This window comes from Cupriavidus sp. HMR-1, from assembly GCF_000319775.1.
GTDB lineage: Bacteria > Pseudomonadota > Gammaproteobacteria > Burkholderiales > Burkholderiaceae > Cupriavidus > Cupriavidus metallidurans.
Window position 1 is genome coordinate 1 of the sequence record NZ_ANKP01000220.1, and the last position, 57,671, is coordinate 57,671.

General features: G+C 64.8%; 49 protein-coding genes and 1 pseudogene (1 of these 50 running past the window's edge). 16 read left to right on the forward strand and 34 right to left on the reverse strand.

Features of this window, described 5'->3' with window-relative positions; genetic code table 11:
- Nucleotides 1–300: pseudogene (locus D769_RS20585) on the reverse strand (cell division protein FtsZ); the annotation flags it as partial.
- A gap of 1 nt (nt 301) precedes the next feature.
- Nucleotides 302–3,817 (reverse strand): chromosome segregation protein SMC, encoded by a 3,516-nt coding sequence (gene smc / locus D769_RS20590; RefSeq protein ID WP_008649071.1) that lies wholly within the window; start codon nt 3,815–3,817, stop codon nt 302–304.
- Between the two features lie 455 nt (nt 3,818–4,272).
- Between smc and D769_RS20595 the strand changes: the two genes are divergently transcribed.
- The 8 genes from D769_RS20595 (at nt 4,273) to D769_RS20630 (ending at nt 11,962) form a co-directional block, all read left to right on the forward strand.
- Nucleotides 4,273–5,112 carry a hypothetical protein gene (locus D769_RS20595; RefSeq protein WP_008649073.1) on the forward strand — a complete coding sequence of 280 codons (840 nt, stop codon included), beginning with the start codon at nt 4,273–4,275 and terminating at the stop codon, nt 5,110–5,112.
- A gap of 100 nt (nt 5,113–5,212) precedes the next feature.
- The gene (gene dapC / locus D769_RS20600; RefSeq protein WP_008649079.1) at nt 5,213–6,412 is read left to right on the forward strand and encodes a succinyldiaminopimelate transaminase; all 1,200 of its coding nucleotides are present in this window, start codon (nt 5,213–5,215) and stop codon (nt 6,410–6,412) included.
- A gap of 100 nt (nt 6,413–6,512) precedes the next feature.
- A complete protein-coding gene (gene dapD / locus D769_RS20605) occupies nt 6,513–7,337 on the forward strand; it encodes a 2,3,4,5-tetrahydropyridine-2,6-dicarboxylate N-succinyltransferase (RefSeq protein WP_008649080.1) in 825 nt (274 codons plus the stop codon).
- Nucleotides 7,338–7,396: 59 nt separating this feature from the next.
- Nucleotides 7,397–7,783, forward strand: coding sequence for a hypothetical protein (locus D769_RS20610; protein WP_029308066.1), 387 nt, complete (start codon nt 7,397–7,399; stop codon nt 7,781–7,783).
- Between the two features lie 16 nt (nt 7,784–7,799).
- A complete protein-coding gene (locus tag D769_RS20615) occupies nt 7,800–8,147 on the forward strand; it encodes an arsenate reductase (RefSeq protein ID WP_008649082.1) in 348 nt (115 codons plus the stop codon).
- An 18-nt stretch (nt 8,148–8,165) separates the two neighbouring features.
- On the forward strand, nt 8,166–9,317 hold the full coding sequence (gene dapE, locus D769_RS20620; protein ID WP_008649083.1) for a succinyl-diaminopimelate desuccinylase: 1,152 nt from the start codon (nt 8,166–8,168) through the stop codon (nt 9,315–9,317).
- Between the two features lie 5 nt (nt 9,318–9,322).
- The gene (gene prmB / locus D769_RS20625) at nt 9,323–10,216 is read left to right on the forward strand and encodes a 50S ribosomal protein L3 N(5)-glutamine methyltransferase (protein ID WP_008649084.1); all 894 of its coding nucleotides are present in this window, start codon (nt 9,323–9,325) and stop codon (nt 10,214–10,216) included.
- A 249-nt stretch (nt 10,217–10,465) separates the two neighbouring features.
- Complete coding sequence (locus D769_RS20630; RefSeq protein ID WP_008649085.1) at nt 10,466–11,962, forward strand: Fic family protein; 1,497 nt, start codon at nt 10,466–10,468, stop codon at nt 11,960–11,962.
- A 115-nt stretch (nt 11,963–12,077) separates the two neighbouring features.
- Here D769_RS20630 and D769_RS20635 read toward each other — a convergent pair whose 3' ends face one another.
- The 14 genes from D769_RS20635 to D769_RS20700 all read right to left on the reverse strand — a co-directional run bounded on the left by D769_RS20635 (nt 12,078) and on the right by D769_RS20700 (nt 28,930).
- Entirely contained in the window at nt 12,078–12,428 is a 351-nt protein-coding gene (locus D769_RS20635; protein ID WP_008649086.1) for an RcnB family protein, read from the reverse strand.
- 227 nt (nt 12,429–12,655) lie between these two features.
- Nucleotides 12,656–13,921 (reverse strand): cytochrome c, encoded by a 1,266-nt coding sequence (locus D769_RS20640; protein ID WP_008649087.1) that lies wholly within the window; start codon nt 13,919–13,921, stop codon nt 12,656–12,658.
- Entirely contained in the window at nt 13,918–14,472 is a 555-nt protein-coding gene (locus tag D769_RS20645) for a 2Fe-2S iron-sulfur cluster-binding protein (RefSeq protein ID WP_008649088.1), read from the reverse strand. The genes D769_RS20640 and D769_RS20645 overlap by 4 nt, the downstream gene beginning before the upstream one ends.
- Nucleotides 14,469–17,294 carry a molybdopterin cofactor-binding domain-containing protein gene (locus tag D769_RS20650; RefSeq protein WP_008649089.1) on the reverse strand — a complete coding sequence of 942 codons (2,826 nt, stop codon included), beginning with the start codon at nt 17,292–17,294 and terminating at the stop codon, nt 14,469–14,471. The genes D769_RS20645 and D769_RS20650 overlap by 4 nt, the downstream gene beginning before the upstream one ends.
- A 332-nt stretch (nt 17,295–17,626) precedes the next feature.
- The gene (locus tag D769_RS20655; RefSeq protein WP_008649090.1) at nt 17,627–18,712 is read right to left on the reverse strand and encodes a M14 family metallopeptidase; all 1,086 of its coding nucleotides are present in this window, start codon (nt 18,710–18,712) and stop codon (nt 17,627–17,629) included.
- Between the two features lie 72 nt (nt 18,713–18,784).
- The gene (locus D769_RS20660; protein ID WP_008649091.1) at nt 18,785–19,522 is read right to left on the reverse strand and encodes a hypothetical protein; all 738 of its coding nucleotides are present in this window, start codon (nt 19,520–19,522) and stop codon (nt 18,785–18,787) included.
- Between the two features lie 87 nt (nt 19,523–19,609).
- Nucleotides 19,610–20,437: a M55 family metallopeptidase gene (locus tag D769_RS20665; RefSeq protein ID WP_008649092.1), complete on the reverse strand. Its 828-nt coding sequence runs from the start codon at nt 20,435–20,437 to the stop codon at nt 19,610–19,612.
- Nucleotides 20,434–21,492 (reverse strand): P1 family peptidase, encoded by a 1,059-nt coding sequence (locus D769_RS20670; protein WP_008649093.1) that lies wholly within the window; start codon nt 21,490–21,492, stop codon nt 20,434–20,436. Before D769_RS20670 ends, D769_RS20665 begins: the two co-directional genes overlap by 4 nt.
- Nucleotides 21,492–22,394: a glutathione ABC transporter permease GsiD gene (gene gsiD / locus D769_RS20675; RefSeq protein ID WP_008649094.1), complete on the reverse strand. Its 903-nt coding sequence runs from the start codon at nt 22,392–22,394 to the stop codon at nt 21,492–21,494. The genes D769_RS20670 and gsiD overlap by 1 nt, the downstream gene beginning before the upstream one ends.
- Before the next feature lie 10 nt (nt 22,395–22,404).
- Nucleotides 22,405–23,325, reverse strand: coding sequence for a glutathione ABC transporter permease GsiC (gene gsiC / locus D769_RS20680; RefSeq protein WP_008649095.1), 921 nt, complete (start codon nt 23,323–23,325; stop codon nt 22,405–22,407).
- A gap of 229 nt (nt 23,326–23,554) precedes the next feature.
- Complete coding sequence (gene gsiB / locus D769_RS20685) at nt 23,555–25,111, reverse strand: glutathione ABC transporter substrate-binding protein GsiB (protein WP_008649096.1); 1,557 nt, start codon at nt 25,109–25,111, stop codon at nt 23,555–23,557.
- Between the two features lie 28 nt (nt 25,112–25,139).
- Nucleotides 25,140–27,032 carry a dipeptide ABC transporter ATP-binding protein gene (locus D769_RS20690; protein WP_008649097.1) on the reverse strand — a complete coding sequence of 631 codons (1,893 nt, stop codon included), beginning with the start codon at nt 27,030–27,032 and terminating at the stop codon, nt 25,140–25,142.
- A gap of 1 nt (nt 27,033) precedes the next feature.
- On the reverse strand, nt 27,034–28,002 hold the full coding sequence (locus D769_RS20695) for an isoaspartyl peptidase/L-asparaginase (protein WP_008649098.1): 969 nt from the start codon (nt 28,000–28,002) through the stop codon (nt 27,034–27,036).
- 25 nt (nt 28,003–28,027) lie between these two features.
- Nucleotides 28,028–28,930 (reverse strand): MurR/RpiR family transcriptional regulator, encoded by a 903-nt coding sequence (locus tag D769_RS20700; RefSeq protein WP_008649099.1) that lies wholly within the window; start codon nt 28,928–28,930, stop codon nt 28,028–28,030.
- A gap of 289 nt (nt 28,931–29,219) precedes the next feature.
- Between D769_RS20700 and D769_RS20705 the strand changes: the two genes are divergently transcribed.
- A complete protein-coding gene (locus D769_RS20705; RefSeq protein WP_008649100.1) occupies nt 29,220–31,142 on the forward strand; it encodes an ATP-binding cassette domain-containing protein in 1,923 nt (640 codons plus the stop codon).
- A 97-nt stretch (nt 31,143–31,239) separates the two neighbouring features.
- On the opposite strand, the gene D769_RS20710 is transcribed toward D769_RS20705, so the two are convergent.
- The gene (locus D769_RS20710; protein ID WP_008649101.1) at nt 31,240–31,725 is read right to left on the reverse strand and encodes a disulfide bond formation protein B; all 486 of its coding nucleotides are present in this window, start codon (nt 31,723–31,725) and stop codon (nt 31,240–31,242) included.
- A gap of 306 nt (nt 31,726–32,031) precedes the next feature.
- Here D769_RS20710 and D769_RS20715 point away from each other — a divergent pair, with 306 nt between their 5' ends.
- A complete protein-coding gene (locus D769_RS20715) occupies nt 32,032–34,128 on the forward strand; it encodes a hypothetical protein (RefSeq protein WP_008649102.1) in 2,097 nt (698 codons plus the stop codon).
- Nucleotides 34,129–34,201: 73 nt separating this feature from the next.
- On the opposite strand, the gene radA is transcribed toward D769_RS20715, so the two are convergent.
- Together radA and alr are read right to left on the reverse strand one after the other, a co-directional pair.
- Nucleotides 34,202–35,569, reverse strand: coding sequence for a DNA repair protein RadA (gene radA / locus D769_RS20720; RefSeq protein WP_008649103.1), 1,368 nt, complete (start codon nt 35,567–35,569; stop codon nt 34,202–34,204).
- A complete protein-coding gene (gene alr, locus D769_RS20725) occupies nt 35,570–36,676 on the reverse strand; it encodes an alanine racemase (RefSeq protein WP_008649104.1) in 1,107 nt (368 codons plus the stop codon). It abuts the gene before it with no gap.
- A 459-nt stretch (nt 36,677–37,135) separates the two neighbouring features.
- Between alr and lplT the strand changes: the two genes are divergently transcribed.
- On the forward strand, nt 37,136–38,455 hold the full coding sequence (gene lplT / locus D769_RS20730; RefSeq protein WP_008649105.1) for a lysophospholipid transporter LplT: 1,320 nt from the start codon (nt 37,136–37,138) through the stop codon (nt 38,453–38,455).
- A 50-nt stretch (nt 38,456–38,505) separates the two neighbouring features.
- On the opposite strand, the gene D769_RS20735 is transcribed toward lplT, so the two are convergent.
- Genes D769_RS20735 through tsaB form a run of 4 tightly spaced genes read right to left on the reverse strand, consistent with a single transcriptional unit; the run spans nt 38,506 to nt 41,879 of the window.
- The gene (locus tag D769_RS20735) at nt 38,506–39,615 is read right to left on the reverse strand and encodes a DUF1853 family protein (RefSeq protein ID WP_040011175.1); all 1,110 of its coding nucleotides are present in this window, start codon (nt 39,613–39,615) and stop codon (nt 38,506–38,508) included.
- Nucleotides 39,596–40,558 carry a uracil-DNA glycosylase gene (locus D769_RS20740; protein WP_008649107.1) on the reverse strand — a complete coding sequence of 321 codons (963 nt, stop codon included), beginning with the start codon at nt 40,556–40,558 and terminating at the stop codon, nt 39,596–39,598. Before D769_RS20740 ends, D769_RS20735 begins: the two co-directional genes overlap by 20 nt.
- On the reverse strand, nt 40,555–41,121 hold the full coding sequence (gene rimI / locus D769_RS20745; RefSeq protein WP_008649108.1) for a ribosomal protein S18-alanine N-acetyltransferase: 567 nt from the start codon (nt 41,119–41,121) through the stop codon (nt 40,555–40,557). The genes D769_RS20740 and rimI overlap by 4 nt, the downstream gene beginning before the upstream one ends.
- The gene (gene tsaB, locus D769_RS20750) at nt 41,118–41,879 is read right to left on the reverse strand and encodes a tRNA (adenosine(37)-N6)-threonylcarbamoyltransferase complex dimerization subunit type 1 TsaB (RefSeq protein WP_040011177.1); all 762 of its coding nucleotides are present in this window, start codon (nt 41,877–41,879) and stop codon (nt 41,118–41,120) included. The genes rimI and tsaB overlap by 4 nt, the downstream gene beginning before the upstream one ends.
- Nucleotides 41,880–42,073: 194 nt before the next feature.
- Here tsaB and D769_RS20755 point away from each other — a divergent pair, with 194 nt between their 5' ends.
- Complete coding sequence (locus D769_RS20755) at nt 42,074–42,343, forward strand: acyl-CoA-binding protein (protein WP_008649110.1); 270 nt, start codon at nt 42,074–42,076, stop codon at nt 42,341–42,343.
- Here the strand turns inward: D769_RS20755 and D769_RS20760 are convergent, their stop codons facing one another.
- Both D769_RS20760 and D769_RS20765 read right to left on the reverse strand, forming a co-directional pair.
- Entirely contained in the window at nt 42,344–43,759 is a 1,416-nt protein-coding gene (locus tag D769_RS20760) for a DHA2 family efflux MFS transporter permease subunit (protein ID WP_234706966.1), read from the reverse strand. It lies immediately after the preceding gene.
- 107 nt (nt 43,760–43,866) lie between these two features.
- Nucleotides 43,867–44,337 (reverse strand): SRPBCC family protein, encoded by a 471-nt coding sequence (locus D769_RS20765; RefSeq protein ID WP_008649112.1) that lies wholly within the window; start codon nt 44,335–44,337, stop codon nt 43,867–43,869.
- Between the two features lie 244 nt (nt 44,338–44,581).
- On the opposite strand from D769_RS20765, the gene D769_RS20770 reads away from it, so the two are divergent.
- Entirely contained in the window at nt 44,582–44,992 is a 411-nt protein-coding gene (locus tag D769_RS20770; protein ID WP_008649113.1) for a VOC family protein, read from the forward strand.
- Between the two features lie 113 nt (nt 44,993–45,105).
- On the opposite strand, the gene aceB is transcribed toward D769_RS20770, so the two are convergent.
- Both aceB and D769_RS20780 read right to left on the reverse strand, forming a co-directional pair.
- The gene (gene aceB, locus D769_RS20775; protein WP_008649114.1) at nt 45,106–46,689 is read right to left on the reverse strand and encodes a malate synthase A; all 1,584 of its coding nucleotides are present in this window, start codon (nt 46,687–46,689) and stop codon (nt 45,106–45,108) included.
- Nucleotides 46,690–46,738: 49 nt separating this feature from the next.
- Nucleotides 46,739–47,452, reverse strand: coding sequence for a haloacid dehalogenase type II (locus D769_RS20780; RefSeq protein ID WP_008649115.1), 714 nt, complete (start codon nt 47,450–47,452; stop codon nt 46,739–46,741).
- Nucleotides 47,453–47,617: 165 nt separating this feature from the next.
- Between D769_RS20780 and D769_RS20785 the strand changes: the two genes are divergently transcribed.
- The 3 genes from D769_RS20785 to D769_RS20795 all read left to right on the forward strand — a co-directional run bounded on the left by D769_RS20785 (nt 47,618) and on the right by D769_RS20795 (nt 50,956).
- Nucleotides 47,618–48,577 (forward strand): substrate binding domain-containing protein, encoded by a 960-nt coding sequence (locus tag D769_RS20785; RefSeq protein WP_008649116.1) that lies wholly within the window; start codon nt 47,618–47,620, stop codon nt 48,575–48,577.
- 165 nt (nt 48,578–48,742) lie between these two features.
- Entirely contained in the window at nt 48,743–49,177 is a 435-nt protein-coding gene (locus D769_RS20790; RefSeq protein WP_008649117.1) for a universal stress protein, read from the forward strand.
- A gap of 117 nt (nt 49,178–49,294) precedes the next feature.
- The gene (locus tag D769_RS20795; RefSeq protein WP_040011176.1) at nt 49,295–50,956 is read left to right on the forward strand and encodes a DUF3131 domain-containing protein; all 1,662 of its coding nucleotides are present in this window, start codon (nt 49,295–49,297) and stop codon (nt 50,954–50,956) included.
- Nucleotides 50,957–51,055: 99 nt separating this feature from the next.
- On the opposite strand, the gene aceA is transcribed toward D769_RS20795, so the two are convergent.
- The 7 genes from aceA to D769_RS20830 form a co-directional block, all read right to left on the reverse strand.
- Entirely contained in the window at nt 51,056–52,351 is a 1,296-nt protein-coding gene (gene aceA, locus D769_RS20800; RefSeq protein ID WP_008649123.1) for an isocitrate lyase, read from the reverse strand.
- Nucleotides 52,352–52,654: 303 nt separating this feature from the next.
- Nucleotides 52,655–53,617 carry an alpha/beta fold hydrolase gene (locus D769_RS20805; RefSeq protein ID WP_052018136.1) on the reverse strand — a complete coding sequence of 321 codons (963 nt, stop codon included), beginning with the start codon at nt 53,615–53,617 and terminating at the stop codon, nt 52,655–52,657.
- Between the two features lie 91 nt (nt 53,618–53,708).
- Entirely contained in the window at nt 53,709–54,125 is a 417-nt protein-coding gene (locus D769_RS20810) for a gamma-glutamylcyclotransferase family protein (RefSeq protein ID WP_008649127.1), read from the reverse strand.
- Nucleotides 54,126–54,128: 3 nt separating this feature from the next.
- On the reverse strand, nt 54,129–54,629 hold the full coding sequence (gene rraA / locus D769_RS20815; RefSeq protein WP_008649129.1) for a ribonuclease E activity regulator RraA: 501 nt from the start codon (nt 54,627–54,629) through the stop codon (nt 54,129–54,131).
- A gap of 80 nt (nt 54,630–54,709) precedes the next feature.
- Entirely contained in the window at nt 54,710–55,531 is an 822-nt protein-coding gene (locus D769_RS20820; RefSeq protein WP_008649141.1) for a LytTR family DNA-binding domain-containing protein, read from the reverse strand.
- Nucleotides 55,532–55,556: 25 nt separating this feature from the next.
- The gene (locus tag D769_RS20825; protein ID WP_008649150.1) at nt 55,557–56,729 is read right to left on the reverse strand and encodes a sensor histidine kinase; all 1,173 of its coding nucleotides are present in this window, start codon (nt 56,727–56,729) and stop codon (nt 55,557–55,559) included.
- A 242-nt stretch (nt 56,730–56,971) separates the two neighbouring features.
- On the reverse strand, nt 56,972–57,671 hold the 3' portion of the coding sequence (locus tag D769_RS20830) for a CysB family HTH-type transcriptional regulator (protein WP_008649152.1). The gene runs 251 nt beyond the window's last position; only the last 700 of its 951 coding nucleotides appear in the window; the start codon falls outside the window, past its right edge — the gene reads right to left on this strand; the stop codon is at nt 56,972–56,974.

Sequence of the window (57,671 nt, forward strand, 5' to 3'; positions counted from 1 at the left end):
GGCTGCCGCCGCCACCGTCGCCACGTCCTCGTCCTCGTCGTGTTCGGCGGGACGCTGCCCGCCCCCACCAAGCGTCGGCTCACGGCGCGAGACTTGCTCCGGCGGCGTGGCCTCCTTGAGCTTGGCCGCCGTCTCGGGATGGGTGGTCTTGCCCACCACCGGCTCCCGCATCGGCTGAACGTCGTCCTCGGGCATCAGCGGCCGCACGCGGCGCGCCTTGTAGATCTGCCAGCGGTTATAGGCCACCAGCAGCAGGAGCAATACGACACCAGCGATGATCAATGCGTTCTGCAGTTCCATCTTAAGCGACCTCCGCCATCGATACGGCTGCATCCATGTCCACCGCCACGATCCGCGATACACCCTGCTCCTGCATTGTCACGCCGATCAACTGGTGGGCCATCTCCATCGCAATCTTGTTGTGGGAAATAAATACGAACTGGGTCTTGTCGGACATCCGCGCAACCATGTTGGCATAGCGCTCGGTGTTGGCATCGTCCAACGGCGCATCCACCTCATCGAGCAAGCAGAACGGAGCGGGGTTGAGCTGGAACATTGCGAACACCAGCGCAATCGCGGTCAGCGCCTTCTCGCCGCCGGACAGCAGGTGAATCGTCGAGTTCTTCTTGCCCGGCGGTTGGGCCATCACCTGCACGCCGGCGTCGAGGATCTCCTCTCCGGTCATGATCAGACGTGCCTGGCCGCCACCGAACAGCGAGGGGAACAGTTCGCCGAAGTGGTGATTGACCTGGTCGAAAGTGCCTTGCAGCAGTGCCCGCGTTTCCTGGTCGATCTTGGCGATCGCGTCCTCCAGGGTGTTGATAGCGTCGGTCAGGTCGGCGGTCTGCGCATCGAGGAAGGTCTTTCGCTCGCGTGCCGCGGTCAGTTCATCAAGCGCGGCCATGTTGACCGGGCCCAGCGCGTTGATGGCGTTGTTCAGGCGCGTGACCTCGCCCTGCAGGTAGGACGGCTTCAGGTCGCCAGTCAGCTTCTCGGCCAGCGCGGCTTCATCGACTTCCGCCGTGGCCAGTTGCTCCGTGAACTGATCCTGGTTCAGGCGCGCGGCCTGCTCCTTGAGCTGGCATTCGGTGATGCGGTCGCGCAGCGGCTGCAGGCTGCGTTCGGCGGCCAGGCGCTGTTCATCGAACTGGCGAAGCTGGGCCGAGAGCGCGTCGAGTTCAATACGCGCGGCGGACAGCTTCTGCTCCTTCTCGGCGCGCACTTCCAGCGCTTCCTGCAGGCCGGTGTTGGCGGTCTGCTCGTTGATCGTTTCGAGTTCGGCGCGCGCATTTTCAAGCGACTCGGCGATGCGCTCGCTCTGATCGCCTGCCATCTGGATATTGCGGCGCAGTTCGTCGATGCGGCCGGCGAGATTGCGCTCGGCGAACAGCGCTTCCTGCGCGGCGCGTTCGAGATCGCGCAACTGCTGGCGTGCCCCGCTCAGCTTCGCGTCCATGCTCTCGAAGGCCATCTGCTGGTCTTCGTGCGAGGCCTGCATATCAGCCAGTTGAGCGTCGTGCTGCTCGAAGCTGGCTTCCGATTCGGCGCGAATCGCGCGTTGCTCGTCGATCTGCGCGTCGATCTCGGCCAGTTCCTCGCGAATCTGATTGCTACGCGCCGAGAACCGCTCCATCGCCTGCGAGAGCTTGAGCACGTCCATCTGCAGCGTGTGCACCCGGCGCGTGGCCTGCTCGGCACGAGACCGCGTGTCGATCAGCACCGCGCTGGCGTGCGTATACGCCGACTCGGCACGCACCGACTGCGTCCTGGCTTCGTCCGACAACAGCATCTGGGCACGGGCCTGCTTCTGCAGATTCTCGATCTCCTGCTCGCGAGCCAGCATCCCGGCCTGTTCCGAGTCGGCAGCATAGATCTGAATCGCATTGCGGCCGACCAGATGGCCTTCGGCCACCACGAACTGCGCGCCCTCGGGCAGCGTCCCGCGCGCGGCCAGCGCCTGCGTCATGTCGGTCGCGGTATAGATATCGGCCAGCCAGTCCTGCATCACGGCACGAATGCCGGGCTCGGTGATCTGCAGCAGCGACATCAGCGGACGCAGCCCGGCCGGGGCCTCTACGGGACGCGCGGCAGGCGGCGGCGAGTAGAACGCCAGCTTGGCGGGCGGCGCGTCCGAGAGGAATGCCTTGACCCAGTCGAGGTTCGACACTTCCAGCGCGGCCAGCTTCTCGCGCAACACCGATTCGAGCGCGTTTTCCCAGCCCGGCTCGATATGCACCTTCTTCCAGAGACGCGGAAGCTCGGCTAGCCCATGACGCTCCAGCCACGGCTGAACCTTGCCGTCGGTCTGCACGTTCTCCTGCAACTGTCGCAGCGCGGACAGACGGGCTTCCAGCGAAGCGATCGCCGCAGCCTCGCTCTGCACGCGCTCCTGCGCCGCACGGCGTTCGCCGTCCAGGCGGGGAACCGCCTCCTCGCTGTCCATCAGCACGGCCTGCGCTTCCTCGAGCAGCGCTTCCTGCTCGGTCAGATCCATGCGCAGTTCTTCCAGACGGACTTCGTCCGGACGATCCAGGCCCTTTTCCTCGCCCTGCAGTCGCTCCTTGCGCTGCTCGAGTTGCTGGAGCATCTGGTTGGCGTTGCGCTGATGCGCGGCTTCGAGCTTCAGTGCCTGCTCGGCCTGCATGATGCCGGCGCGCTGCTCGTTGAGCATCTGCTGGGCATCGCGCCATTGGCCTTCCAGCGTCGGCAGTTCGTCGCTCTTCTGCGCGACGGTTTCCTGCGACTCGATCGTGCGTGCCTCGGCCAGCGCCAGGTTTTCCTCGGCCTGCGCCAGTTCGTCATTCGCCTGATCGGACTTGCCCTGCCATTGCTCGCGTTGAGTGGTCAGCGCGGCGATCTGAGCCTGCAAACGGTTGCGCGATTCAACGACGTAGCGGATCTCGGCCTCGAGCTTGCTGACCTCGGTGTTGGCTTCATACAGCGAGCCCTGGGCCGCGTGCATGCCGTCCGAGGCCGCATAGTGCGCCGCGCGCATCGTTTCCAGTTCGGCCTCGACATGGCGCAATTGCGCGGTCTGGGCTTCCAGGTCGATCTGTGCCTGGTCGATCGCGCGTGCGTGGCGCTCCTGTTCTGCCTGGGCCTCGCGCTTGCGCAAGAGCCACAACAGATGCTGCTTCTCTTCGCCTTCCGCCTGCAGTTGGCGGAAACGCTGCGCCACTTCGGCCTGGCCCTCGAGCTTATCGAGGTTATTGCCGAGTTCGCGCAGGATGTCTTCCACGCGGGTCAGGTTTTCGCGCGTGTCGCCCAGCCGGTTCTCGGTCTCGCGGCGGCGCTCCTTGTACTTGGAAACACCGGCGGCTTCTTCGAGGAAGATCCGCATGTCATCGGGCTTGGCCTCGATGATCCGCGAGATCATGCCCTGCCCGATGATGGCGTAGGCGCGCGGACCCAGGCCGGTACCCAGGAAGATGTCCTGAATGTCCTTGCGGCGCACCGGCTGGTTGTTGATGTAATAGGAGGACGTGCCGTCACGCGTCAGCACGCGCTTGACCGCGACTTCGGCGTACTGGCTCCACTGTCCGGCCGCGCGGCCTTCGGCGTTGTCGAACACCAGCTCGACACTGGCTCGACCGGCCGGCTTGCGCGCCGTGGAACCGTTGAAAATCACGTCCTGCATCGACTCGCCACGCAGCTCCGAGGCGCGTGATTCGCCGAGCACCCAGCGTACCGCGTCGATGATGTTGGATTTGCCGCAGCCGTTGGGACCTACGATGCCGACCAGCTGGCCGGGCACTTGAAAATTGGTGGGATCGACGAAGGACTTGAAGCCCGCCAGCTTGATCGAGGACAGTCGCACGGTTGTCGTGTGGTTTGGGCGATACGCAATTGGATAAGCCGGGCCATACCGGAGCCCGCCGCCCAGACGTGACGCCTGCGCCGCATCCTGCCCCCGGTGCCCGATAGATTGGCGCTAATCATACCATCGCCATTCTCTCGGCCGGCCGCTTTATCTACCGTTGCGCGGGTCGTAACACCACTATCGCCCGGCGCCGAAAACCTATAGATATCCGTCAGTTGCCGGCGTTGCTGCAAGGATTTTCTAGGCACACGCCGTTGTTTGGCAAATACGCGCCGCAGTCAAAGTCTGGCCGCTCCGCCAGGAAACTTCTTAGGGTTAGTGCTAGTCTCTCACTATGCCGGCGTGATCCCGGAGTCCCCTCCGGCCTCATCGCCCTCCGGGCCGCTCTCCGCACTCGGTGCGACCGCGGCCAGCCTGAAGCGCCAAGCAGCAGTCTGGATGGAGGATTGAGCATGACCGCAACGCACCCGGCCACGGCGCCGGGGGACCTGCCCTGGTCCATATCGGAGATCGACTATTCGTCGATCGATGTCGCCAAGGTACGCAACAACCGCACGCTGTTCTATCTGCTCGCCGCCGCCTCGTTCATCGAAAGCGGATCCGACACCTACGCGGGCAACCTCGTCAAGTACTACGCCGACGTACCCGAAGCCGCCCGGTGGCTCGCCGAACACTGGGAGTGCGAGGAACTCCAGCATGGGCAGGCGCTGCGCCGCTACGTGGAGCATGTCTGGCCCGAATTCGACTGGGAACGCGGATACCGGCGCTTTTTCGATGAATACAGCGTGACCTGCTCGATCGACAATTTCGAGCCTTCGCTGACCCTGGAAATGGCCGCCCGCTGCGTGGTGGAAACCGGCACCGCCACCTACTACCGCGCACTGGAACAGGCCAGCGACGAACCGGTGCTGCGCGATCTGACCCGCCGCATCGCCAATGACGAAGTGCGCCACTACAAGCACTTCTATCGCTACTTCAACGCGCTGCACGAGCACGAGCGGCTCGGCCGCACCAAGGTACTTGGCGCGCTGGCCCGGCGGCTGCTGGAAATCAAGAACGAGGACGCCGAGATCGCGCTGCGCAACGTCCTGCGGATCGAACATGAACGCGAAGACGTGCCCGAGGGCGATGTCAGGGCGCTGAATTCCCGCTGCAGCGCCGTTATCCGGCGTCATCTGCCGCTGGAAATGACGGTCAGGATGCTGTTGCGCCCACTGCACCTCAACGCCCGGGTGGAGCGGTTTCTGCGCCGGCCGATCGTGGCTGTGGTGTCGCGGGTGATGCTGTACTGATCTCCGGCGCCAGCCGGGGCGGATTTGCCGGATTCACGCGCGCGGCGATGGGCGGCATTCCTTTATAATGCTGCGTTTCAACCGCCCCGCCGCTGCCACCGTGAATCCGCGCCTCGACCTGCTCCAAACCTATCCTTTCGAGAAACTGCGCGCGCTGGTGGCCGATGTGAAACCGGCCGCCGTCCCGGCAATCAGTTTCGGCATCGGCGAACCCAAGCACCCCACCCCGGCCTTCATCAAGGAAGCGATGACCGCGTCGCTCGGCGGCCTGGCCAACTACCCGAGCACCGCCGGCAGCGACGCGCTGCGCGCGTGCATCGCGGGCTGGCTCGAACGCCGCTACAACCTGCCGAAGGTCGATGCCGCCACCGAGGTATTGCCCGTCACCGGTTCGCGCGAGGCACTGTTCGCGTTCGCCCAGACCGTGATCGACAGCAGCAAGCCCAACCCGCTGGTGCTGTGCCCGAACCCGTTCTACCAGATCTATGAAGGCGCGGCCCTGCTGGCCGGCGCCCGTCCGGTGTTCGCCAACAGCGATCCGGCGCGCAACTTCGCGCCGGCGTTCGACCAGATCGGCGCCGATGTCTGGCCGCACGTGCAACTGCTGTACGTCTGCTCGCCGGGCAACCCGACCGGCGCCGTGCTGTCGCTCGAAGACTGGAAGCAGCTTTTCGACTTGTCCGACCGCTATGGCTTCGTGATTGCCTCCGACGAGTGCTACTCGGAGATCTACTTCGACGAAGCAAAGCCGCCGCTTGGCGCGCTCGAAGCGGCCCACAAGCTTGGCCGTGGCCTGGAACGGCTGGTGATGTTCTCAAGCCTATCGAAGCGTTCGAACGTGCCGGGCCTGCGCTCGGGCTTCGTCGCCGGCGATCCTGAGATCCTGAAGAAATTCCTGCTCTATCGCACCTACCACGGCGCCGCGATGAACCCGGCCGTGCAGGCCGCCAGCGCCGCGGCGTGGGGCGACGAGGCGCACGTGCGCGAGAACCGCGCGGCCTATGTGCGCAAGTTCGCCGAGGTCACGCCGATGCTGGCAGGGGTGCTCGACGTGGCGCTGCCCGATGCGGCGTTCTACCTGTGGGCCGATGTCTCGCGCACTGGCCTGTCGGACACCGAGTTCGCCGTGCGGCTGCTGGCCGAACAGAACCTGACGGTACTGCCCGGCAGCTATCTGGCTCGCGACGCCCACGGCATGAATCCCGGCGCGAACCGGGTCCGCATGGCGCTGGTGGCCACCCCGGACGAATGCCTCGAAGGCGCGCGCCGGATTGTCGAATTCTGCAAGTCGCTGGGCTGACCGGCGCGAACGCTTCACCCTGAATCACCGAATGTCCTGAAGCCGGAACGAGGATTTCCGGCATCACTCCCGATACATATTCACCACTGAGAACACAACCATGACGCAAGCACTGCAAGCCCTGATCGACCAGGCCTGGGAAGACCGCACCAGCCTGTCGCCGAAGTCCGCGCCGAACGACATCCGCGAAGCGGTGGCCAACGTGATCTCGCAACTCGATTCGGGCGCACTGCGCGTGGCCGAGAAGCAAGGCAAGGACTGGGTCGTCAACCAGTGGATCAAGAAGGCTGTGCTGCTGTCGTTCCGTCTGGAAGACAACGCGCCGATGAGCGCTGGCGGCTTTGCCCAGTTCTACGACAAGGTGCCGACCAAGTTCGCCAACTGGACTGGCGACGACTTCGCGAAGGCCGGCTTCCGCGTGGTGCCGCCCGCCGTGGCCCGCCGCGGTTCGTACATCGCCAGGAACGCCGTGCTGATGCCGTCGTACGTCAACATTGGCGCCTACGTGGATGAAGGCACCATGGTCGACACGTGGGCCACCGTCGGCTCGTGCGCGCAGATCGGCAAGAACGTGCACCTGTCGGGCGGCGTCGGCATCGGCGGCGTGCTCGAGCCGCTGCAGGCCAACCCGGTCATCATCGAGGACAACTGCTTCATCGGCGCCCGTTCGGAAGTCGTGGAAGGCGTGATCATCGAGGAAAACTCGGTGATCTCGATGGGCGTGTACCTGGGCCAGTCGACCAAGATCTACGACCGTGAAACGGGCGAAATCCACTACGGTCGCGTGCCTGCCGGTTCGGTCGTCGTGGCCGGCAACCTGCCGTCGAAGGATGGCAAGTACAGCCTGTACTGCGCCGTGATCGTCAAGAAGGTGGACGCGCAAACCCGCGCCAAGACCAGCCTGAACGACCTGCTGCGCGACTGAATCGCGCCTTGACAGCAATGCCGCCGCCGGGCACGCCCCGGCGGCGCGAAGCCCAGCCGATGCCATCCCTCCGCAAGCGACTCATGGCCCTCGACCCCGCCACCGTCAGTACCGTCCTATCTCTCCTGCCGACCATCCTCGAACAGGCCAACAAGACCATCGAGAAGCTCAAGAAAGGCAAGAAGAAGGACGAGGAAGGCGCGCAACCCGGCGCGGCCGACACACGCGACCCGGCCGCTCGCATCGCGGAGCTGGAAACCACCGCCATGCAGCAGGCCGAGGCCGTCAAGCTGCTGGCCGAGCAGCACGCCATCACGATCGAGGCATTGCGCCGCGAAGCCGCGCGCCTTGACCGGCGCCTGCGCCTGATGACCGCCGTGGCCATGGCCGGCGTGGCACTTGGCCTGGGTGGACTGGTCATCGCGCTCAACCTGCTGTTCCGCTGAACCCGAACCTGACACCATGACTACCCTGCTCTACGGCATTCCCAACTGCGACACCGTCAAGCGTGCCCGTACCTGGCTGGAGTCGAACGGCGTCGACTACACGTTCCACGATTTCAAGAAGCAAGGCGTCGACGAGAAGATGTTGCGCGCCTGGCTCAAGCACGTGCCCCTGACCACGTTGCTGAACAAGAAGGGCACCACGTACCGCGCGCTGTCCGATGCGGACAAGACGCGCGCCGAGTCCGAAGCCGGCGCCATCGCACTGATGCAGACCAGCCCGTCGCTGATCAAGCGTCCCGTGCTGGACCGCGACGGCAAGGTCAGCGTCGGTTTTTCCGCTGACGGCTACGCCGCCCTGTTTTAACGATTCATCCCCCGCCCCATGAACCCGACCCTTGCCCTGACCGAAGACCTGATCCGCCGCCGCTCGGTCACCCCCGCCGACGAAGGTTGCCAGGCCGTGCTCGAGACCCGACTCAAGGCCCTTGGCTTTACCTGCGAGAACATCGTCAGCGGCCCTGACGATTTCCGCGTCACCAACCTGTGGGCGGTCAAGCGCGGCACCCAGGGCACCGCAGGCAAGCTGCTGGCCTTTGCCGGCCATACCGACGTAGTGCCGACCGGCCCGCTCGACCAATGGTCTTCGGACCCGTTCGAGCCCTCCCATCGCGATGGCAAGCTCTACGGCCGGGGCGCGGCCGACATGAAGACGTCGATTGCCGGCTTCGTGGTGGCAGTAGAAGAATTCGTGGCGAAACACCCCGAGCACAAGGGATCGATCGCCTTCCTGATCACAAGCGACGAGGAAGGCCCGGCGCATGACGGCACCGTGAAGGTGGTGGAAGCGCTGAAGGCGCGCGGCGAACGTCTCGACTATTGCGTGGTAGGCGAACCGACCTCGGTCGACACGCTCGGCGACATGGTCAAGAACGGCCGTCGTGGCTCGCTGTCCGGCAAGCTCACGGTCAAGGGTGTGCAGGGCCACATCGCCTACCCGCACCTGGCGCGCAACCCGATCCACCTTGCGGCGCCGGCAATGACCGCGCTGGTGAACGAGGTATGGGACGCGGGCAACGAGTATTTCCCGCCCACCACGTGGCAGATGTCGAATATCCACGGTGGCACCGGCGCGACCAACGTGATCCCGGGCCACGTGACGATCGATTTCAACTTCCGCTTCTCGACGGCCAGCACGCCCGAGGGCCTGAAGTCGCGCGTGCACGTGATCCTCGACCAGCACGGGCTCGACTACACGCTCGACTGGACGCTGGGCGGCGAGCCGTTCCTGACGCCGCGCGGCGACCTGTCCGAAGCACTGGGCGCGGCCATCGCGGCCGAGACCGGCGTGAAGACGGAACTCTCGACCACCGGCGGCACCTCCGACGGCCGTTTCATCGCGAAAATCTGCCCGCAGGTCATCGAATTCGGCCCGCCGAACGCCAGCATCCACAAGATCGACGAACACGTGGAAGTCCGCTTCGTCGAACCGCTCAAGAACGTTTACCGTGGCGTGCTGGAACGCCTGATTGCCTGATCCCCATGGCCACCACCTCTTCCCTGAAAACCGTCCGCGACATGCTGCGCCTGGCGGTTTCGCGCTTTACCGCCGCGAAGCTCTCGTTCGGCCATGGCAGCGCCAACGCCTATGACGAAGCCGCCTACCTGGTGCTGCATACGCTGAACCTGCCGCTGGACACCCTCGACCCGTTCCTCGACGCCCGGCTGCTGCCAGAGGAGATCGACGCCGTGCACAAGGTGATCGATCGCCGCGTAAACGAACGTGTTCCGGCCGCCTACATCACGCACGAAGCGTTCATGCACGGGCTGCGTTTCTACGTGGATTCCCGCGTGATCGTGCCGCGCAGCTTCATCGGCGAGCTGCTGCAGGATGGGCTGGAACCGTGGGTCGGTGATACCGGGCAGATTGGCCCGGTACTGGAACTGTGCACCGGTTCCGGCTGCCTGCCGATCATCGCCGCGCACGTCTGGCCGCACGCGCGAATCGACGCGGTGGACATTTCGTCCGACGCCCTGGCCGTGGCCCGCCGCAATGTGGCGGACTACAAGATGGAAGACCGCATCACGCTCTACGAAGGCGACCTCTACGCGCCGTTGCCGTCGACCGCAACGTACGACGTGATCCTGACCAACCCGCCGTACGTCAACGAGCAGTCGATGCGCGACCTGCCGCCCGAATACATGGCGGAGCCGCGCATTGCGCTGGCCGGCGGCGACGACGGCATGGACGTTGTGCGCCGGATCATCGCCGGCGCGAAGAAACGCCTGAATCCGGGCGGTGCGCTGGTGGTGGAAATCGGCAACGAGCGCGAGAACGTCGAAGCGGCCTTCCCCGATCTCGACATCGTCTGGCTTTCGGTCAGCGCCGGCGACGACCAGGTGTTCCTTGTCACTTATGAGGCACTGCCGGGTTAAGTAGAAAGGGGGATTTCGTCACACACGCCTAAAATTTGGTGTGGTGCTTCAAGGCGAAATATAAAAAAGGTTCGTATTGCGCGAATTTGGTGTGCAAGGTGGCAGCTAGGCCGGGGTCTGGTCTCGCCCCCATTTTGCGCACTTCCTAATAAAAAGTAGACGAAAGTAGCGAGAAATATAAAAATTCATCGCTCACCTAAAAAAAGGTTGCGCCCCTAACATCACTTTGATGGATCGACGGTGCAGAACATGCGTCTGGTTGGATATGCCTGGTTGCGCGAACGGCTGGATCTTCCCGTCGTCCCTGTCACTCGTGAAGCACGTGCGGGGGCAACGACGCGCATTCTTGAGACTGCCGATGCCGTGCTGTTTCCACGCAAAGTCGCACCGGCAGAGGGCGCCTCTGATCTGACCCATCTGCTGTTCGCGCTCAAGCACGAAGGCATCAACCTGGCCATCCTGGCCGGGGCGCTCCCTCCGATCGGCGCAGCCGAACTCCAGCTCGAACTCGACCGCCACCCCACCAGCCGATACATCCGTGTGGCTGCGCTTCTCTGGGAGCATTTCACGGGCGCCACATTGGCACCACGGCACTCGGACAAAGTGCCGTACGTCAGCGTGTTCGACCCCGAACGGTATTACACGGCGGAGCCTGGCCAACTATATCCACGCTGGCGCGTGCGCTTCAACGGGCTGGGTTCACTTGATCAGTGCGTGGCCGTGCGCCGTACCGAATCGATCCAGTCGATTCTGGACATGGACGTGTTCGCGCGAATGGACGCCTTTATTGCCAACGTCGGCAAAGACATCCTGGACCGAGCGCTCAACTGGGCGTATCTCAGCGAAACGGAAAGCTCATTCGAGATCGAGCGCGAACACCCCACTCAGGACAAAACCGAGCGATTTGTCCAGTTGCTGCGTCACGCGCACGAACGCCGGCCGCTGGATGAACGCTACCTGGTGGAGCTGCAGAACGACATCATTACCAACCCGTTCGATCAGGCCATGCAATACCGGACCGAGCAGAACTGGCTGCGCCGGGGCGGCCACGGCGCGGCTTCGGTCACCTACGTTCCGCCCAACCCCGACGACGTACCAGCGCTGATGCAGGGACTGGAAACCTTCGCCAACAATCCTCCCCGCAATCTCGATCCGCTGATTGTGGCGAGCATCGTCTCGTTCTGGTTCGTCTTCATCCATCCGTTCATGGATGGCAACGGCCGCTTGTCCCGTTTCCTGATCCACCACGCGCTGTGCCGGTCCGGCAAAATGGCGCATGGTTTCCTGCTGCCAGTCTCGGTGGCCATCAAGCGTCACGAATCGGACTACCTGGCGGCGCTGGAGAGCTTCTCGAAGCCGGTTCGCGCGCTTTGGCGCGTATGGGCGCTGGGGGAGCATGAATTCGATTGCCAGACCGATGCCGGCTCGATGCCCTATCGATATTGGGATGCCACGCCCTGCGTGGAATTCGGCGCGCGCATGGTCAAGGAAGCCCTCGAACACGATCTCCAGGCCGAAACACAATTCCTGCAAGGCTACGACGAAGTGGTCAGGCGCGTCGAGGCAGAGTTCGACATTCGCAACCACGACCTCGCCACACTCATATCGAGTTGCTTCCGGGAGAAGGGGCGCGTGTCCAATCGCTGGAAAAAACAGCTCGGCATCCGCGTGCAACCCGAAGCCTTCGACGCGATCGAGGCAGCGGTGCAGGACGTGTTCTTCCCAGGCACGGCGTCCGAGGCTTGAGCCCATCCCCGGCAGTCATCCCCAAACGCAAGATTCCAGGCGAAAAAAAGCGCCGTGATCACTCACGGCGCGTTTCACATCTCAAGCTCGGATAAGCAGCGGCCGCAACGGCCAATCAGCCTCCGGGCCCAACCGAGTACACCGTCCCATTGGACGACACCTGGTAATAGTCAGCACCGATACCCACCCAGTGGTAGCCCTTCTTCGGCGCTGGGAGGTTGTATTCCTTGTACTTGTCGATGACGTACTGCCGGTCACGGAACTCGGCTGGCAACTTGTCACCCTTGCTCCACTTCTGAGGCGTATACGGCGATGCCGCACCCATCGGCATCGTGCCCGATGACGATGGCGATGACGACATCGAGCCAGAAGACTTCATGGAACCAGAGTGCTGAGCAAGAGCAAAAGGCGCCGCCAGCATACCGGCGGCTGCCACGGCGATGGGTATTAACATCCTCGTTTTCATCGTGATCTCCACAGATGGAACACAAGAACTGCTCCAGAGTCGGGCAATCCTCTTGAAGCTTAGTAACAACTGTGGGGAAAACGGTAGTTCTGCCGTACTTTAGGTGCCGCAAATACCACTTTACGGTCATGAAATACGCGAATTCTCCCCGCTCTCCCACATGGTGAAAGAGCGGGCGATCCGCCAACCTCGATGATGCGCGGCGACAGTTCAGATGCCGTGCGACATCAGTGACTCGGCGTCTCGCGCAGCGCCTTGACCGAGTCAGCCGTCACATCGGCCGGCTGGCCGCCGTAGCTGGCCCGCAGGTAGTTGGCGAGCGCCGCCAGCTCGGCATCGTTCATGCGCGTGGCGAATCCCGGCATATCCTGCATGCTCTCCAGCCCCGGGAAGTCCTGCCGCTCGATGCCGTCGAGCATCGACACGATCAGGTTGCGCGGGTCCGCATTACGCACCGTCGAATTGCCAAGCATCGCCACCGCGACGTGAGGCTTGCCTTCGCCTTCGCGTCCGTGGCACCCCGCGCAGACCGCCAGATAGTGCTGGCGGCCCGTGGCCATGGCACCCGCGTCGGCATTGGCCGGCTTCAGCGCTTGCGGTGCCGGCGGCTTGTCGCCGAGCAGGTACGTGGCCATCGCGCCGACATCAGCGGCATTCAGGTAACGGCTGCTCAGATGCACCACGGGGAACATCTCGCCGTAGGCTGAACCTTGGGGCGCGATGCCGGTGGAGAAGAACGTCTGCAGGTCCGCCGCAGTCCATCCGCGCGCCGCCAGCCCGGCCGGCGAGATATCGGGAGCCCCCACCCGCGCCAACGCCGAACCCGTCAGCGGACGACCACCATCCATCTGTCCGAACTTGCCGCGTGGCGTGTGGCACTCTGCGCAGTGACCGAGCGCGTTGGTCAGGTAGCGGCCGCGTATCCACGCCGGCGACTCGCCCTTCGATGCATCGGGCAACGCATCCTTGCGGAACAGCAGGTTCCAGCCTGCCATGGCGAAACGCTGGTTGTACGGGAAGCCCAGTTCTGGCTCGCGATTCTGCACCGCTATCGGCTTGAGCTGCATCAGGTAGGCGTACATCGCATCGGTATCGGTACGCGACAGACCCCGGTACGAGGTGTACGGCATCGCCGGATACAGATGCTTGTCGGGCGCCACGCCATCATGAAGCGCCTTGTAGAAATCGTCGGCGCTCCATTTGCCGATGCCATGGTCCTTGTCCGGCGTGATATTGGTGCCGTAGAACTTGCCGAACGGCGAAGCCAGTTCCACGCCGCCCGCGAATGGCGCCCCGTTCGGCGCGGTGTGGCAGGCCGCGCAATCGGCCGCGCGCACGAGGTAGCGGCCACGCTCGATCTGCTGGGCCGGGGTCAGCTTCGTGGCCGGCGCCAGGTCGGCAGCCTGCGGCACATCGGAACTGCCCGACCCGCATCCGGCAAGCAGTAGCGCCGTGCCTGCGGCCAGCGCGGAAATCCATCGGATTGTCGTCATTGCGCGCCCTTCCCCTTCACCAGCCCCGGCGTGCTGGTGACCACGTCCTTGATGGCCTCGTAGTACCGCACATAGCCCGTGCAGCGGCAGATGTGCTCGTCCATGGACGACATGATGGTCTGCTCGACCTTGTCCGCCGCTACCGGCTCACGCTTGAGTTTCTCCACCAGCACGGTCGCGCCATTGACGAACCCGGGCGTGCAGTAGCCGCACTGGAAGCTGAAGTGCTTGAGGAAAGCCTGCTGCACTGGCGTCATCTCGACAACTTCGCCCTTGTCATTGCGCTTGCCATGGCCTTCCACGGTGCGGACGCGCTTGCCCTGGAAGAAATGCGCGCCCGTGATGCAGGTGCGAATGGTTTCGCTCGTGCCGTCCGGGTGGTCGAGAATCGCCACGCAGGCGTGGCAGACGCCTTGTCCGCACCCCAGCCGCGAGCCGGTCAGGTTCACGTACTCGTGCAGGAAATCGATCATCATCAGGCCGACCGGCACCTCGAGCGGGCCGACGTCCTTGCCGTTGATGTTCATGGACAATGCTTGCGTGGCGATCATGCCAGTACCTCCTGAATCTTTTCGGCCGTGACCGGCAAATCGGTGAAGCGGTGCCCAATGGCGTGGGCGATACCGTTGACGATGGCACCCACCACCGGAATCATCACCACCTCGGCAATACCCTTGGGCGGGTCGGTGTCGGAAATGGGCGGCAGCACGGTTCCGGTCTGCGTCCATACGGCCACATCGCTGGCACGCGGCAGGTGATAGCGGTTGAAATTCCACGTGCCGTTGCCGGGGCCATCCTCGTAGAGCGGCAGGAACTCGTGCAGCGCGTGGCCGATGCCCATCGCGATGCCGCCCTGCAACTGACCCGACACCAATTCGGGCGACAGTTGCGAGCCGCACTCCATGATCGAATGGTGCGTCAGCAGGCTGACCTTGCCGCTGGCCTCGTGCACCGACAGCTCGACCAGCGTGCCAACCGCGCTGTAGTACGTCACGGACGCATTGTTGCGCTGGACCGGCGCGATATAGACCTTGCGTCGATCGAGCACGTCATAGCCATTGGTCGTGCGCTTGGCGTTGGCTTCGCCCGCACCCATGCGTACCGACAAACCATCCACCGGAATCCGCACGGCCTGGCCGTTGACGACGAAATCGGCTTCGGTCCACTGCCAGCGATTGAACACGTGCACCGTGGCGCCGGTGACCAGCCCCAGTTCGTGCGCCTTCTTGACGAGCTGTTCGTATGGCAGCGCCTGCAGACCGCCGGCGCTGAGTTTGCCATCGACCCAGCGGGCATCCTCCACACGCACCACCAGCGATGCCGCCTGGCCGCCGCCGATGCCCTGGCTCCAGATCGCCATCGCCGCCGGCCACAGTCCATGCATGAAGACCACGCGGGCCGCTTCGCGCGTGCTGTGCGTGAAGTAGTAGGCCGAGTTCGTCGCGCTGGATGGCGACGCGTAACCCGGGGACCAGCGCGGATTCTGCGAGAGCTTGTCCTGATCCGCCTGGCTCATCAGGTAGGGATCGCCACTGGTCATGACGGGCAGGTCCGGCCACTCGGTAATCGACGTCCGCACGTCCGTGGCCGCGCGGCTCAGCCAGCGCGACACCGCGGAGGCCTGCGACGTCGACATGCCGGTGCCGATTTCCGCGCCTGAGTGATACAGCGCGATACGGCCTTCGGCATCGATCTCGACGCGCGCGAACGATGTCTCCGCGCCCGTGCCGAAGTCCTTCTGCACACAGGCAAAGCCCACGCCATAGCGATGGCCCGGATGCGCGGCCTCGTACTCGGCCTTCTTCTTCGCGCGATTGGTCCACAGCGGATGCTTGCGCGAGGCTTCCAGCACTTCATCCACGCGAATAGCCCCGGCGGGAATCGCGCCCTGCGTGTTCTTCATGCCGGAGCGCAGCGCGTTCTTCAGCCGGAACTCGATCGGGTCGAGCTTCAGCTGCTCGGCGAACTCGTCAATCATCATCTCGGTCGCTGCCATGCTTTGCAGCGTGCCGTATCCGCGCGCGGAACCGGCGTCGATCGCACGGGAGGCGATGGCCACCGTGGCGAGATCGTTCTTCGGGAAGTAATAGATCGACTGCGCCGCCGTCGCGCCGACCATGGCCACGGACGGCGAGAAGTTCATACGGCCACCACCGTTGGCCTCGAAGTCGCCCTGGAACGACTGGAGCAGTCCGGTTTCCTTGTCCACCGCGATGCGGTAGTGCATCTTGAACGCGTGGCGCTTGAGCGCGGTCTGGAACTGCTCGTAGCGGTCGTTGGCCAGCCGCACGGGCTTGCTGCCGGCATAGAGCGCCGTTACCAGACCGTAGAACGGGAAGTTGTAGTGATCCTTCGAGCCGTAGCCCACCGTGTAGGTCGGATGCAGGATCACCTGCTTCACCGGAAACGCGGACTTGCAGCGCGCCAGCATTTCCGCGGTCGATTCGCCCACCTCCGACGGCGCCTGCGTTGGCACCACCATGTGCAGCGTCTGGTTGTCGCGGTCGTACCAGCAGTTGGCGTTATCGGCCTCGAGCGCTGCGGTATCGATCGACTGCGTGTTGTACTCGCGATCCAGCACGAGCCAGTTGGCCGGTGGACTTGCCAGTTCGTCGCGGATCGACTTCGCATGGGCCATGCCCTGCTCGCCCACCTGCCCGTGGTCCTTGCCGTCCGGCCAAACGGGCTGGTGCTTGCGCATCGCGCTAGGGAACACCGGCGCGAACTTCAGGCTCGAGAACACATCGTCGTCGAACGGCGTGGCGCCGCCCACGCGCACGAAACGGAACGTGCCCCAGGGATCGCGCTCAAGCGCGCCAGTCTGCGCGCCATAACGCACGACCTCATCGCGATACTTGAGCTTGTCCTTGGCAAAGCGGAAGCGCGCGAAGTCGTGATAGATCAGGATGGCCACCGCGTGGCCGAGATACGCCGGGGTCTTGCCCACCGGCAGCAGCATGTCGTCACCGTAGAACTTCGGGAACGTCACACCGTCGCGCTCCAGGTCGGCGGCCGTCACCACAACGTCGGGCTTCAGCTCATCGCCGAGCAGACTCAGGTCGATGCCGTCGAAGGTACGGTCCGCACGGGTCGTGCGCACGATGAAGGCATGCGATTGCTGCGCGGGCCAGTGTGGCATATCGCGTGCGCGGATATCGCGTGCGAAGACTTTTTCGCCGTTGACCTTGGCGATGCCATCCACACGGAAGCGTGGCGCGCCGGTGGCGGGATCGGTTTGCACCGGCGTCAGGTGCTTCTCTTCGAACAACGCGGCCAGGGCCGCCTTGTCCGCGAGGGGCACGATGCAAACCGATACCCCGGCCACGACGCTCGTCTTCAGGAACGTGCGGCGCGATGGATTGAAACTGGGCATGGAGATTCTCTCGAGGAGTGCGACGGGCGAACGCTGCCAGCCGGTCCATTCGACCGGCGCGGATCATGAACCACGCGGGAGATGCCGACGCGCTCTCGCTTGCGTCCGGCTGAGGATGTGGGGCTGGGCAACGACGCCTGTTCTTCTTACTGTGCTGTCATGGCGCACGGCATCGACCAAGCGATGCCGGCACGCCCGGGCGATTGTCTCGCCATCCCTCCCCGCGTCTCAACCGGGCACGGTCAATAACGACTATCAGCGCTTCCGTATGGTCGTTGAAAGGTAGTCGAAAGATGAGTCGATTACGAACCGCCGCATCTCGGCATAAGCCGCTACACGCCGATTCCCTTGCGCACCGCGTCGGTCACCTGGGCCACCACGCCATCGCGCCATTCGTCCGAATCGCCATAGAAGGCACGCCACACAGCCTGCTTGATCAGTGCGCGCTGATTCTCGTCCGCTTCAGGATGCACATGCAGCCAATGGTCGCCACGCAACGCATCGAGCACATCAGGCAGCGGCAGCGTGCCGAACTCCAGGGCGATGCCCGCGTAGTCGATCGTCGGCAGCGTCTGCGGCACAGCCGCCCACGCAAGCCCGGTCAGGTTGGCCGATGTCGACGAGCCGTCATAGATCGACGTCACGCTGCCGCCCCAGATGGCCCGCGTCTTGTTCAACTGGCGCGCCTCGTCGGGCCCCATGTAGATCGGTTCGCCATAGCCCCACGGTCCCAGCCCCGTGTGCACATCGACCCATCGCAAAGTGGTCCGCCCGGCGCCAAAGCGGGCCAGGATGCGCCGTAACGTGTAGTTGCTCCACGTTGCCTGCTGACCGCCGAAGAACATGCCATCCGGGTCCTGATACTGTCCGGCGCTGATCGCCGCCTGGAACCAACCCATGCCCCGCTCCGTCACCCGCTTCATCAGCGCGGTGTGTTCGTCGCACGACGGCGGCCACTGGGTCGGCAGCAGCATCCGGGCGATCTCGGCATAGGCCGGATTAGCCGGCAGTGGCCGTTCGAAGTCCGCGAAATTGCGGTTCAGGTCGACGTTGTCCTCGTTGACGCGGCGCAGGTGGGAAAAGCCGTAGGGATTGACCGCGTGGATGAACATCAGCGCACAGCCGGCGCGGTGGCAGTCAGAATGCAGCCCCGTGTCGGCAAGCATCGCCACCTGTGTGCCTGATCCGCAGAAGCCTTCGGCGCCGTGGGTGCCGGACGTCACCAGCAGCACGCGCGACGCATCGGCAGCCCCCACCCAGGCGACGTCCATCGCCAGGGCCTCGCCCTGGTTGCCTGTTTCGGTGGGATGGGGGAACTCGGTCAGCGTCGCACCACATGCGCGGGCGGCCGCCAGGAATTTCTGGCGGGCTTCGGCATAGCTGCGTGCGAAGTAGCGCGCAGTCTGACTGGCAGGCATGGCGGGAATGGCCTGGGCCGAGTGGGGATGCCCTCAATGTAACGCCAATCCGGCGTTTTTATCCAGCGGACGTCAGAACAGCTCCGTCGGACCGCCCTCGGACGGCCAGGCGCTGCGGAATGCGTGCGGGTGCATCACGATGCCGGCGGCGGCAATCTGCGCGGCAGACAGCACCAGATGTCTGGCCAGCCAGTCATGCAGGCTGCGCAGGAAACGTATCTGATCCACGCGGTTTGCCCCTGCGATCAGCCACTCTAGCTTGACGTGCGCTGTATAGACATCGAGCAGGTTCGTGCTTTTGAGCTTGGGCGGCGTGGCCTGGCTGCGTTCGATCGCCAGCACGCGTTGCACCTGCGCGTTCGTGAGCGTGCCGCCAGTGGCGATCCGCTGATAAAGCTCATCGAGCGCGGGAAACAGGACTGTCGGCTGCACGCGCGGCACGGCAGCCACTTTCTCCATGCGCAGCACCACATAGCGCGTGGCCGCATTGCGGCGCGCCAGCTCCAGTTCGGTCGCCGAGGGCTTGCGCCTCACCGGCGCGGGCAGATCGGCGTCGATCCGCTTCACCGCATCGCGCTCGGTATAGTCCGGGATCTGATCCAGCGCCTCGGGCACCGCCAGCACCTCGCGCGCGCATTCCGGGCCAAATGGGTACTCGTGGCCATCCGGCCCGCGCAGGATATAGGCGTGACCTTCGGGAAAACCGTGGTGGCGGCCGCCTTTCGCGTTGCGCGCATGGCATCGCGTGCTGGCCGGATCGACGAAGTCCTTGCGAACGGGCGTCCAGCTCCCGTGCGTCGGATGGGTCATTGGAAGTCAGGCGAAATCGGGAACGGGCGCTATTGTCCCACTGTTTTCGCTCCGTTCTCCCGCGTTGCGGGAAAAGGGGGAAAACAACTACTTCAGCATGAACGACATCGCCGAGCAGCAGTTCAGCATTCGCACCGCAGCCTGCACGGTCGGCGCCGTGAATGTCAGCGTGACACCTTCCACCCGTTCGAACTCGGGCCATTGGCAGAACAGGTCGGCGTGGGCGGTGGTCGTCGTCTGCAGGCGGCAACTCACCGGCCCGGGCAGTTCGAAGCAACGTGCCTCGGCGTGGACGATCGCATCGAGCGTCACGGACTCGGCGGCCACTGCGATCGCTTCACGAGCGGCAGCGGGCGACAACGAGGTGCCGCTGCCCTGCCCGCCCGCGGCCTTGGTCTGCACGTAGCGCACCCATGGCATCAGCGGCTGCGTTTCCGCGATGAAGACGTCATCGCCGCTGGCAAGCATCACCGGCACGCCGAACTCGCCGGCCAATGCGGCGTAGATGCCCGCCTCGCCCAGTTCCAGCCCGTTGAGCCAGACGCGCGCGAATGCGCCGCTGTTGATCGTATGGGCCAGCACGCCACGGCTCTGCGCCCGGCCGTGATAGCCGATCATGAACACGCCGTCGCAATCCTGCTCGACGCCAGCCATCATGCTCAGATAGCGCGGCTTGCCCAGCACCAGTTGCGCGCGCGGGTCGATCTGATCCGGCAGCAGGTTGCGGAAGCCCCCGTGCGAATCGTTGACCAACACCTCGGTAGCTCCACCCGCGAATGCGCCCTGTACGGCGGCGTTGGCTTCGGCCGTCATCCAGGCACGCGCGCGTTCGTACTCTCCATTCCCCGCGCGTGTCTGCTCGGCGTGGAATACGCCGGCCACGCCTTCGATGTCGGTGGAAACCAGAATCTTCATGCCATCAGTTCCTGCAACAGGTCTCGTAGTGCCCGACGGGTGTGCCCATCGCGGCCATGAACGGTTTCGCCATGCCAGAGCGCATTGACGATGGCCTGCTCCACGCTGTCAGCCGCGGCGCGGAACAGCGGGTCGAGCCGTGTTTCATGCACCATCTGCACGGCCGGCATCGGCACGTCGGCCAGATGCGGCACGGTGTACGCCGTCGAGAACGCCAGCGCGATGTCGCCAGAGCCATGGCCGAATACGGAACCGGTTCGCGCCAGCCCCGCGCCGGCACGCAACGAAAGCCGGCCCAGCTGCCGCGCATCGAGCGGTGCGTCGGTGGCCACGATCATGATGATCGATCCCTTCTCCGGGACGATCTCCTGCCTCAGTTGGGCGGCCAGCGCCGCGCCCAGCGGCCTCCCACCATAAATCAGGGAATCCGGCGTGCCGAAGTTCGACAACACCAGCGCGCCAACCGTGTAGCCGCCCGCAACGCGCGATGCAGTGCCGATACCACCCTTGACGCCGAACGACGACATGCCCCGCCCCGCGCCCACCGCGCCTTGTGCGACATCCACGCTCGCGGCCGCCAGGGCGCTGTCGTAGTGGATCCCCTGGACCGCCATCGCCTGGATATCGTTCAGGTAGCCATCATTGCACTCGAACACGAGCGGATTGACGGTGGGCCAGGCGCGGCCGATCTCGGGGTTCTCGGTAATGGCCGCGCGGATCTGCGCCTGTGCCAGTGCGCCGACCGAGAAGGTGTTGGTCAGCGCAATCGGCGTTTCCAGCACGCCGAGTTCGTCGATCTGCACCAGGCCGATGCTCTTGCCGAATCCGTTCAGCACGGCGGCGGCGGCAGGCACCTTCTCGCGGTAGACATTGCCCGCATGCGGGCGAATCACCGTCACCCCGGTCTGGCAGGCCCCGTCGGCCAGCGTGCAGTGGCCGACGGTCACGCCAGCCACGTCGGTGATCGCATTGCGAGGGCCCGGCGGCAACGTGCCAATCACGGGGAGATCCATCATCGTGCTCGACTTGTGTTCAATGCGTGCTGAAGGTGCCATCAGCGCCGGTCGATCTTCGGATCGAGCGCATCGCGCAGGCCATCGCCCAGCAGGTTGAACGCCAGCACGGTCAGGAAGATCGCCAGGCTCGGGAAAATCGCCACATGGGGCGCGGTCACCATGTCAGCGCGCGCCTCGTTCAGCATCGCGCCCCACTCGGGCGTGGGCGGTTGCGCGCCAAGGCCCAGGAATGACAGGCCAGCCGCCGTGATAATCGACGTGCCGATCCGCATCGAGAAGTACACCACGATCGACGACACGGTACCGGGCAGGATATGCCGCATCAGGATCGTCCAGTCGGATGCGCCAATACTACGTGCCGCTTCCACGTACGTGAGCCGCTTGAGCATCAGCGTGTTGCCCCGCACAAGGCGCGCGAAGGCTGGAATGCTGAACACCGCCACTGCGAAGATCACATTGACCATGCCATTGCCCAGGATCGCGACGATGGCGATCGCAAGCAGGATGCCCGGGAACGCGAACAGCACATCGCAGATGCGCGTGACGATACGGTCCCACCAGCCCTCGTAGTAACCGGCCAGCAGGCCCAGCACCGTGCCGATGACCGCGCCGATGATCACCGAGAAGAAGCCGGCCGCCAGCGAAATGCGCGTGCCGGCCAGGATGCGGCTGAAGATGTCGCGCCCGAGCGAGTCAACGCCCATCCAGTGCGCGGCCGACGGGCCTGCGTTGAGCGCGTCGTAGTCGAAGAAGTTCTCGGGATCGTACGGGACGATGTGCGGCGCCAGAATCGCGACCACCACCAGCAGCAGCACGAACGCGCCGGCGGCCAGTGCCAGATGCTGCTTGCAGAACTTGCGCCAGAACTCGGTCCAGGGCGTGCGGACGGCCTCCGGGACGTTGGCGGCCTCGGGAGCGGCGGGCGTGGAAATATCGGACATGCCAGCCTCCTTATTTGTAGCGGATGGTGGGGTTGATCACGGTGTACAGGACGTCCACCACCAGGTTGATCAGGATGAATTCGAGCGAGAACAAGAGCACCTCGGCCTGGATCACCGGGTAGTCGCGCATCTCCACGGCATCCACCAGCAGGCGGCCGAGGCCGGGCCAGTTGAACACCTTCTCGACAAGGATCGAGCCACCCAGCAGAAAGCCGAACTGCAGGCCCATCATCGTCACGACGGGAATCATTGCGTTGCGCAGCGTATGCTTGATCACGACCACGGTCTCGCGCACGCCCTTGGCGCGCGCGGTACGGACGAAGTCCTCCTGCAGTACCTCGATGAACGATGCGCGCGTGAATCGCGCCATCACGGCGGCTACGGCTGCGCCGAGCGTCAGCGACGGCAGGATGTAGTGCTTCCAGCTATCGGCGCCGATCGACGGCAGCCAGCCGAGCTGCACCGAGAACACTTCCATCAGCAGCATCCCCAGCGCGAAGGCCGGGAACGAGATACCCGACACCGCCAGCGTCATGCCCAGGCGGTCCGGCCACTGATTCCGCCACACGGCCGAGCAGATGCCGATGGTCATGCCGAAGATAACGGCCCACACCATCGACGCGATCGTCAGGTACAACGTGGGCAGGAAGCGGTCGCCGATTTCTTCCGAAACGGGCCGCTTGGTGCGCAGCGAGGTACCGAAGTCCCCCCGCAGAGCGTTCGAGAAGTAACGCACGAACTGCTCCGGCATCGGGCGATCGAGCCCGAGGTCCTTACGCACGAGTTCCACGGTGTCCGCGTCGGCCTCCGGGCCCGCGGCCAGCCGCGCCGGATCGCCGGGCAGCAGATGGACGAACAGGAATACCAGCACCGCCACGATCAGCATGGTGGGTATCACGCCCAGAAGTCGTTTGAGGAAGTAATTCAGCATCTCGCAACGGAAAATTGAGGACCGCCGGCCGCCCGCCCTCAACCCCGCGTATCCGGGCAGGCAGCCACACGGCTTACTGCATACAGCTTGTGCTTGTTTTTGGTACTGCGGCACTGCGATACCACGACTTGCAACCACTCTTACTGCGTTACTGCGTTACTGCGTTACTGCGGCACTCCCCCTCCCCCATGAATGGGAGAGGGGAAAACACCGAAGACATACCAACCGCTTACTGCTTGATATCGATCTCGTCGAAATTGAACGAGCCGTCGGGCATCACGTACGCGCCGGTCAGGCGCTTCGAACGCGCGTACAGCACCTTCTCGGTCACCAGGAAGGCCCACGGCGCGTCCTTCCAGATGCGTTCCTGAGCATCCTTGTAGAGCTTGGCCTTCTCGGCGCGATCGGTCGTGCGCAGCGCGTTGGCGATATCGGCATCGACCTGGTCGTTCTTGTAGTAGGCCGTGTTCAGCAGCTTCGGCGGCATCGCTTCCGAAGCCAGCAGCGGACGCAGCGCCCAGTCCGATTCACCGGTCGACGACGACCAGCCCACGTAGTACATCCGCACGCCGGCGTCCTCGGGCTTGGCCACGGACTCCACGCGTTCCACGCGCTGGCCAGCTTCCAGTGCCAGCACCTGCGCCTTGATGCCCACCTGTTGCAGCTGCTGCTGCACGAACTGGATCACCTTCTGCGCGGTGGTGTGGTTATAGGCCGACCACAGCGTCGTTTCGAAGCCGTTCGGGTAGCCGGCTTCCTTGAGCAGTTCGCGCGCCTTGGCCGGGTTGTACGGCCATGGGCCCAGCTTCTCGGCGTAGTCCACGCCCGGAGGCACCACGCCGGCCGACGGTACGGCGTAGCCGGCGAACGCCACCTTGGCCAGCGCCTCCTTGTTGATCGCGTAGTTGATCGCCTGACGCACCTTGGGGTCGTTGAACGGCTTGACCATCGTGTTCAGCGACAGGTAGCGCTGGATGATCGACGGCCCGTCGATCAGGTCCACCTTCGGGCTGGCCTTGAGCACCGCGGCCTGCTCGAACGGAATGCTGAACGCGAAGTCGGCCTCGCCGGTCTGCATCACGGCCGAGCGCGTGTTGTTGTCGACCACGGGCTTCCAGGTGATCGTGTCGATCTTCGGATAGCCGGTCTTCCAGTAGCCCGCGAACTTCTTGCCCTTCAGGTAATCGGTCTGCTTCCATTCCACGAACTCGAACGGACCGGTGCCCACGGGGTGGAAGGCAATCTCCTTGCCGTACTTCTTCAGCGCGGTCGGGCTGATCATCACCGCCGACGGGTGGGCCAGCACGTTGATGAACGGCGAGAACGGTTCCTTGAGCGTGATTCGCACCGTGTTCGGGTCCACCACGTCGGTCTTGGCCACACGGTTGAACAGCGTGTAGCGCTTGAGCTTGTTGGCCGGATCGGTCACGCGGTCCAGATTGGCCTTGACGGCGGTCGCGTCGAACGTGGTGCCGTCGTGGAACTTCACGCCCTTCTTGAGCTTGATCGTGTAGACCAGGCCATCCTTGCTGACGTCGTAGCTCTCGGCCAGCACGTTGACCAGCTTCATGTCCTTGTCGAAGCCGAACAGGCCCTGGTAGAACGACTTCACCGCCGCCTGCGACAGCGTGTCGTTCGCGTCGTACGGGTCCAGCGTGGTGAAGGTGGAGTACACGGCCATCACCGCGTCCTTGGCGGCAAATGCCGGCGCGGCGGCCATCATGCCCATGGCGCCCACTGCGGTGGCGCCGGCCATCAGGCGGAACGAAACCTTGCGGTCAGACATCTTCACTTCTCCTTGAGGAAAACGAACTTCAGTAGGCGCCGCCGACGGCGTGCCGGGCTACGTAATGTCCGTGCGCGCCACTGCCGGCCACGGCAACCAGCGGCTGGACCACTGGCTCGTCACCGACCGCGCGGATCGGGCTGGGGATCTCGTCGGAAAGCGGCTCGCGCTTCATGTGGCGCCGGGCCGGATCGGCGATTGGCACCGCCGACATCAGCTTCTTCGTATACGGGTGCTGCGGGTTCTCGAAGATGGCGCGACGCGGGCCGATCTCGACGATCTGGCCCAGATACATCACGGCCACGCGGTGGCTTACGCGCTCCACCACGGCCATATCGTGCGAGATGAACAGGAAGGCCACGCCCAGCTCGCGCTGAAGGCCGAGCATCAGGTTGACGATCTGCGCCTGGATCGACACGTCGAGCGCCGACACCGACTCGTCGGCCACGACCACCTTCGGGTTCAGCGCCAGGGCGCGCGCGATGCAGATCCGCTGGCGCTGGCCACCCGAGAACTCGTGCGGATAGCGCGATGCGTGCGCGGCGGTCAGGCCCACCTTTTCGAGCAGCCAGGCAACTCGCGCCTCGGCTTCCTTGCCGCTGGCCACCTTGTGCACCAGCAGCGGCTCCATGATCGAGTAGCCGACCGGCACACGCGGGTCCAGCGACGCAAACGGGTCCTGGAAGATGAACTGGATATTGCGGCGCAGCGCCTGAAGCGCCGGCCCCTGCATCTGACTGATGTTCTGGCCTGCGAACTCGATCGTGCCGCTCTGCGAATCGACCAGCCGCAACAGCGAACGTCCCGTGGTCGACTTGCCGCAGCCCGATTCGCCAACCAGCGCCAGCGTCTCGCCCGGGTAGAGATCGAAGCTGACTTGCTCCACCGCGTGAACGCGGCGCGTGACCTTGCCGAACAGGCCGCCTGGCACATCGAAGCGCGTCACCAGGTCGCGTACGCGCAGGATCGGCTTGGCGCCTGCCGGGATGGTGTCCTGCGGCGCTTCCTCGACCACCTTGTCGGTATCGCTCATCTGCACCAGCGGGAAACGGGCCGGCAGATCGGTGCCCGCCATCGCGCCGAGCTTCGGCACGGCAGACAGCAGCGCGCGCGTGTACGGATGGGCGGGCGCATGGAACACCTGATCTGACGTGCCCTCCTCCACCTTTTCACCGCGATACATCACCAGCACGCGATCGGCCACCTCGGCCACCACGCCCATGTCGTGCGTGATGAAGACCACGCCCATGTTCATTTCCGCCTGGAGATTGCGGATGAGTTGCAGGATCTCAGCCTGGATCGTCACGTCGAGCGCGGTAGTCGGCTCGTCCGCAATCAGCAACCCCGGCTTGCAGGACAGCGCCATCGCGATCATCACGCGCTGCCGCATGCCGCCCGAGAGCTGATGCGGGAAGCGGTCGAGCACGCGCCGCGCCTCCGGAATGCGCACCAGTTCCAGCATACGCAGCGCCTCGGCACGGGCTGCGGCCTTGTTCTTGCCCTGATGCAGGCGAATCGACTCCGCGATCTGCTCGCCGACCGGAAACACTGGGTTCAGCGAGGTCATCGGCTCCTGGAAGATCATCGCCACGTCCGCGCCGCGCACCTTGCGCAACGTCGATTCGCCGGCATTGACCAGATCGAGCACCTCGCCATTGCGCCGGCGCAGCGCCATGGCGCCATTGGCGATCTTGCCGCCGCCGTGCTCCACGAGGCGCATCAGCGCCAGCGACGTCACCGACTTGCCCGAGCCCGACTCGCCAACCACGGCCAGCGTTTCGCCACGGTCGACATGGAACGACAGGTTGCGCACAGCCTCGACGGTACGCTCCGACGTGGCGAAGCGCACGGTGAGGTTGTCGACGGCCACCACGCGTTCGGGCGGCAGCACGATGCCTTGTTTCGAAACGGTCTTCGCCATATCAGCCGTAGATCCAGACAGTGGCCGGCTCGCCAACGCGCGCCACGCCTCGGTACATGCCTTCCGTGTTGAACGGCAGCGTGACGTTGCCCGCACGGTCCACCGCGATCAGGCCACCACGGCCGCCAATCGCAGGAAGCTTTTCCATCACCACGCGGCGCGCCGATTCCTCGAGCGACAACCCCGCGTAGCGCATCTGCGCCGAGACGTCGAACGCGGCCACGGTGCGGATGAACATCTCGCCCGTGCCCGTGGCCGAGACTGCCGCGACGTCGTCCGCGTAGCAGCCGGCCCCAACGATCGGGGTATCGCCCACGCGGCCCACCTGCTTGTTGGTGACGCCGCCGGTCGACGTGGCCGCGGCGAGGTTGCCGGCGGCATCGCAGGCCACCGCGCCAACCGTGCCGAACTTGTTGTCGGGATCGATCGGATCGGCAGCCCCCGCCCGGGCGGCCAGTGCAGCCGCGTCGTGGTCGAGCAGCGCCATGCCTGTGCTGGCCTGCGCACGCACCCATTGATCGTGGCGGGCCTGCGTGAAGTAGTACTCGGGCCCGACCAGTTCCAGCCCCTGCGCTTCGGCGAACGCCTCGGCGCCTTCGGCAGCGAACAGCACGTGCTCGCTGCGTTCCAGCACGGCGCGCGCGGCCAGCACCGGGTTGCGCAGGCGCTTGACGCAGGCCACGGCGCCGGCGCCCAGCGTCTGGCCATCCATGATTGCCGCGTCGAGTTCGAACGTGCCGGCATGGGTCAGCACGGCACCCCGGCCGGCGTTGAACAGCGGACAGTCTTCGAGCAGGCGCGCCGCTTCGGTGACCGCGTCGAGCGCGGTGCCGCCGTCGGCCAGCACGCGCTGGCCAGCGAGCAGTACCTGCTCGAGCGCGGCGGTGTACTCGCGTTCGCGCTCGGCATTCATCGCGGCACGGGTGATCGTGCCCGCGCCACCGTGGATGGCGATAACAGCTTGAGACATGGGGTCCTTCTACTTCGGTCGGGGATCAGTCGGAAGATTTCGCGGCAATCCGGCCACCACGCGCGTCGGGCGCGCCGTGTAGCCAGGGCAGCAGGAATTCGGTCATTTCGGCAGCCGCTTTGACCGACCGCGCGGACCGGTGCGCCACGGCGCCGCACAGCGCCTCGATCAGCGCCAGAACCGTCGCATCGGAATTGGCGGAGAACCGGTATCCAGTATTGGCGTAGAGCGTGTAGTCAGCCAGCGGTGCCAGCGGTGATGCCGGGCCATCGGTCAGCGCCATCAATCGGCCGCCGTGCTCCTTGACGCGCTGGGCCAGCATGACCGTGTCAGTCACGTAGCGCGGAAACGCGATGGCGATGACCAGATCCTGCGGTTGCAGCTTGAACAGTTGCCGTCCCGCATGGGATGCGCCACCGGCGTTGGACACCGACGTGACCATGCGGCAATGCATCTCCAGACCGTGCTGCAGCAGCCCGGCCAGGAATCCGCTGGCGCCAAAGCCCATCACGTAGACACGCTCCGCCTCCAGGATCGCCGACACCGCACGCTCGCAGGCTTCGGGGTCCAGCGCGCGGCGCGTGGCTTCCAGATTACGGATACCCTCCTCGAGCGAAGCCGCGAACACCTCCGCCGCCGTGGTGGGGCGCGCCAGTTCGTCGCGCAATCGCTCCACCGGTGCCAGCGTGGCCTCGAAGCCGCGTACGAGTTCGGTGCGGAACTGCGGATAGCCTTCGAATCCCAGCGCGCGCGCAAAACGGTTGGCCGTAGCCACCGATACGTCCACAGCCGTGGCGAACTCGTCGATCCGCATCGTGGCGGCGCGGAACGGGTTTTCCAGGACGTACTGCGCCATGCGCTGGTGCGCGGGCGTCAACGTTGGCAAGGCGCGTGCAATACGCTCGGAAATTAGCTGGCCGTCTGGCATCTCGGGACTACAGGATCCATTCAAAACCGCGCGAATCAGCGCGAAACAATGATTGGCGCACCAGGACCGGCATCGCGCTTTGATGAAAAAGCACTTTCCCGGTGCAGCCGTCTATGTAAATAAATTTACACGCAATTGCTGTACCAGGAGAGTGAAAAGTGGCCGATTAGGGGTAATCCCTCAGAACAAGCGGCCGAACATAGCCAGCGGCGACAGTCTTTAGATGCCGGCGCGATACAATGCCGGCCTGCCGAAAAACCGTTTCCAGCTTTAGCCTCCCGTCTCCTCCGTGATCCGAATCGACCAGCTTGTCCTCCAGCGCGGCACCAAAGTGCTGTTCGACCACACCAGCGTGACGCTCAATCCGGGCGAGCGCGTCGGCCTTGTCGGCGCCAACGGCAGTGGCAAGTCCACGCTGTTCTCCATGCTGCGCGGCGAGTTGCACGCCGACGGCGGCGACGTCTTCCTGCCCGCCCAGTGGCGCATTGCCCATGTGGCGCAGGAGACGCCCGCGGTAGCCCGCTCCGCCGTGGACTATGTGGTCGATGGCGATGCCCGCCTGCGCGAGATCGAGGCTCGGATCGCCGCCGCCCAAGCCAGCGGCGATGGCTCAGCCGAAGGCGAAGCCCATGCAGCCTATGCCGACGCCGACGGCTACACCGCCGCCGCGCGCGCGGAGGCGCTGTTGCTGGGCTTGGGCTTCACGCTGCCGCAGGTGTCGCAGCCCGTGGCATCGTTCTCGGGCGGCTGGCGGATGCGCCTGAACCTGGCGCAGGCGCTGATGTGTCCGTCGGACCTGCTGCTGCTTGACGAACCGACCAACCACCTGGACCTCGACGCCATCGTCTGGCTCGAAGACTGGCTTGCGCGCTACCCCGGCACGCTGGTGATGATCTCGCACGATCGCGAATTCCTCGACGCGATCTGCAACGTCACGGTGCATATCGAGAACCAGCAACTGAAGCGTTACGGCGGCAACTACACGCAGTTCGAAACGATGCGGCTGCAGCAGATGGCGCAGCAGCAGTCAGCCTACGCGCGCCAGCAGAAGGAAATCGCGCACCTGGAGTCGTTCATCAACCGCTTCAAGGCCAAGGCCACCAAGGCTCGCCAGGCGCAAAGCCGGGTGAAGGCACTGGAGAAGATGGAGCGGCTGGCGCCGGTGCACGTGGCAGCGGGCTTCGCTTTCGAATTCCGCGAGCCCGATTCAGCGCCGAACCCGATGATGGTGCTGGAAGGTGTCGACTGCGGCTATGCCGAGGCCGACCCGCCCGTCACGATCCTGCACAACCTTGCACTGTCGATCCAGAACGGTCAGCGCATCGGCCTGCTGGGCGCGAACGGCCAGGGCAAGTCGACGCTGGTGAAGACGCTGGCCGGCACGCAGGCGCCGCTGAACGGCACCGTCCGGCTGGGCAAGGGACTCGTGATCGGCTACTTCGCCCAGCACCAGCTGGAAACGCTGCGCGACCACGATTCGCCGCTCCAGCATCTGGCGCGGCTGGCGCCGGACGTGCGCGAGCAGGAACTGCGCGACTTCCTGGGCAGCTTCAATTTCCGCGGTGACATGGCGACGTCCCCGATCGAACCGTTCTCGGGTGGCGAGAAGGCCCGGCTGGCGCTGTCGCTGATCGTCTGGCAAAAGCCGAATCTGCTGCTGCTGGACGAACCGACCAACCACCTGGACCTCGACACCCGCGAAGCGCTGACGATGGCGCTGGCCCAGTTCGAAGGCACGCTGATCCTGGTCTCGCACGACCGACATCTGCTGCGCGCCACCTCGGACCAGTTCATGCTCGTGGCCGAGGGCACGATCCGCCCGTTCGATGGCGATCTGGACGACTACCGCGACTGGCTGCTGCAACAGGCGGCCGCCAAGCGCAACGCGGCCACGGCCGCGCACGCCGCCGAAGCCGCGCCCGTGGTCAACCGGAAGGACCAGCGCCGCGCAGAAGCCGACGAGCGCCAGCGCCTGTCGGTACTGCGCAAGCCACTGACGAAGGAACTGGAAAAAGTAGAAAAGCGGATGTCGGTGCTACAGGCCGACAAGACCACGATCGACGCGTTCATGTCTGACGCGTCGAGCTACGACGACGCCAACAGGACGAAGCTGAAGGACATGCTCAAGCGCCAGGGCGAAGTCACCGGCGAACTCGAGCAACTGGAGGAACGCTGGCTCGAACTGCAGGAGCAGATCGAGCAGATCGCCTGAGGCAACTCAATCGACCTGAAGCTTGCGCCCCTCTCACGCACGCGGGAAAGGGGCTCAAGAAGGACAAGAAGGCCAAGAGAGCCAAGAATCACGCCGCTCAGCGGAAATGCTTCTCGCGACGAATCAGCCCGACGGCAAGCGTCAGCGTCAGAATCAGCAGCCAGATCAGCGACCAGGCCGGAATTGAAAGGCCCAGGATGGGCGGCGTGGGTGCCGTGCACAGGCCATCCGAATAGAACACCTGCGGCAGCAGCTTGGCCGTGGGCAGCGAGTTAACCCAGTTCTCCAGCGGGTCGATGCCGCAGGACGCTTTCGGGTTCATCAGCAACGCCACCTGGTAGCCCGCCACGGCAATGCCGCCCACGCCAGAAAGCATCCCCAGGCCCTGCCAGAGCGTGCGCGTGTTCTGCGCGATGACCGCCAGCAACGAAAAGATACCGATACCAATGAACGCGAAGCGCTGCATGATGCAGAGCGGGCACGGTTGCAGGTTCTCCGCGTACTGCATATACAGCGCGGCACCGACCATCGCGAAAGAGACGATGGCGATCAGCAGGAAATAGGTTCGGGAATTGGCTTGCATGGGCATTGGGTGCGAAATTTCTTCGACGCGATTATTACCCATTTTCATCGATATCTTCATTGCGCCCCGGCAACCGGCCTCGCCGGCAGCTGTGGCGGATTGCCGCATCGACCCGATTCGGCATTGACCAAGTGCCCGCGCATGGTCCTCCGTCAAGCGTGGCCGGCCTTTGTGTCGCACTCGCCACACCCCACCAAAGTGGGGAACAGCATCATCGCCACGTGAATATCCTCTCGGATCGGCGAACGCAAGAAATCCAATAAGACAGCCGGACTCGCCATCCGGCACTCAGGGAAATCAAATCAAATGGGGATTCAAGAGACGTTGCGCGGGCGTGGCTCGCGCATCTGGACACCCGTGCTCGGCATCATGACGGTTGCGGTGATAGCGGCATGTGGTGGTGGCGGCGATAGCGGCAGCACTGGTGGCAACAATGGCGGCGGCAGCCAGCCCGCGGCAACGGTGCAAGGTACTGCGGCATCCGGTGCGTTCATGGGTGGCGCGCAGGTCACCATGTTCGATGCCGATGGCAAGACCGTCGGCACCCGCGTCGCCGACGCAAACGGACGGTACAGCTTCGACGTATCCGGCTTCCGCGCGCCGTTTGCCCTGTTGGCAACCGGCACGGCCGGTGGCGAGACCGTGACCTATGTGTCCGTGCTGCCGACCAAACCCGCGAGCGGCTCCACGGTCACGGCCAACGTGACGCCGCTGACTACCGCGCTTGCGGCATTGCTGGCTGGCGGCAATCCGTCCGACCTGACCAGCGCCAGCGCGCTCAACAGCAAGGTCAGCAGCGCCGGCGTGCAGCAAGCCACGGCCGCCCTGCGTGCCGTGCTGGCCAATGTCGCAACCAGCGCCGGGCTGAACGCCAGCAGCTTCGACCCGATTTCCACCCCGCTCACCACCGAGGGCCAGGGCGCCGACGCGGTCATCGACCTCATCCACGTGACCCTGACCACCAACGGCGTCAAGCTGGCATCCCGGGGGGCACAACTTACGGGCGGTTCCATTCCGGAAGCCGTGCTCGACGCCGGCGCATTGACCAACCCGCCCGCCGCACTGCCTACGCCGACAGCCTCCACCAATGCCCGTACGTTCGAAGCAATCCGCGCGAACCTGCAAGCCTGCTTCGCCGCGGCGCCGGCCGCTCGTGCCAGCGCCACCGCGCTGCTCACGGCGTGCGCGCCGGCATTCGCCAGCGACTATCTCAACAACAGCTATTCGGCAGCCGTCGATTTCTCCGCCCTGTTCTCGTCGACTGACATGAATGGCGCCGTCTTCCAGGCTCCGATCGTGTTGTTCAACGGCAAGGCCGATAGCGGCGAGGCCACGGCATTCGTGCGTTTCCCGTTCGTGCGTGCCGACGGCAGTACGTCGCAGTTCACCCGCCGCGTGACCAACCGCGCCGGCACGTGGACGATGACCGGCAACCAGCGCCAGTACGAAGCTGCCGTCACGCGCCGCATCAGCAAGGTGATCGAGCGCAATCCGGCTGCGGGCATCGCTTCGCGCTATGAAACCAGTCTGCGCGTATTGCTGAATCCGCAGACCGGCCTCGGATACAAGGCGCAGCTCGTGCGCGTCACGGGCCCCGGCCTGCCCAGCGCGGGTGTCGTACTGGCCCGTTCGCGCGTATGCGGCTCAAGCGCCAACCTCGTGATCCAGAACCTGAACGGCTCGCTGAGGTACGCCGCCGACGACCCCACGGCGGCCAACGAGGTCATCAACAGTTCAGGGCAGTCCAGCAGTACCGTGGTACTGGCCGCGACGCCGCTGAAAGCTGGGGATGCGCTGACCTGGTCGTCGCTGAGTTCGGGCGCCAACACCTATGCGTCGGCGCCGCTGTCCGACAGCGACATCGCCGCGATCCCGACCTTCGCCAGCTACACGTTCGACGTCTGGTATCTGAACAACGATCTGTCCTACAAGACCACACTGCCGGCCTCGCCGGACGATTCGTTCACCGTGACGTCGTCGGGTGGCGTGCTGATGCCGTCTGTCATCGCGCGCCAGACCTGGAACGAGATCGCGGAAGGCAGTCTCGATTTCGTGACGACGTCCGGCGGCAAGACCGGCGTCCAGACCACGGTCGATGTGAACTGGACACAGAACGCCGAGCCCGTGGACCGCGCCCTCGCCTTCGGCCGCCAGTTCGCCGCCGCGGTTGCGCCCGCGCCCGCAGCGGGCGATCGCACGTTCATCCAGACCAACGTGCCGTCGTACCTGCAGCGCTCCGTCACGGTCAGCACCGCCAAGCAGGGCTCCAGCGCGTTCGGTAGCTGCAACGGCGCCACGTTCCCGGCCTTCGCTTTGGCCGGAGACCAGCGCACCATCGAGATCCGCTCGACCACGGGTGACGATACCCAGAAGTTCGTGCGGGTGGTGGGCACCTACCGCTGATCCGGCAGCTCGGGCGCCAGAGACGGCGCCCATGAAAAAGCCCCGCTTCGGCGGGGCTTTTTTTCCTTCCACGTCAGTCCAGATGCCTGACCCGGTCGATGGCCTGTTCCAGCCGGTCCACCGCGATGACCTCCAGTCCGTCGATCCGCTGCTTCGGCGCGTTGGCCTTCGGAATCACCGCCATCGTGAAGCCAAGCTTGGCGGCTTCCTTGAGCCGCTCCTGTCCGCGCGGGCTCGGGCGGATTTCTCCCGCCAGGCCCACCTCGCCGAACACCACCAGGCCGCGAGGCAGCGGCTTATTGCGCATCGACGAATGAATCGACAGCAGCACGGCCAGGTCGGCGGCCGGCTCGGTGATCTTGACCCCACCCACCGCGTTCAGGAAGACGTCCTGGTCGAAACACGCGATACCCGCGTGACGATGCAGCACGGCCAGCAACATCGCCAGCCGGTTCTGTTCCAGGCCCACGGCCAGCCGGCGCGGATTCGGCACGTTGGCGGTGTCGACCAGCGCCTGCACTTCGACCAGCAATGGCCGCGTGCCCTCCTGGGTCACCAGCACGCAGGAACCGGCCACCTGCTCCTCATGCTGGGAGAGGAACAGCGCCGACGGATTGCTGATGCCGCGCAGGCCGCGCTCGGTCATCGCGAATACACCGAGTTCGTTGACCGCGCCGAAGCGGTTCTTGAACGCCCGGATCAAGCGGTGCGAGGAATGGGTGTCCCCCTCGAAGTACAGCACCGTGTCCACGATGTGTTCGAGCACACGCGGGCCAGCCAGGCTGCCTTCCTTGGTCACGTGGCCAACCAGGATGATCGTGATGCCGGTACTCTTGGCGATCCGCGTCAGTTGCGCCGCGCATTCGCGTACCTGAGCCACGGAGCCCGGCGCGGACGTCAGCGCCTCCGAGTAAACCGTCTGGATCGAGTCGATCACGGCCACCTCGGGCTTGTCGGCCTCGAGCGTGGCCTGGATCTTCTCCAACTGAATCTCGGGCAGCAGGCCGAGCGTGGCCGCCTCCACACCCAGGCGATGGGCGCGCAGCGCGATCTGGGCGGCGGATTCCTCGCCGCTCACATAGAGCACGCGCCGGCTGGCCGACAGGTTGGCCAGCGTCTGCAGCAGCAGGGTCGATTTACCGATGCCAGGGTCCCCGCCGATCAGCACCACCCCACCCGCCACCAGGCCGCCGCCAAGCACGCGGTCGAACTCGTCGATACCGGTCGAGAAGCGTGGCACATCGGCCGCCTCGATCTCCGACAGCTTGCGCACCACGGCGGACGTCGCCAGCGGCTGGAAACGGCGTGCCGCGGACGAACCCGAATCCGCCACCGTTTCCACCAGCGTGTTCCAGGCGTTGCACTGTGGGCACTGGCCCGCCCAGCGCGGCGTGGTGCCGCCGCACTCGGTGCATGTGTATACCGTCTTGGTTTTGGCCATTTATACGGCGTCGGCGGTAGTCAACGTGGCAACGGAAGTCGGCACGCGCGGCGCCAGCGCGCACATCAGTTCATAGCCAACCGTGCCGCTGGCGGCGGCCACGTCGTCGATCGGCAGACCATGGCCCCAGAGCGTGACCGGCGTGCCTACCTTTGCCTTCGGGCAGGGGGTCAGGTCGACGCAGATCATGTCCATGGACACCCGCCCCACCAATTGCGTGCGCACGCCGTCGACCAGCACCGGCGCGCGGCGCTCGCCCCAGCCCATCGCATGGCGCGGGTAGCCGTCGGCGTAGCCGCACGCCACCACCCCGACCCGCATCGCGCGGTCCGCAGTAAACATGGAGCCATAGCCGACCGTATCGCCTGGTTGCAGATCCTGTATGCCGATCAGCTCGCTATGGAGAGACATCGCCGGTTGCAGGCCGGTCTCGGCGATATCGGACGACACCCCGGTGGGCGATCCGCCGTAGAGGATGACGCCGGGGCGCACCCAGTTGCGATGCGCCTGCGGATGCCAGAGCACGGCGGCCGAGTTGGCCATGCTGACCTCCCCCGGCAGGTTGGCCGTGGCGGCTTCGAAGGCTTCCACCTGATGCGCAATGCCGCGCTTGCTGTCGGCATCGGAAAAGTGCGTCATGTGGACAATGCTGCCGATGCAGGACATGGTCCGGGCCCGTTCCCAGGCGGCGCGGTACTGCGCCGGACGGAAGCCGAGGCGGTTCATGCCGGTATTCAGCTTGAGCTGGATCGCCAGCGGCCCCTTGGGGCGGGCCAGCTCAAGCATCCGCAACTGCTCCTCGCAGTGCACGGCGGTGGTCAGGCGGTATTGCTCGAGCAGCGGCACATCCTGCGCCTGGAAGATACCTTCGAGCAGCAGGATCGGGCCCTGCCACCCAAGGTCGCGCAACAGCACGGCTTCCGAGAGATCGAGCAGGCCAAACCCGTCGGCGGCCTTGAGACCGGCAAAGACTCGGCGGATGCCGTGGCCGTAGGCGTTGGCCTTGACGACAGCCCAGATGCGGGATGCCGGCGCTTGGCGACGCACCACCTCAAGATTGTTGGCCAGCGCGGGCTGGTGGATGACGGCTTGAATGGGTCTTGGCATGGAATAGACAACTTGGGCCGGCTGCCGGATGGGTCTTGCACCAATTCAGGGAAGACCCGGTCAGCAACCTGCGGGATTCGTGCGTTGATGGGGACACCGGACGGTGGTGGATGGTCGGCAGAAACGCCGGCCTGCGGCTCTCGCATCGCGCAGTCGATATTTGAACACAACCGGACGAAAATTCCGGGAATCCAAGCGGCGACATGCTGTCCAATGCGCGTTTCCCTGTGTGCTGAAATGTCGCGGTTTCGTGATATAAAGCCGGACGCTCCGGCAATGTTTTAAAAGAGAAGCAATATGTCAATGACGGTCAGGCAGGCGGCAAAGCACGCGAATGTTGCGCAACCGCCCCACTTTGACAAAGCTGGAGCGACAGGTTCCCTGCAAGCCGCGGCGCTGCCGGCTGGCGGGCATTTGTCCGCCCAGGCGGGCTTCCGCGATGGAGACAAAGTCGAAGGTATGAAGAAGGGTTTCTACACGATCATGGCCGCGCAGTTTTTTTCGTCGCTGGCCGACAATGCGCTGCTCATTGCTGCCATTGCCCTTCTCACCGAATTGCATTCCCCGCAGTGGATGACCCCGCTGCTCAAGCTGTTCTTCGTGCTGTCCTATGTGGTGCTGGCTGCCTTTGTGGGCGCCTTCGCGGACTCGATGCCCAAGGGCAAGGTCATGGCGATCACCAACACGATCAAGATAGTCGGCTGCGCCATCATGATGTTCGGGCTGCACCCGCTGCTGGCCTACGGGATCGTCGGGTTCGGGGCTGCGGCCTATTCGCCGGCCAAGTACGGCATCCTGACCGAGCTGCTGCCCCCCGAGAAACTGGTCATGGCGAACGGGTGGATCGAAGGCCTCACCGTGGGCTCGATCATCCTGGGCACCGTAGTGGGCGGCGCGCTGATCTCGGTTCACGTCTCCACCATCCTGCTGCACTTCGACATGCCGTACGTCGACACCGGCATCAATACGCCGGCCGAAGCGGCGATGGTGGTGATCATGTTCTTCTACGTGATCGCGTCGATCTTCAACCTGTTCATTCCGGACACCGGTGCCCGCTATCCCCAGCAGGAAAAGAACCCGGTCAAGCTGATCGCGGAGTTCGGCGACTGCTTTATCGCGCTCTGGCGCGACAAGCTCGGCCAGATCTCGCTGGCGGTCACCACCCTGTTCTGGGGCGTGGGCGCCACGCTGCAGTTCATCGTGCTCAAGTGGGCGGAAAAGTCACTCGGCCTGAACCTGTCGCAGGGCGCGCTGCTGCAAGCCGTAGTGGCCGTGGGCGTGGCCGTGGGAGCCATCATGGCTGCGGCAAGGATTCCGCTGCGCAAGTCGCTGTCCGTGCTGCCGTTCGGCGTGGCCATGGGCGTGACGGTGATGATCATGGCGTTCTACACCAAGGACACCATTCCGGAGGTGACGCTGGACCTGTTCGGCCTGCACATGCCGCTGTACATGGCCATCGCCTACGTCTTCCTGATGATCGTCGGCGCGATGTCCGGCTATTTCGTGGTGCCGATGAACGCACTGCTCCAGCACCGCGGCCACGTGCTGCTTTCGGCGGGTCACTCGATCGCGGTGCAGAACTTCAATGAGAATGTGTCGGTGCTGCTGATGCTGTGCCTGTACGCGCTGCTGATCAAATTGAATGTACCGATCGGGTTCGTGATCGTGGCGCTGGGCCTGTTCATCTGCGCGACCATGCTGCTGGTCATGCGCCTGCACAAGCACAATGTGAAGATCTACAACTCGCTGGCGATGATCGGCGAGGACAAGCACCACTGACCCAGGCGGGGCCCGCAGCCCTGCTGGCGGGGACCACCGCCCCGCCCCGGTCAATCCCTGCGCGCCCGTTCGATGGCGCGCGCTTCCCAGCCGCGCGGCACGACGAAGCCGCGCGAACGCTCCACCCAGATGCCGGGCTGATCGGTCCCGGCGGGCTCCATTTCACAAACCATGACAGGCGCATCGCGCCGCCAGCCGTGGTCCGGATGCGCGTCGCCAAATCGTTCCGCCAGCACCGCATGAAGCACTTCCGCTGATTCGGTTTCAGCCTCCGGCACACGCGCGCCAGACAACCAGTCGGCACGCTGCAGCCGGCACCAGCGCGCCGCGCCACTCCCCTGACCTGCCCGCACCGACGCACGGTCCATCCAGACATCCAGCGTGGACCACCAGCCACGCTGGTGGTCGGGGGCGATACCCAGCACATCCAGCCCCGGCGGCGTCACCCCGTCCCGATAGAATAGCCAGCCCAGCAGGTAGACCTCACTCCGGTCGATCGCATGGCCGAGCGCGGCCTTCGCCTCTGCGGTGCGGCCCAGCGGCAATTGCCGGCGCACGATATGGTCAAGCTTGTCGCCCAGCCGATCCACGAGATTCGGGCCGACAAATGCACGAAGGTCGAGCCGTCGGTCCTCGATGCCATCGACCATCAAATAGAACTTGGCCGCCATTTCCCAATGCACGGTTTCCATGACGACGGGATCGCGCCAGACGACATCGAGTTCGCCGAGCGTCTGCACGCCATGCCCATTGGCACGGCGGATGGGCACGTTGGCGGCCAGCAGTTCGATGCCCGGCGCATGGTCCAAGGCGAAGTGCAGCAACCGCTCGGCATGGCGGCCCAGCCGGAGGCTGCGGCCGTCGTTGGCATCGGCGTGGTGACTCAGTTCTGTGATGGTCTCGGGGAGCGTGGACGGATCGGCCTGGGCCAGCCAATCCTGCCATGCGGCGCGCACATCGGCTGGCCATTGCGCTACGCGCACAACATCGGCCCCATCTGGCAACCGGGAAAGCAGCGGCGGCGACAAGGAACTCCACGCCAGGTCGCGGGTACGTTGCGAGGGCGCGCGCCGCCAGAGCGGCGTCTGCCCGTCGGCGCCGGTCATTGCCGGCCCGCCCGGGGGGATGCCCTGCGCCAGATCAGGCTTGAGCTCCCGCACGATCGTGTACCTCGCGGGCCAGGCAAAGATCTTCCCAGGCGCGTGCCTTGTCGGTCAGCGTGCGCAGCAGATAGGCCGGGTGATAAGTCACCACCACCGGGATGCCTTCGTAGCTATGCACCGCGCCGCGCAGCTTGCCGATCGGCGTGGTGGAGCGCAGCAGCGACTGCGCCGCGAAGCGGCCCAGAACCACGATCACCTTCGGCTTGATCAGCGCGATCTGGCGCTTCAGATACGGTTCGCATTGCGCCACTTCGCCCGGCTCGGGATTGCGGTTGCCGGGCGGACGGCATTTGAGCACGTTGGCGATATAAACGTTGCGGCCACGCGCCAAACCGAGGGCCCCCAGCATGTTGTCGAGCAGCTTGCCAGCCTGGCCGACGAACGGCTCGCCTTGCAGGTCCTCGTTCTCGCCAGGCGCCTCGCCGACGAGCATCCATTCGGCCTGCTGATCACCGACACCAAACACGGTGTTCGTGCGCGTCGAGCACAAGCCACAGGCCGTGCATCCGGCCACGCTGTCGGCCAGCACCGGCCAGTCCATCGCGGCGATCGACGCTTCCCGCCCATCCTGCGCCGGCGCCAGTGCGATCGGCACCGGCACTTCCACGACATGGGCTGGGCCAGGGGTATCGAAGGCTTCGATCGTTTCCGCGACCTCCGCCTCGTTGACCGCGTGCGCGATATCCGGTGCCGCGGAAGTTTCGCCCATGTCAGCGACTTCAGCGACTGCGGCAACGTCGACGACGTCCGCCAGCCCCGGCGCAACGTCCGAAGGCACCGCAACCTGCGCGGGCTTCGCCGACGGGCGCTCGGCAACGGCGACCGTTTCAGCTATTTCGGCGACTTCGGCCTGGGCAAGTTCAGCGGCTTCGGGCGCCCTGCGGGGCACCCATTCGGCCGGAATGCCAAGCACCTCGAGGAACATGGTCCGACGGTTCATACCGTACCCTCCTCGGTCGACAAAACCGCCGGCGGGTCCGCCGACCAGTCGCGACGCAGTACCAGCGCGTCCTCGCGCCCGAGCGCCGTGGCCGGGTAATAGCCCTTGCGGCGGCCGATTTCCACGAACCCGGCCTCCATGTACAGCGCCAGCGCGCCGGTATTCGACGGGCGAACCTCTAGCAGCATGGTATGAAGCTGGTGAGCGTGCGTGGTAGCCAGCGCGATGCCCAGCAGCAACCGGCCATAGCCATGCCGCTGGAACACCGGATCGATGGTGATGTTGAGCAGGTGCATCTCGTCGACCACCGGCATCAGCATGACGTAGCCAATCAGCGCCGTCGACGGATCGCGCAAGGTCAGCCCGAGATGACCGGCCTTGAGCGAATTCTCAAAGTTACCGCGTGTCCAGGGATGGCTAAAGGCCCGTTGTTCGATTTCAGCCACCGCCTCCACGTCCAGCGCGCTCATCCGATCCAGCGCCCAGCCCGCGGGCAGCGCCGGCATGGTCGGGGTCTCCGGCCAGATGGGCTGATCGGGAATCGGCGCGATGGCGACGCTCACGCTGCATCTCCAACTTTTGCCGCGGCGGCCTTGGCGGCGGCAACCGCCTCGCGCTCGGCGATGGTCTGGGCGACCTTGTCGCGTATGTAGAACGGCATGGCATCCGCGGCGTCGATGGTCTCGCCGCGCGCCAGCGCGCGCAGGCCGATCGTTACCATGGCGCGTGCGTCAGGCATGGCCTCCGGCACCACGCGCCCTGCCTGGGCCGCGACGGCCAGCCGCTCGCCGAACACCTGCGCCGCGTTGCCCGCGATCCAGAAATCGCCGTCGGGCCGCGCCACGGCCTCTGGCGCGACAACCTGCATGTCGCCGTCCATGCGCCATTCGTTGGCAGCATCTTCCCAGCGGAACGCGGCGGCATAGGCTTCGTCCATGCGCGCATCCAGCGCGACCAGCACCGCCGTGCCGGCGGGCAACAACGGGGTGCCCGCACGCGCACTTTCCGCGCAGGCCATCAGCACATTGACCGGAATGACCGGCAGCCCGGCGCCAAACGCCAGGCCTTGCGCGACACCGCAGGCCGTGCGCAGGCCCGTGAACGAACCGGGGCCGGCGCCAAAGGCGATGGCAGCGCAATCGGCCAGGCGGATACCGGCCTCGGCCAGCACTTCGCCTACGGCCGGCAGCACGCGCGACGACGATCGCGCGCCGGTATGCTCATGACGGGAGAAACACTCGATGGCGCCGTCTGCTCCGGCGCGTCCGAGTGCGACGGAACACCACTCAGTGGAGGTTTCGACAGCAAGAATCCAGGACATGGCGCGATTGTATCCGTTGCCGGGCCAAAGCTGTAAGGCGCCGACGCACGGCGGCGGCCTTGCGAACAGCATCGCTTCGGCCATGCGCCAACCGGCGCAACCGAGCGGTTCCTCGGTTTTTTTGCGCTGAAACAGCCGACGTCGCCGCTTATCATCGCAGACTGTACTGATCCACCGCCTTACCGGAGATATTCATGAGCGACCTGCAGACCCGTTTCGACCAGGCCCAGATCGACGTCAAGACGCTGAGCGAGCGTCCCAACAACATGACGCTGCTGCGTCTGTACGCGTTGTACAAGCAAGGCGCCGAAGGCGACGCCCACGGCGACAAGCCAGGCATGACCGACTTCGTGGGCCGCTACAAGTTCGAGGCCTGGGAAGCCCTCAAGGGCACCGGCCGCGAGGAAGCGATGCAGAAGTACATCGAACTCGTGACTGACCTGCTCGAAGGCAAGGCCAGCTGATCAATCAGCCGGCACTGGCCGCGGGCGGATGCGCCAGGCGGCCAGGATCGCTGTGGCAATCACCACGCCCACGGCCAGGAAAGTCTCGTCGAAAGCCTGGATGCGCGCGGCTTGCGCCGCCACGTCACCGCCCTTGCCGAGCACGGCGCCGTGTTCGGCAAGGCGCCATTGCAGCCCCACACCAGCCAGACTCACACCGATCGCCCCGCCCAGTTGCCGCACGAAATTGATGCAGCTCGAGCCCTGCGCAATCATCGAGAAATCCACCCCGCGCATCGAGCCCATCGTCAGCGAGGGCAGGACGCAGCCCAGTCCGATCCGGCCGATCACTGCATATAACACCAGCAGCAGGTATGGCGTAGCCGTCGACCCGGTGGCCATGAGCAGAAACGACCCCGCCAGCAACGCCAGCCCGAACGACACCTGCCGGTGCGGCGGGACCCGGCTGGTCAGGCGCCCGGCCACGGCAATCGTCACCGCCAGCGCAACGCCAGCTGGCATCAGCACGATGCCCGCGGCCGACGGCGTATAGGACAGCGCCATCTGCATGTAGACCGGCAGCAGGTACGTGGAGCCGAACAGCCCCGCCCCGTAAATGAACGCCACGATGGCGCCGGCCGAGAACTGCCGGTAGCTGTATAGCCGCATGTTCATCAGCGGATACGGCGCGCGCAGTTGCCAGAACACGAATCCGGCAAGCATCACCACGCCCAGGGCGACCAGTCCAATCCCCGAATGCACGTCGCCGCGCATCTCCACCAGCCCGTTGAGCAGGCTGACAGTGGCCACGCCGACCAGCATCAGGCCGCGCCAGTCCAGCGGCTTGCGCTCACCCATCATCGCGGAGTCCACCGCCATGAAGCGACGCGCCATCGCCAGGGCGATCAGCGTCAGCGGCACCACCACGAAGAAAATCGAGCGCCAGCCGAATGTCTCGACGAGAAAGCCGCCCACGCTGGGCCCGACGGCTGGCGCCAGCACCACACCGAAGCCGAACAGCGACAGGGCCTTGCCCTGCTCGCGTTCGTCGAACACGCGCAGGATGAAGATATTGGGCAGCGGCTGCATGATGCCCGCCGCGACGCCTTCGGCCACACGCATCGCAAGCATCACACCGAAGGTTGGCGCGACGCCACCTATCAGGCCACCCACACCAAGCAGCGCGAGCGCGCCGATGAAGGTCCTGCGCAGGCCATATCGGTTCAGCAGCCAAGGCGTGAGCAGCATCGACAGCGTCATGGCGATCATGAAGCTGGCCGCCACCCATTGGGCGCGCTCCTGGCCGAGCAGAAAATGCCGGCTCAGGTCCGGAATGGCGACGTTGACGATGGTCGACGACACGATGGAGGACACCGTGCCAAGCATCAGCGTCAACAGGATCAGCCAGCGCAGGCGATCGCCATAGCGCGCCCGCAACTGCGCGCGCGTGGGCCCACCGCGGCGCGACCCTCCGCCACCACCGCCGTGGTTGCCGCCTCCGGATTCCCCGCTGCCAGTACCTGCCGGCGCGGTGGATTCGCGCTTCACCCGAGCTGCCCCGTGGCGGCAATCTCGCGGATCTTGCGCACGGTGTCGAGGTCGGCCTCGTGGTAGGCGGATTTGACAATCTCGGCGTAGCGGTCATCGCCGCTTGCGTCGACGCTCGGCATCGTGGTCTCGTAAATGAAACGTGCCAGCAACGCGCCCGGCCCCGGGGTCTCGATGATCATGGTCAGCGTGCCGCCCGCATGCTCGGCTGTGGCTGCCGATTCGTACCGCACGGCGCGGCGCGGCTCGAATACGACCCGGTCGCGTATGTTGGCCTGACCGAAATGCAGCACGCGCTCGATCCAGCCATCCCCCCGTTCCACGACCTCGGCCCGGTCCAGCCCGAGCACGAACAACTCTGGCGACTCCGCGCGCAACACCAGTCCCTGCCAGAGTTGGTCCGCGGTCAGCGGCTCCAGCGTGGGGTTGGCCGGGTCATTGATCTCCACCAGGTGCTCGAAACGCAACTTGACTCTCCTAATCGTGAATGTCCGTATTATGAGGCCTCTCGCGTGCCAACGTCGGTGGCTTTTGACCCGGATCGGGTCGATCGCGGGTGGGCATTCGCGCATCACTCCTGACAGCTTTTGTCAGGAGCCTGGGCGCACAATGCTCGCCCGGTACCGGCATGGAGTCAGGAGCCGTCAGGAGCGGCAGCCGACATGACCCCGGCACCGGAAACATCGCCCAGAAGGCGCTCAGGAGGCAGGCATGGAGTTGTTGATCAACATCGACGTCGATGACCTCGAACGCGGCATCGGCTTCTATGAGACAGGACTGGGGATGCGGCTTGCCCGCACCCTCTTCGACGGCACGGTGGCGGAAATGCACGGCGCCTGCGCGCCGGTCTTTCTGCTGGCAAAACCGCCCGGCACATTCGCCACCACGCGGAGCGACAGCCGGCGCGACTACGCCCGCCACTGGACGCCGGTGCATCTGGATTTCGTGGTCGAATCGCTGGAACCGGCGATCGAGCGCGCGCTCGGCGCGGGAGCGGAACTGGAAGACTGGCCGCGCGATTTCGACTGGGGCCGGCAGGCCATGCTGTCCGACCCATTCGGACACGGACTCTGCTTCATCGAGTGGAAAGGCGATGGCTATGGCGCCAACGCGGAGCGCTGAGCGGGCGCTGGCCATGGCCACGCCCCCACCGCGACGCTCTTATCCAGTCACGGCGGGAAAAAAAAATCCCACGGCTCATCACCGTGGGATTTTTTTCAGGCTGGCGCCCGGACTCAGACTTCTTCGTACAGCGGCAGCGTCAGGAATTCGGCAAAGTCTTCCGAAGTCGACATCTGCTCGAAGATCTGCGCGGCACGGTCGTACGTGGCGCCTGCGCCCACCACTTCGCGGACCTTGGCCAGCTCTTCCGGAATCAGCGCGCGCACCATCTCGGCGGTCACCTTGCGGCCGTCTTCCAGCTTGCCCTTCGGCGAGCGGATCCACTGCCACACCTGCGAACGCGAGATCTCGGCGGTGGCGGCGTCTTCCATCAGGTTGTGGATCGGCACGCAGCCATTGCCAGCCAGCCAGGCGCCCAGGTAGTGGATGCCGACGTTGATGTTCATGCGCAGGCCGGCTTCGGTGATCGGCGCTTCCGGCTGGAAGTTCAGCAGGTCAGCACCCTTCACGTCGACGTCCGGACGTTGCTTGTCGAACTGGTTCGGGCGGTCGCCCAGCACGTCCACGAATTCCTTCATTGCCGGCTCGACCAGACCCGGGTGGGCCACCCAGCCGCCGTCGTAGCCATCGGTGGCGTCACGGCGCTTGTCGCCGATGATGCCCTGCATGGCGATGGCGTTCTTCTCCGGATCGTTCTTGATCGGGATCAGCGCGCTCATACCGCCGATCGCAGGCGCGCCGCGCTTGTGGCAGGTCTTCAGCAGCAGCAGCGCGTAGGCGCGCATGAACGGCGAGGTCATCGTCACCTTGGCGCGGTCGGCCAGGCAGAAGTTCTTGTCGACCTTGAACTTCTTGATGCACGAGAAGATGTAGTCCCAACGGCCAGCGTTCAGGCCGGCGCTGTGCTCGCGCAGTTCGTACAGGATTTCTTCCATCTCGAACGCGGCCAGGATCGTCTCGATCAGCACCGTGGCCTTGACCGTGCCTTGCGGCAGACCGATTTCGTTCTGCGCCATCACGAAGATGTCGTTCCACAGACGCGCTTCCAGATGGCTTTCCATCTTCGGCAGATAGAAGAACGGGCCGGCGCCGCGGGCAATCTGCTCCTTGGCGTTGTGGAACAGGAACAGCGCGAAGTCGAAGATGCCGCCCGAGACGCGCTTGCCGTCGATCGTGACGTGCTTCTCGTCCAGGTGCCAGCCGCGCGGACGCACCTGCAGCGTGGCGATCTTGTCGTTGAGCTTGTAGTGCTTGCCGTTGCTGTCCAGCGTCAGCGTGCGGCGCACGGCGGCCTTCAGGTTCACCTGACCCTGCATCTGGTTGTGCCAGTTCGGGGTGTTGGAGTCCTCGAAGTCAGTCATGTAGCTGTCAGCGCCCGAATTGAAGGCGTTGATCACCATCTTGGCTTCGACCGGGCCGGTGATTTCCACGCGGCGGCATTCCAGCGCCTTCGGCACCGGCGCAACCTTCCAGTCACCTTCGCGGATGCTCTTGGTTTCCGGCAGGAAGTCGGGCAGTTCGCCGGCGTCGAGGCGCTTGGTGCGCGCCACGCGGGCGGCCAGCAGTTCCTGACGGCGCGCCTCGAAGGCGCGGTGCAGCTTGTCGACCAGGGCCAGGGCTTCCGGCGTCAGGATGTCTTCATAAGCCGGCAGAATCTCGCCGGTAATCTTCATGCCCGCGGGCAGCGTGATAGCCATCAGTCATCTCCTGTAGGTGCGATGGTGTGTTAAGGGTTGGCCTGGCTCGTCAGAGCGCAACGCCAGTGGCAGCAACCAGTGGCGAAACGAAAGCAAGCAGGTCGTTCATGTCGTGCCCGGTACCGGTGGGCGCCACGTCGAGGCGCTCCGCCGGATGACCGGCACGATTGATCCAGAAAGTGGTGTAGCCAAACCAGGTGGCGCCACAGGCATCCCAGCAGTTGGACGAGACAAAAAGGATCTCGCCAGCAGGCAGGTTGAACGCTTGCGGCCCCAGCGCGTACGCGGCCGGCGAAGTCTTGTACTGGCGCACCGGATCGACAGACAGCACGTGGTCGAACAGCCCGTGCATCCCCGCGCTCTTCACGGCGATGTCGAGCATCTCCGGATTGCCGTTGGACAGGATGCCGAGCGGCAAATTCGCCCGGCGTAGCCGCTTGAGCGCGCCAAGGTTCTCCGGAAACGCCGACAGGCACGCGTATTCCTTCAGCAGTTGCGCTTCCGCCGCTTCGTCGAGCGGCAGTCCGAGCCGTTCGGCCGCATAGCGCAGCGCATCGATCGTGATGTCCCAGAACGGCTTGTAGCGCGAACCGTCCGGCGCGGCGAGCGAACGCAGCCGCGAGTAGTCGATCTGCCGCTCGCGCCACAGCAGGGCCAGCGTCTCGCCCTTGCCCGGGAACAGTTGCTCCGCGCGCGCCGTGACAGAATACACGTCGAACAGCGTGCCGTAAGCATCGAAAACCACCGCGCGAATCTTGCTCATCTAACGACCGGATCGACTGAATGGACCTGTACACGATTGAATGCATCGAATTGTAGTGAGACGTTGCAGTGCGGCAAAGCCAAGGCTGGTCACTTGATCTTTTACTTTTGCACCACTAATCTTGCCCAACTTGACCTCGACTTATGTATCAACCGGCGAACATCCGTGGCTCAATTCAAGCAGTTGGAGACATTTGTATCGGTCGCATCACGTGGCAGCCTGTCTGCCGCCGCGGCTGCGGAGGGCGTTGCGCCCGCGATCATCGGGCGCCGCATCGATGCGCTCGAAGAACGGCTCGGCGTGAAGTTGCTGGTACGCACCACGCGCAAGATCACCCTGACGTTTGAAGGCTCGGCGTTCCTGGAGGATTGCCAGCGCATCCTCAATGACCTTCACAATGCCGAGGCCAGCGTCTCCGCCGGCGGCGTCAAGGCCAGCGGCCACCTGCGCATCACCGCGCCTGCCGGCTTCGGCCGCAAGCACGTGGCACCGCTGGTCCCCTTGTTCATCGAATCCCATCCTGACGTCACACTCACACTTGATCTCTCCGACCGCGTTGTCGATCTGGTCAACGAAGGCTTCGACTGCGCGATCCGGCTTGGCGACCTGCCCGATTCGAGCCTGGTCTCCATCCGGCTGGCGGAAAACCGCCGCGTCGTCGTCGCCTCCCCCGAATACCTGGCGCGCGCCGGCACGCCGACACAGCCCGAGGAACTCGCACGTCACAATTGCCTGGCCTTCGGCGCCAGCGCCAACGTTCAGCGCGGCTGGGTCTTCCAGCAGGACGGCCGGGCCACCACCGTCAAGGTAGGCGGCAACATGGAATGTACCGACGGCGCCGTGCTCCACGAGTGGTGCCTCGGCGGCTACGGACTCGCCTGGCGCTCCTGGTGGGAAGTCGGCCAGGAAATCGCCAGCGGCCGACTCGTGACCGTGCTCGACGAATTCCAGGCGCCGCCGATCGGCATCCACGCCGTCTTTCCGCAACGCAAGCACCTGCCGCTGCGCGTCCGCCTGTTTATCGACCACCTCAAGAACACCTACGGCAACCCCGCCTATTGGCGCCGCGCCGAAATGGCGCAACCCAGCACCAACGCCGGCGTCGATATCACCGCACCTGCCTAGCTGCCTAGATCGATGGCTACCGCCTGCGCCGCTGTCACGATGCGTCTAGTGCTTTCCCTCACGCATTGATATTTCGCAATGGCGCACAGCGCACTCTGACTACAATCAAGTCAGACAGGCGCTGCACGGCCTGGTCCCCCATCGACTCACAAAAGGAGGTCCGGTATGTTCAAGCACATTCTGCTGCCCACCGACGGCTCGGAGCTGTCCAAGAAAGCCATCGACGGCGGTCTTGAACTGGCCAAGGCTATCGGCGCCCGCGTGACCGCCTACGTCTGTCTAGAGGAATATCCGTACACACCCTTCAGCGAGATCGTGGTCGAGGCTCCGCAAGCGTTCAAGGAACGCATCGAGAACCAGGCCAGGCTCTACCTGAAGGAAATCGAGAACGCCGCCGTGGCGGACGGCTTGCCGTTCGATGCCGACATGACCACCTTCGCGGTGCCCTATCTCGGCATCATTGACGCGGCGGAACGCCATGGCTGCGATGTCATCTTCATGGCATCCCACGGCCGGCGCGGCCTGTCGGGCCTGCTGCTCGGCAGCGAAACGCAGAAGGTGCTGACCCACACTGACATCCCGGTGATTGTCTATCGATGACACGACCCCCGATGTTGCAGTTCGCCGCAATAACACGCCAAAAAATCAGCATAGTACGATTCTAATTGTGCGCGATCCCGCCAAGAATGCGTCATTCGACTCATTCTTGGCTAGATCATGGCACACCATGTCCCGGAACTCTCCTTTAGCTGGGGACTCTCCTTTGCGCGCCGGACGTTCTGTATCTGCATCAGCACGCTGCTGATAGCCTGCGGCGGCGGCGATACGGACCCCGTCACGACGGCCACCCCCGCTGCCCCATCCGGCACAGGGGATGCTCCCAATCCCGCACCCGCTCCCCAGCCCGAGCCCGAGCCAGTGCCAGTGCCAGTGCCAGTGCCAGTGCCAGTGCCAGTGCCAGTGCCAGTGCCAGTGCCAGTGCCAGAGCCAGAGCCAGAGCCAGAGCCAGAGCCAAAGCCGGTGCCGCCCACTCGCGAACCTGACCCGGAGCCCCCGGGCGAGTATGCGCCCCCCTACGCGGCGCTCAAGGTCCAGGCGCGCGAGTACGCGCGGGCGCTATGGAAGGCGTCCGAGACGCTGGACCCGAAGGGCCGTGCTCTGCCTTCCAACCGTGCATGCCTGAACACCCGTGGCGTGGCATCGGCCTATCCGTGGATCTTCACCGGCAACATCGGCCAGCACATCCAGAACCTCACGGCGGCACGGGATCTCGGCTTCATTCCGCCCGACGAGGCCGAGCAGCGCGTTGCCCGCCTGCTGACCACCATCGCCACACTCCAGCAGAAAGCCGGGCGAAAAGGCGCCATCGGCGGCTTGCTGCTCGGCACGACGGACAGCAACACCGCCGAGCCGAACGGCGATGTCGGGTCGATCGAGAACGCGTGGCTGGCCGTCAGCCTTGCCCTGGCCAAACAGGCGTACCCCGCGCTCGCCGGGCAAGCACAGGCCATACTCGGCCAGATGCGGTTTGACACGATGGTGAACCCCGCCAACCAGCGATACTTCATTTCGTACAACCCCAAGACCCAGGCGCACCAGGGCGGCACGTACGGGCTGCTGGGCGAAACGCGGCTGCTGGCCTACGCCGGCATCGCGCTCGGGCAGGTGCCGCGCAGCCAGTACTTCCACATCGGCCGGGTGCCGCCCGGGGCCGCCGGAAAGATCGACGAATCGAAATACCGCACCTACGAAGGCGTGCGCGTCTATGAAGACACGTGGCAGTACGGCGGACTACGCTTCATGCCAACCAACGGCGGTTCCGTATTCGAGACCTTTACGGTGCCGGTCCTGATATCCGAGGCCAAATGGGGCGTCAACAACTGGGGCCGTTCGCACCCCAACTTGGCCAAGGCACACATCCAGTACGGCAAGGACAATTTCGATGGCTACTGGGGCTTCTCGCCCGCCACCATCCCATCCACCAACGGGTACACGGAGTTCGGCGCGCCGCCGTTGTCGGTGGGCGGCTACCGCCCAGACGGGAACCGTGAATCCACACGCGCCGGGCCTGTTGTGTCGATCTATTCCGTGCTGCTGCTGATCGAAGAGCAACCGGAGGCCACCATGGCCAACATGGAACGGCTGCTCAAGAACTTCCCGACGCTGAATCATCCGGTCTACGGCATGATGGACAGCGTCGCCGTGCAAGACGGCACGGTCGCCAAATGTATCCTGCATGCCAATACCGCATGGGCGCTCGGCGCCGTGACCAACTTCCTGACCGATGGCAAGCTGCGCGGCTATGTGGATAAGGAGTGGGGCCACGCGCTCCAGCCGCTGCTTGAACTCGAAGAGTTCTACTTCCCGGCGAACACGTAAGCCGGCCAGCCCGCACCAAAAACAACGCCACGCCGTCCCCTACCGGACGACGCGGCGTTGCGTACTGCAACTTCAGGTTTCTACTACCTCAAACCCAGGTCAGGCCACCTTCTTTTCGAAGAACTGTTCGTCTTCGGTGGATCCCTTGAGCGCAGTCGTCGATGACTGGCCGCCTTCGATGGTCTGCGTCACGGCGTCGAAGTAACCCGTACCCACTTCACGCTGGTGCTTCACAGCGGTAAAGCCCTTCTCTGCGGCGGCGAATTCCGCTTCCTGCAACTCCACGAATGCCGACATCTGGTTGCGGGCGTAGCCGTGGGCCAGGTTGAACATCGAGTAGTTCAGCGAATGGAAGCCTGCCAACGTGATGAACTGGAACTTGTAACCCATCGCGCCGAGTTCCTTCTGGAACTTGGCGATCGTTGCGTCGTCGAGGTTCTTCTTCCAGTTGAACGACGGCGAGCAGTTATAGGCCAGCAGCTTGCCCGGGAATTTCGCGTGCACGGCTTGCGCGAAACGCTTGGCAAACTCGAGGTCCGGCTTGCCGGTTTCGCACCAGACCAGGTCAGCCACCTCGGCGTAGGCCAGGGCACGGGCGATCGACTGCTCGATGCCGGGCTTCGAGCGGAAGAAACCTTCCACCGTACGCTCGCCGGTCAGGAACGGCTGGTCGCGCTCGTCCACGTCGGAAGTCACAAGGTCAGCGGCTTCCGCGTCGGTCCGGGCGATCACCAGGGTCGGCACGCCCGAGACGTCGGCGGCCAGGCGTGCTGCGGTCAGCTTGGCGACGGCCTCGCGGGTCGGCACCAGCACCTTGCCACCCATGTGGCCGCACTTCTTCACCGAAGCGAGTTGGTCTTCGAAGTGAACGCCAGCGGCGCCCGCGTCGATCATCGACTTCATCAGTTCGAAAGCATTCAGCACGCCGCCAAAACCGGCTTCCGCGTCAGCCACGATCGGTGCGAAGTAATCGATGTCGCCCTTGCCTTCGCTCCACTGGATCTGGTCGGCACGCTGGAACGTGTTGTTGATGCGCTTCACGACCATCGGCACAGAGTTGGCCGGGTACAGCGACTGGTCGGGGTACATTTCGCCAGCCAGATTGGCGTCGCCAGCGACTTGCCAGCCCGACAGGTAGATGGCCTTCAGACCGGCCTTGACCTGCTGCATGGCCTGATTGCCCGTCAGCGCGCCAAGCGTGTTGACGAACGGCTCGGTGTTCAGCAGGTGCCAGAGTTTTTCCGCGCCGCGACGAGCCAGCGTGTGCTCGATCTGAACCGAGCCGCGCAGACGAACCACGTCTTCGGCGGTGAAGTTACGCTTCACGCCCTTCCAGCGCGGATTGGTGTCCCAATCCTTCTGCAGGGCTTCAATCTGTTGTTGGCGCGACGTCATGTTCACTCTCCTGATAACAACTAGGCGATTGGCGTTGGATTCCGTGACACCCACCGTACTCATCTGCCGAGCGACCCGGACGCCGTGCATTTCGCGTCTCAAGTCATGTGTCTTATATAAGAGTGTAGAAAAGACTCCCGCGTTGCAACAAGCGACTTATGTGGCGATCACCTCGTTTTTTATCTATTTACAAACAATGACTTAGATCAATCTTCCCACGATGCGGCAAGCAATCTTTCATCATGAGAAACCGTCTTGTGCCCCGCACGCTCGTATTTTTGCGAAACAAAACATCTTTCCGCATTATGAAATTTTGACAGCCTCCGACGTAACACGGGCGGATTGCAGTGCGGGGGACGCTGGCGCGCCCTGAAGATGGTCGACAAATTCGCAAACCATTGCCGCCATGAGTTGGGGGGCGGCAAGTGGAAACCAGTGGTGGGCATCCACGGGACGCCGCCACGCCTGAGCGGCCCAGCGTCCCACGCCTTCCGTCACGGCGGGGCGCACGTAGCGGTCGCGTGTCGGCACGATCACCTGTACCGGCGCGTGCGCGTGGCGGTTATGTGGATGACGCATTCGGTTTCTGAAGTTGGCGCGGTACAGGCGCAGGCCATGGACGCCATCGGCAGTCTGCGTGGGGTTGGCGGCGGTATGGAGCCCTTCCGTCCGGCGCAGCCAGAACGTCCAGTTGCGTCCCAGCCAGAGCTTCCAGTTCCACTCTGGCAAGCCGGGAATATGGAAGAACACGATGTACCACGATGCCAGCGCCTGGCGCAGTGTGGCGCCCCAGTGCCGAGGCGGCTCGCGCAACGCGCGGGCGGCGTGATCGAGGCAAGGCCCGGAACAGGAGGTGAACGAGGCGATGCGGCCGTAGAGACGCGGATCGGTCACGAACTCCCATCCCTGGATCGAACCCCAGTCGTGGCCCACCAGATGCACCGGTCGATCCGGCGACACCGCGTCGACGACAGCGATGAAGTCGTCGGCCAAGCGTTCGAGCCGGTAATCCGCCATGTCGGCCGGCACATCGGATGCCCCGGCGCCGCGCACATCGTAGGCCACCACACGGAAGCGGCCGGCCAGGGCTTGTGCCACGCCATGCCAGACATGGCTGTTGTCCGGATAGCCATGCACGAGCACGACCACCGGCTGGGCTGGATCGCCCCACGCCGTGGCAGCCAGCCTCACGGGGCCGGACTGCACGGCAAAGTGTGTCGGAGCGGGCGGAGAGAACTCAGGATGCGCGGAATCTGGAGGGGTCATGGCGTCCGTTGACAGTGAAGGATGTCATCGTCGGCCATGCTAACGCCGTCGCGCACCGGGCAACGGCGTTTGAAACGCGATTCGTGCGCCGTCAGGCAGCCGCCGCGTCCCGCGCGCGCCGATAGGCAACCCAGTCACCGCTATCGATGCGAGCCAGTCCGGCCACCGCGCTATCGGCAACCGGATACAGCAGGCAGTCGGCCGCCGCGCCGGCCAGCGCCACAGGTTGGGTTTCGCGCACGAACAAGGAGGCCTGCCCGGGGTAGACCTCTTCGATCTCGTCCAGCACCGGCAGCAGCGCATCGGGGATGTCGTAGATATCCCCGACCACCGGGCCGGCGGCCGCATCGAGCACCAGCCCGGGGTAGGTACCAAAATCGTAGAGCCGACCGGCAATCGTTCCGATACCCACCAGCGTGGGCGCCTCGATGCCGTGGCGCGTGGCGGCGCGATTCAGGTCATTGACCTCGCCGGCACGCAGCGTGCCATAGACAAACACTCGCGGCATGGCTCAGGCCCCGTCCAGCTTCTCGTCGGAAACCAGCACGCCGTCGGCGTCGGCATAGATCCAGTTGCCCGGCCGCACGACCGCACCCGGCATCTGCACGGTCACGTCTTCCTGACCGACATTGCGCTTCTGGCTTTTCTGCGGATGCACGCCCAGCGCGCGGATGCCGACGTCGCACACCTTGAGCTCTTCCGAATCCCGCACGCAGCCGTTCACGATGATCCCGGCCCAGCCATTCTTCTCGGCCAGCACGCCGAGCATCCCGCCAACCAGCGCGCAACGCATCGAACCGCCCCCATCCACTACCAGCACCCGCCCCGCCCCCGGCGTTTCCAGCGTGGCGCGCACCATCGAGTTGTCCTCGAACACTTTGAGCGTCGCGGCTGGCCCCGAAAAGGCCATGCGCTTGCCGAAATGGAGGAACCCTGGCGTCAGAACGCGCAGGGAGCCATCGGCCAGGCGGTCTTCATTGGCGTCGCAAATATCGGTGGTTACGGGCTTCATAACAGGCTTCATCTCTGACTCCTCTGGATGGGAACTGACGAGGCAGTCATCTTAGAGGAAATTGGAGACACTCGGCCGCGCTACATCTGCTTGAACAGATGGGCGTACTGCCTGGCGACCGCCAGCGATTCCGGGCGATTGCGCAGCTTGAGCGACAGGCGCCCAAGCGATTGCGTCGCCGCGCTGGCCACGCAGTCGATATTGACCACCGTGCCACGGTGGATCTGCCAGAAGCGGTCGGGGTCGAGCTGCTGCATCAACTCCCTCAGGCTCGTGCGGATCAGCGCCTCGCCGTTGCTGGACACCACGTTCACATACTTGTCGGTGGCTTCCAGATAGACCACTTCGTCCACCGGGATGATGCGCACCTCCTGCCCCACCAGCGCCTTGATGAATCGTAGATACTGGCCCCGTGCCTGCGCGGGTCTCTCCAGCATTTCCAGCCGCTGCAGCAATTGACCCAGCCGATCCGTGTCGACCATCGTGCCGATGTCGGTATCGGCATCGCCCTCTTCGTCTGCTTCGGTGCGGGCGGCCATGCGCGCTTTCAGGCGGCCCACGGTGGCTTCCAGCCGCTCATGCTGCACGGGCTTGAGCACGTAATCGACCGCGGCGCGCTCGAAGGCCTCTAGCGCGAACTGGTCATAAGCGGTGACGAACACCACCAGCGGTGGCCGGTCGAATTCGATCAGCTCGCGAGCCACGTCCATGCCACTCATCCCCGGCATCCGGATATCGAGGAAAGCCACATCGGGCTGCTGACCGCGCGTGGCCTCCAGCGCCGCCACGCCGTCATGCACCACGGCGACGATCTGGGCCTCTGGCCACAGCGCCTTCAGTTCGGATTCCAGCACGCGCGCGAGCAACGGTTCGTCGTCGGCGATCAGCAGCGTCGGAGACATGGGGATGGATGGTCAGGCTGTGCAATCAGGATCGGGAAACTGCCGGGGTCACACCGGCAGGCGCATGTTGCAGATCGGCGGCGCCCGCAGCGGCGCGAACCGGTACGGACATTGGTTCGAAGCCGCGCTGGAGCGGCAACGTCAGGCGCACCACCACGCCACGCGGCGTGTTCTCTTCCATTTGCATCGTGGCCGCCGCGCCAAAGATCCGCGCCAGGCGCTCGCGCACATGGGTCAGGCCAAGACCGGAACCTCCCTTGCTGCCCTTGCCGCCCTGGCTGAATCCCACACCGGTGTCGGCGATAACGACCTGCAGGCTGCCGTCCCCAGTCTCGCGCGCGGACAGCACGATCTTCCCGCCGCGCATGCACGGCTCGATACCGTGCGTGACCGCGTTCTCGACCAGCGGCTGCACCAGCATTGGCGGAATCTCGGCCTCGGCCAGCGCGGGCGGCAGGTCGATCTCGTAGTCGAGCCGCGCGCCGAATCGCATACCCTGGATATCGAGGTAGCTGCGCAGCAACTCGAACTCCTGCGCCAGCGTGCAATGCTCGGCGCGGGTGTGGGACAGCGACATGCGCAGGAAACCGATCAGCCGCTGCAGCAACTGGCGCGCCGCGCGAGGGTCGGTGGCGATCAGGCCGTCGAGATTGGCCAACGAGTTGAACAGGAAATGCGGCTCGATCTGTGCCTGCAGCGCCATCAACTGGGCACGCACAAGCTGCTTTTCGGCTTCCTCGCGCTGCAAGGCGTCGAGCGCTGCCTGCCGCTCCAGGTACGCCAGCTTCTCGCGTGACCAGTAGAAGTAGATCATGCTCGCCGACGCCAGCATCCCGACGATCAGGCACATGCGCAGCATGTCGCCGGTCTCCGCCGCGGACTTTTCCGGCAGGCCCAGCAACTCGCGCGTCGCCCAGCTACCCACCACCACGCCCAGCGGCACCGCCACCACGGCCAGGCACATGAACGGCCATCGACGCGGACGATCGTTCCACCAGATCAGGACGCGGGGGATATCAATCAGCACCCAGATCGAGAGACCGATCAGCTGGCTGTAGGCAAAATTCTGGAGCAGCGTTCCGGCGGTACGGAAGCCGTAGTTGAGGCTGACGGCGATCACCGTGTTCATGCAGAGCACGAACAGCAGGTCGCGCCAAAGAATATTGAGCCGCGACGGGCTCGCGCACGATAGGCGCATGTTCTCTCCCTCCTCTCGCTACAGGTACCGCGTGCAAATCTTTGATGCACTGCGGCATCGCGCAAGACCGGGCAAGAAGACGCCGCCGGGCCGCGATGGAGGCACTTTACGCCGGACCGGCCCGGGACGGAAGCGCTGTGCGACGAACCGGCAACAGATGGCGCGAAAGGTAGTGGAGCCCGACAGGCGAGTGGAAAGCGCCAAACATGGCGCTGGCCCCGGTGCCTGCCGGGGCCGCCAACTCAGGCAGCAGCGAGGGCCGGGCGGTGCGCGGATTCGGCCAGGGCCGTGGAGACCGTGTCGCGCGACAGGTGCGGCGCGAACATGTTGATGAACGCATGGGCGTAGCCGCGCAGATAGGCGCCCCGCCGGACAGCCACGCTGGTGACGTTCGGTTCGAACAGATGGTCGGCCGAGATCCGCACCAGCCCCTCGTCCTTGCGCGCGTCATAGGCCATCGACGCGACGATGCCCACGCCCAGTTCCAGTTCGGCATAGGTCTTGATGACGTCGGCGTCCATCGCCGTCAGCACGATCTCCGGCTGCAGTCCGGCCTCGGCGAACGCACCGTCGATCTTGCGACGGCCCGTGAAGCCCGCGTCGTAGGTAATGAGCGGAAAGTTGGCGATGTCCTCCAGCGTCGGCTCGGGCAGCCGCGTCAGCGGATGGTCGGGCGACACCACGATCACGTGCTGCCAGCTATAGGCCTCGAACGAAGTCAGACCGGCTTCGCTGGCCACGGCCTCGGTGGCGATGCCGATATCGGCCTGCCCGGTCAGCAGCAGTTCGACGATATGCGCTGGCGACGCTTCCTGCAGCGCCAGCGTCACATGCGGATACTCGCGCCGGAAGCTCTGCACCACCTTGGGCAGCGCGTAGCGCGCCTGCGTGTGGGTGGTGGCGACAGTCAGTCGGCCCGTATGGCGGCCGGCGAACTCGTCG

What these genes read in the sequence shown, in the direction of transcription:
- D769_RS20610 (WP_029308066.1), top strand. Translation starts at nt 7,397, where the DNA reads ATGCCATCCCTCCGCAAGCGACTCATGGCCCTCGACCCCGCCACCGTC.
- D769_RS20710 (WP_008649101.1), bottom strand. Translation starts at nt 31,725, where the DNA reads ATGCAAGCCAATTCCCGAACCTATTTCCTGCTGATCGCCATCGTCTCT.
- prmB (WP_008649084.1), top strand. Translation starts at nt 9,323, where the DNA reads ATGGCCACCACCTCTTCCCTGAAAACCGTCCGCGACATGCTGCGCCTG.
- dapE (WP_008649083.1), top strand. Translation starts at nt 8,166, where the DNA reads ATGAACCCGACCCTTGCCCTGACCGAAGACCTGATCCGCCGCCGCTCG.
- D769_RS20780 (WP_008649115.1), bottom strand. Translation starts at nt 47,452, where the DNA reads ATGAGCAAGATTCGCGCGGTGGTTTTCGATGCTTACGGCACGCTGTTC.
- alr (WP_008649104.1), bottom strand. Translation starts at nt 36,676, where the DNA reads ATGCCAAGACCCATTCAAGCCGTCATCCACCAGCCCGCGCTGGCCAAC.
- radA (WP_008649103.1), bottom strand. Translation starts at nt 35,569, where the DNA reads ATGGCCAAAACCAAGACGGTATACACATGCACCGAGTGCGGCGGCACC.
- D769_RS20650 (WP_008649089.1), bottom strand. Translation starts at nt 17,294, where the DNA reads ATGCCCAGTTTCAATCCATCGCGCCGCACGTTCCTGAAGACGAGCGTC.
- D769_RS20695 (WP_008649098.1), bottom strand. Translation starts at nt 28,002, where the DNA reads ATGTCTCAAGCTGTTATCGCCATCCACGGTGGCGCGGGCACGATCACC.
- D769_RS20790 (WP_008649117.1), top strand. Translation starts at nt 48,743, where the DNA reads ATGTTCAAGCACATTCTGCTGCCCACCGACGGCTCGGAGCTGTCCAAG.
- dapD (WP_008649080.1), top strand. Translation starts at nt 6,513, where the DNA reads ATGACGCAAGCACTGCAAGCCCTGATCGACCAGGCCTGGGAAGACCGC.
- D769_RS20595 (WP_008649073.1), top strand. Translation starts at nt 4,273, where the DNA reads ATGACCGCAACGCACCCGGCCACGGCGCCGGGGGACCTGCCCTGGTCC.
- D769_RS20770 (WP_008649113.1), top strand. Translation starts at nt 44,582, where the DNA reads ATGGAGTTGTTGATCAACATCGACGTCGATGACCTCGAACGCGGCATC.
- D769_RS20715 (WP_008649102.1), top strand. Translation starts at nt 32,032, where the DNA reads ATGGGGATTCAAGAGACGTTGCGCGGGCGTGGCTCGCGCATCTGGACA.
- D769_RS20645 (WP_008649088.1), bottom strand. Translation starts at nt 14,472, where the DNA reads ATGATCGCCACGCAAGCATTGTCCATGAACATCAACGGCAAGGACGTC.
- D769_RS20635 (WP_008649086.1), bottom strand. Translation starts at nt 12,428, where the DNA reads ATGAAAACGAGGATGTTAATACCCATCGCCGTGGCAGCCGCCGGTATG.
- D769_RS20755 (WP_008649110.1), top strand. Translation starts at nt 42,074, where the DNA reads ATGAGCGACCTGCAGACCCGTTTCGACCAGGCCCAGATCGACGTCAAG.
- gsiC (WP_008649095.1), bottom strand. Translation starts at nt 23,325, where the DNA reads ATGCTGAATTACTTCCTCAAACGACTTCTGGGCGTGATACCCACCATG.
- D769_RS20670 (WP_008649093.1), bottom strand. Translation starts at nt 21,492, where the DNA reads ATGGCACCTTCAGCACGCATTGAACACAAGTCGAGCACGATGATGGAT.
- lplT (WP_008649105.1), top strand. Translation starts at nt 37,136, where the DNA reads ATGAAGAAGGGTTTCTACACGATCATGGCCGCGCAGTTTTTTTCGTCG.
- D769_RS20810 (WP_008649127.1), bottom strand. Translation starts at nt 54,125, where the DNA reads ATGCCGCGAGTGTTTGTCTATGGCACGCTGCGTGCCGGCGAGGTCAAT.
- D769_RS20655 (WP_008649090.1), bottom strand. Translation starts at nt 18,712, where the DNA reads ATGCCTGCCAGTCAGACTGCGCGCTACTTCGCACGCAGCTATGCCGAA.
- D769_RS20795 (WP_040011176.1), top strand. Translation starts at nt 49,295, where the DNA reads ATGGCACACCATGTCCCGGAACTCTCCTTTAGCTGGGGACTCTCCTTT.
- D769_RS20660 (WP_008649091.1), bottom strand. Translation starts at nt 19,522, where the DNA reads ATGACCCATCCGACGCACGGGAGCTGGACGCCCGTTCGCAAGGACTTC.
- D769_RS20700 (WP_008649099.1), bottom strand. Translation starts at nt 28,930, where the DNA reads ATGCCAGACGGCCAGCTAATTTCCGAGCGTATTGCACGCGCCTTGCCA.
- D769_RS20805 (WP_052018136.1), bottom strand. Translation starts at nt 53,617, where the DNA reads ATGACCCCTCCAGATTCCGCGCATCCTGAGTTCTCTCCGCCCGCTCCG.
- D769_RS20615 (WP_008649082.1), top strand. Translation starts at nt 7,800, where the DNA reads ATGACTACCCTGCTCTACGGCATTCCCAACTGCGACACCGTCAAGCGT.
- aceB (WP_008649114.1), bottom strand. Translation starts at nt 46,689, where the DNA reads ATGGCTATCACGCTGCCCGCGGGCATGAAGATTACCGGCGAGATTCTG.
- D769_RS20640 (WP_008649087.1), bottom strand. Translation starts at nt 13,921, where the DNA reads ATGACGACAATCCGATGGATTTCCGCGCTGGCCGCAGGCACGGCGCTA.
- D769_RS20820 (WP_008649141.1), bottom strand. Translation starts at nt 55,531, where the DNA reads ATGTCTCCGACGCTGCTGATCGCCGACGACGAACCGTTGCTCGCGCGC.
- gsiD (WP_008649094.1), bottom strand. Translation starts at nt 22,394, where the DNA reads ATGTCCGATATTTCCACGCCCGCCGCTCCCGAGGCCGCCAACGTCCCG.
- rraA (WP_008649129.1), bottom strand. Translation starts at nt 54,629, where the DNA reads ATGAAGCCCGTAACCACCGATATTTGCGACGCCAATGAAGACCGCCTG.
- D769_RS20740 (WP_008649107.1), bottom strand. Translation starts at nt 40,558, where the DNA reads ATGAACCGTCGGACCATGTTCCTCGAGGTGCTTGGCATTCCGGCCGAA.
- D769_RS20690 (WP_008649097.1), bottom strand. Translation starts at nt 27,032, where the DNA reads ATGGCGAAGACCGTTTCGAAACAAGGCATCGTGCTGCCGCCCGAACGC.
- D769_RS20665 (WP_008649092.1), bottom strand. Translation starts at nt 20,437, where the DNA reads ATGAAGATTCTGGTTTCCACCGACATCGAAGGCGTGGCCGGCGTATTC.
- D769_RS20630 (WP_008649085.1), top strand. Translation starts at nt 10,466, where the DNA reads ATGCGTCTGGTTGGATATGCCTGGTTGCGCGAACGGCTGGATCTTCCC.
- aceA (WP_008649123.1), bottom strand. Translation starts at nt 52,351, where the DNA reads ATGACGTCGCGCCAACAACAGATTGAAGCCCTGCAGAAGGATTGGGAC.
- tsaB (WP_040011177.1), bottom strand. Translation starts at nt 41,879, where the DNA reads ATGTCCTGGATTCTTGCTGTCGAAACCTCCACTGAGTGGTGTTCCGTC.
- gsiB (WP_008649096.1), bottom strand. Translation starts at nt 25,111, where the DNA reads ATGTCTGACCGCAAGGTTTCGTTCCGCCTGATGGCCGGCGCCACCGCA.
- D769_RS20825 (WP_008649150.1), bottom strand. Translation starts at nt 56,729, where the DNA reads ATGCGCCTATCGTGCGCGAGCCCGTCGCGGCTCAATATTCTTTGGCGC.